This window comes from Streptomyces sp. NPDC059499 (assembly GCF_042749285.1).
Classification (GTDB): domain Bacteria; phylum Actinomycetota; class Actinomycetes; order Streptomycetales; family Streptomycetaceae; genus Streptomyces.
On the sequence record NZ_JBHYTT010000009.1, the window covers coordinates 100,034 to 154,994 of the forward strand.

Genomic DNA, 54,961 nt, shown 5'->3' on the forward strand with positions numbered 1-54,961 from the left:
CCGGGGGGGGGGGGCCCCCTCCCCATCTTTTACGTTGTGGGGGGGGTGGGCGGCTGGGGGGGGGGGGGGCCCGGGGGGGGGGCGGCCCCCACCCCCGGACGGTTACTTCACTCCGAGCAGCTGCTCGATCGGGTCGATGGCGAAGTACACCGCGAACAGCGCCGAGGTTCCCCACAGCAGCCAGTGCACCTCGCGCGCCTTGCCGAGGAACGCCTTGATGACGACGTACGCGACGAAGCCGGCGCCGATGCCGTTGGTGATGGAGTACGTGAACGGCATCACGGCGATGGTCAGGAAGGCCGGGATGGCCAGCTCGAAGCGGTCCCAGTCGATGTGCTTGACCTGGGTCATCATCAGGAAGCCGACCGCGATCAGCGCAGGCGCCGCGGCCTGCATCGGCACGATGGTCAGGACCGGGGTGAGGAACAGGGCGAGCGCGAACAGGCCGCCGGTGACCATGTTGGCGAACCCGGTGCGTGCGCCCTCTCCGACGCCCGCGGCCGACTCGATGTAGGTCGTGGCGGAGGAGGCGGACGCCGCGCCACCCGCGACGGCAGCCGCGCCGTCGATGAGCAGGACCCGGCCGAGGCCCGGGACCTGGCCACGCTCGTCGAGCAGTCCGGCCTCGGCCGTGACGCCGACGACGGTGCCCATGGTGTCGAAGAAGTCCGACAGGATCAGGGTGAAGACCAGGAGCACCACGGTCAGGACGCTCACCTGCCCGAACGAGCCGAACAGGTCGAAGTTGCCGAGGAGCCCGAAGTCCGGCGAGGCGACGATCTCGTCGGGCACCTGGGGCACGGTCAGACCCCAGGACTTGATGTCGGCGAACTCGTTGACCGCCACGGCGACCACGGTCATCAGGACGATGCTGATGAGGATCGCGCCCTTGACCTTGCGCGCGAGCAGCACGATCGTCAGAAGCAGACCGGCGCAGAAGACCAGCATGGGCCAGCCGCTCAGCGTGCCGGTGCCGAGCTGGACCGGCACGGTGGTTCCGGCGACATCCGGGATGCGGGTGACGAATCCGGCGTCGACGAAGCCGATGAAGGCGATGAACAGGCCGATACCGACGCTGATGGCTTGCTTGAGCGGCTGCGGAATGGCGTGCATCACCGCTTCTCGCAGACCCGTCAGGACGAGAACGCAGATCAGCAGGCCCTCGAGCACGATGAGGCCCATCGCGTCGTCCCAGCTCATGAGGGGCGCGATCTGGAAGGCGACGACGGCGTTGAGGCCGAGCCCGGCAGCCAGGGCCAACGGCAGATTGCCGCCCACACCCATGATCACTGTCATCACGGCGGCCACCAGAGCCGTGGCCGTGACGAGTTGGACCGGATCGAGCTGGTCGCCGAACTTGTCCTTGGCGCTGCCCAGGATGATCGGATTGAGCACGAGAATGTACGCCATCGTGAAGAACGTGGCGAACCCGCCTCGTATCTCCCTTCCGTACGTCGAACCGCGCTCCGTGATGCGGAAGAAGCGGTCCACCGCCGATCCGGATCCTGATCCTGGTCCTGCGGCAGGCGTTCTGGCGGAATCCGCCTTGCCGGTCGCGCTGGTCTGCATGGTTTCTCCTGTTGTCTACGGGTGGGCGCGAGGAGTGCACACCCCCGAGCGCACGGCACGGCACGGAGGGGTCAACGCCCTGGGGGGATACGCCGATAGCCGCACAGCGGACGAACGCATGCGCGACGACGGGACGTGTGTGCGGATCATACGCGCGCCGGAAGACTGCCTGATTCCCTTACGGAAACAGGGAGTTCAAGATTTTTTGGTGCGCGGGACGCGCCATTCCGGCACTGCTTCTTGTCGTTTTCCACAGAATCGAGCCAGCAGGTTTCCACCAAGTCCGACAACTGGCGATACAGGCCCATGGGCAGCATGACGATCGCCCCCTACCCTGTGCCCGTGCAGCATCTCTCCTCAGCCGACCCGGCGCCCCCCTTCAACGCGCGTGCCTCCCGGGCCATGCGTGAAAGTTTGGGCATGGCTCCCGGGCATGTGGCCTACGGCATGCGCGCCTCATACGGGATGACCCACGTCACCGCGGATCACATCACCGCCTGGGAGCGCGGCATCTCCTTACCATCGGCATCCGAACTCGCGGCACTCGCCGGGGCGTTGTGGTGTTCGCCGAGTCAACTCATCGGGGCACCACGCAACTTGCGGGAGCACCGACTCGCACGCGGGCTCGCCGTCGACGACATAGCCCGCGCCACCGGACTGGATGTCCACGCCTACCAGCTCATGGAGTCGACCGGGGAGTGGACCGGAACCGCCCGCCAGTCCGCGGCACTCGCGGCGGTACTCGCGCTCAACCCCCGGGACTTCATCACCGTGACCGGACTGGACGGGGAGCTGACGCAGCTGCTGCACGACGCGGTCGGCACTCGCTGGCAGGCCCACACCCGCCCGATCGCCCGCCTGTTGTCCGTGGACCGCCGCGAGCTGTCGGGCCCGTTGCGCGAGATGCACCAGGAGTACCAGGCGCTGATGACCGCGACCCTGAGCAGGGCCGGCGGTTCGTCCGCCTCGGGCGAGGCGGGTCAGCGCTACCTGGAGGAGATCCTGGACCACTTCTGGTCGAAACTCCCGCCCTCGGGTGCGGGTAGTTGACCTTGGTCCACAGGGTTCACGTTTTCGCTGTGGTACGTCTTACTTGGTTGTGCACCGTGTCGAAGCGCTTCCGCGGTGCGCTGGTACGCTCACGCGCCGCGCCCTGAGGGCCGGACCGGGAATGTACGCAGCCGCATGCCTGAGCGCACGGAATCGGATGCAGGGAGAACGTACCCGTGGGCACAGTCGTCGACGATGCTGCTGCCGCCGAGTTCCATGCGTTCTTCGAGGCGCACTATGCCGAACTCGCCCGGCTCGCACACCTGCTGACCGGTGAGGCCGACGCGGCGGACGATCTGGCGGCCGATGCGCTGATGGCGCTCTGGCACCGGTGGGACCGGGTCAGGGGCGCCGACCACCCCGTCGCGTACGCGCGCGGGGTCGTCGCCAACCTGGCCCGTACGCGCATCCGCAGCGCCGTGCGTGAGCGCCGCAGGATCGCGCTGTTCTGGCCGCCGCGCGGGACCGGGGACGGGTACGCCGTGGACGGCCCCGACGTGTCGGCGGTCGTGGACGTGCAGGGGGCTCTACGGAGGCTGCCGTTCCGTAAGCGGGCGTGCGTGGTGCTGCGGCACGCCTTCGATCTGTCCGAGCGGGACACCTCGCTGGTGCTGGGGATATCGGTCGGTACGGTGAAGAGCCAGACCTCGCGCGGTGTGGCGGAGCTGCAGAGGCTGCTGGGCCCCGAGGCTCCGGCCGCGCAGAAGCAGGTGGCCGTCGCTGGGCAGCGCACCGGAGGAAGGCACTGATGGACGACGACCTGCGTGAGCGGCTGCACCACGCCGCCGCCTCGCACCGCCCCGACCGGGAGCGGATGCTGGCCCGGATCGAGCGTGGCATGGCCGAGGAGCCGCCGGTCCGCCTCCCCCTGCGCGCCCCGAAACCGTGGCTCCGGGTCGTCGGCGCGACGGCGGCGGTGTGCGGGGTCCTGGCGGTCGGCGCGATCGCCGTGACCTCGGCCGGGCAGGGTGAGCAGGGCACGGGACGGCCGGGGCAGCAGGTGGCCGGTGAGCCCGTGTCACCCACGCCGGATTCGCGGCCCACCGCGCGCGGCGGTGCGCTGCCCGCCGAGAACGGGCCGCTGTGGTCGGACGGTTCGGTCGACGCCCACAGCAACAGGTACTGGGCGCAGAGCAATGTGACGCTCAGGACCACGCAGCCGCTGACCGCGCTCGCCGTCGAGCTCCGGGTCGCGCTGAACGGCGGGGTGAACACCACCGGATCCTGGCGGTCCCTGCCCGAGGAGGACTTCGTGGCCTCCGCGCAGGAGGAGGACGGTTTCCTCGTCTACCGGTGGACGCTGAAGCCGGGGCGGAACGTGCGGGCGGGCACGTACACCTTCGCGGGGCAGTACAACCACGCGGAGGGCGTCCGGAGCGCGGGACGGGACGACTACACGGCGCGGGCCCGTGCGGCCGGCGGACAGGCCTCGGTGGGCGGCGGCTTCACCGTCGGCCGCTGAGGCGCCCCGGCCCGACGGGTCCGGTGGTGCGGAGAACGAGCGCCGGGAAAATGATCCGTTCACGGCAACCCTTCCGTACGGCGGTGGCGACCAAGGAGCGCAACACTCCCCCACCACCGAGGAACGGAACACCGAACATGAGGGAACGAGCCGCACTCCGGCACACCCACCGGCGCCGTCCCGGCCGCCGCCGCATGGCAGCCGCGCTCACCGCGGCGCTGGGCCTCACCGGCGCCGCCCTGGCCACCAACGTGATGCTCCAGCCGGCCCGCGCGGCCGCCGCCGCGGTGCCCGCCTGGCCCACGGCCAAGGGCAGCCAGGCGGTCTCGTCGACCATCGAGGTCTCGGGCACGTACGACGGCGGCCTGAAGCGCTTCTACGGGAGCGGCGACCTCGGCGACGGGGGCCAGGACGAGGGCCAGGACCCGATCTTCAAGCTGAAGGACGGGGCGACGCTCAAGAACGTCATCCTGGGCTCACCCGCCGCCGACGGCATCCACTGCTCCGGCAGTTGCACGCTCCAGAACGTCTGGTGGGAGGACGTCGGCGAGGACGCCGCGTCCTTCAAGGGCACGTCGTCGGGCGCCGTGTACACGGTGACCGGCGGCGGTGCCAGGAAGGCCTCGGACAAGGTCTTCCAGTTCAACGGCGCGGGCAGTCTGACCATCACGAAGTTCCAGGTCTCCGACTTCGGCAAGCTGGTCCGGTCCTGCGGCAACTGCTCCAAGCAGTACAAGCGCAGCATCACCGTCAACGACGTGGACGTGACCGTGCCGGGCAAGTCCCTGGTCGGCATCAACACCAACTACGGCGACACCGCCACCCTGCGCTCGGTGCGGATCCACGGCGACAGCAGCAAGAAGATCAAGCCCTGCGTCCGCTACACGGGCAACAACACGGGTGCCGAGCCGAAGGAGACCGGCAGCGGCCCCGACGGCACGTACTGCCGCTACTCCTCGTCGGACATCAGTTACGACTAGGAGAGGAACGGCAGTCGAGGTGCCTCCGCCGGGCCGGGCCCCGAACCCGGCCCGGCGGGGGCGCCGAGCCATGCCCGGCCCTGCGGTCACACGTGGGGCCGCCAGTCGCCGAGGTAGTCGGCGGGGGTGTGCGAACGGGCCTCGGACGCTGAGAGCCGGGGGCGGTTCTCGGGGACGGTGACGCGGGCACCGGGGCCGGTGTTGCGGTATTCGGCGAAGCGCTGGTCCTGCCAGGGGAAGCCGGCGGACATGGTGGCGTACGGCGCGACGGCGTCGATGCCCGCGCCGAGGTGGGTGTCGCGGACGGTCAGCATCGGCCGTGCGGTCGGATCGGACGAGGGCACCCAGGGGCGGGCCAGTTTGTAGTACCCGTCGGGGGCGGTGCTGGTGACCCGGGAGCGCAGGACCAGGTAGCCGCGCGGATTCGCACCGGCGGTGCTGGGCGCGAAGACGAAGCCGTACGGGGCGGACGCGAGGTCGGTACGGGTCAGGGTGCGGAAGTGGCAGCGGTCGTACACGGCGGTGGCGCGGCCGAACACGAAGTCGACGTCACCCTCCACGTAGCAGTCGCGGTAGTACTGGCGGGCGAACGCGGTCAGGGACAGCGAGTCGGCGTACAGGGTGTCCTGGTGGCCGAGGAAGCGGCAGCCGTAGAAGGCCGAGCGGTCGCCCTGGACCTTGATGGCGACGGCCTGGGTGCCCGTGAACCCGGGATTGTCCGAGCGCAGCCAGTCGTTGGCGAAGGTCAGGTCGCGGGCGGTGAAGTCGGCGGCCTGGACCGTGACGGTGGCCGACCCGCTGGTGCCGTAGGTGCCCGAGCCGTCGGGCTTGGGGGTGCCGGCCGCGTTGTTGTGGACGATGACGGTGTCACGCGGGTCGCCGCTCGCCCCGACGACGGTGAGGCCGGCCCGGTCCGCCGGGACGGTGACCGTTCCGCGGTGGACGCCGGGGGCGAGCACCAGGGTGTACCCCGTACCGGTGGCCGCGGCCACGGCGGACCGGACGTCGGTGTGGTCGCCCCGGCCCTGCGGGTCGACGTAGAGGGTGCGGGAGTCCAGGCGGCGGGCGGGTGAGCCGTAGCGGCCGAACGGGCGGACCTGCGCGGGCCGGGCGTGCGCGGTGGGTGCGCCGACGGCGAGGGCGGCGCCCGCGCCGGCGAGCAGTGACAGCGCGCTGCGTCTGCTGGTCATGGCGGTACTCCTGACGTGCGAGGCGGGAAAAGTGAGTGGCCGGAGCGGCTCTCCCCGGGGTGGTGGGGAGAGTGCGGTGCCGCTCCGGCCGGTTCGGTTGTGCGTCGTCAGCGGCCCGAGACCCTGCCCGCTCCGGCCTTGAGTGCGACGAGCACGGGGACGACGAGCGGGTGGTCGACCTTCGTGCGCAGCTCGGGCGTCCAGCCGGCGCCCACGGTGAGCTGCTCGGCGGGCACGCCCGCGTTGTGCACGGCGATCAGGTCGGTCCTGCGCCCGTTGACGTAGTTGTCGTCCGCGGTGAGCGAGGACTCGGACCACTTCTTGAGGATGGTGGCCTTGTCGAAGCCGCTGCCGAGGCTGAACGCGTTGTGCTCGGCGACGAGCTTGGATTCGGCTCCGATGCCGTACGAGTAGCCGTAGGCGCTGCCCGTGGTGGCGACGAAGTGGTTGTTGTACGAGTCGACCTGGCCGAAGCGGACGCGGGGCGCGCGCTCCTTCACGTCCTTGAAGAGGTTGTGGTGCAGCGTGACGCGGAGCTTGCCGCGGTCGCTCGCCCCGGCGCCGTCGCTGTTGCCGATGAGCATGGTCTTGTCGTGGTCCTTGAGGACGTTCCACGACACGGTGACGAGGTCGGCGCCGCGGACGATGTCGAAGAGCCCGTCGTGCTGCTGGAACACCTGGCCGAAGTAGAGGGGCTGGTCGGCGTCGGGCCGGTCTCCGTCGCTGAAGGTGTTGTGGTCGACCCAGACGTGGGTGGAGCCGTAGACGACGAGGTTGTCGTACTCGGAGTTCCAGGCGCCCTTGTCCCCGTCGGTGGGGTCCCACTGGGGGAAGCAGTCGTAGGTGTCCTCGAAGGCGATGTTGCGGATGATGACGTTGGAGACGCCCTTCACCTGCAGGCTGGCGCCGATGATCGTCGCGTCGTCGCCGACGCCGACGAGGGTGGTGTTGGAGGGGACGTTCACGTTGACCGCGGCCGCCTGCAGCTTCGCGGAGGCCACACGGGCGTCCTCCAGCGGACCCGCCGGAACGTCGGCCGTGCCCCAGACCGCGGGGTCGTAGGCCGCGAGGTACTTCTCCAGGGTGTAGCCGTCCTGCTCGTAGTCCTCGCAGCCGATCGGGGTGCCGTTGACATCGGAGTTGCCGTGGACGGTGCCGGCGATTCTGATGATCTTGGGGGCGTCGCCCGCGTCCGCGAAGGCCGCGATGAGCTCGGCGCGGTTCGTGACGGTGTAGACGTGGTCGGGGGTGGCCTGCGAACCGCCGGTGGTCGAGCCGTCGGCCGCGGCCCAGCCGTCGCCTGCGGGAAGTACGGCGCGCTCGATCCCCTTGCCCTTGCCGTGGTGGTGCGAGGCCGCCTGGGCGGGGACGCTCACGGCGAGGGCCAGCGAGGCGCAGCCCAGCACCACGGCGGTGGCACGGGCATGGGACATGCGTGCGGGCATGGCGAATCCTTAACTGTCGTACGGGAGGAAGAAGAAGGTGGTGAAGCGGTTCAGGCCTGCGGCCAGGTGATCCACTCGGCGGGGACCGGGCCGTCGAGACGGCGCAGGTCCCGTGCGGCGAGCACGCGTTCCGCGCCGAGGGCACGGGCGGTCGCCCGGGCCACGTCGATCGCGCCCGCAGGCCGGAAGTGGGTGTTGTCCTGCTTGCCGTCCGGGTAGTTCGGGGACTCCCCCGGCTCCAGCCAGTTGAAGAGGTCCTCGGTCCCGTCCGGGCCGAGCTCCTGCCAGCGGGCGAGGGAGAACGCCTGGAGGTCGAGCAGCGGCACGCGCTCCTCGGCCGCCAGGGCACGCATGGCGGCGGGGTACTCGCCGTGGGTGGGCCGTGCGGTGCCGTCGGCGGCGAAACGGCGTCGCTCCACCGGGGTCAGCAGCACGGGCTCCGCCCGGCGGGCCCGCGCGCCCTTCACGTACTGGCGCAGGTACTCCTGGTACGTGGTGTACGGGTCGGTGCCGCGGGCCGGGTCCTCCGTCTTCTCGTCGTTGTGCCCGAACTGGATGAGGACGAGGTCGCCGGGGCGGACACCTTCGAGGAGCGCGGTGAGGCGGCCCTCGTCGATGAAGCTCTTGGAACTCCGTCCGTTCATCGCGTGGTTGGCGACGGTGAGCCCACGGCCGAGGAAGAAGGGGAGTGCCATGCCCCACCCGGTCTCGGGCGCGGCGTCGGCGTACTTCTGGGCGGCCGTGGAGTCGCCCGCGATGTGGAGGGTCCGGGACCGTGGCCGGCCCCCGCCGTGAGCGAGTGCGGGGGTGGCGGTGAGTGCGAGCGGCAGCGCGAGGAGCGCGGCTGCCGTCTGCCTTCGGGTGAGTGACACAGCGGGACTGCCTCTCTCGTACGACCGGCTCGTACGACGTACCGGACGTGCTCGACGTACCTGACGTACAAGGCCTGGCGTACAAGGGGAGAGGGACCGGCGGCGGGGCGCGACCCGAACCGCCGCCGGGTCCCGGTCATCGGGTACCGGCCGTGGCGAGACGGACGGATCAGTGGCCCAGGTCCTTCCACTCCTTCTGGGCGGTGTTCAGCTCTTCGGCCATCTTGTCCAGGAACTGCTTGGCCGTGACCTTGCCGAGCAGCAGCTTCTGGAACTCCGGCTCGTTGTCCGCCTTGCTGATGTTGTTCCAGTCGGGCAGGTAGTACGGCAGCTGCACGATCTTGGTGGAGCCGTCGGTGAGCGCCTTCGCGGCGAGCGCCGTCGGCTCGGTCTTGGAGATCCAGGGGTCCTTGGCGGCCTCGGTGTTGGCCGGGATGGCTCCCGCGGCCTCGTTCCACTTGCTGTTCGACTCGTGCGAGGCGGCGAACTCGATGAACTTCCAGGCCGCCGTCTTGTTCTCGCTCGCCCGGAACAGGCCGAGCCCGTCGACCGGGTTGGAGACCTGGACCCGGGTGCCGCCCGCGCCGATCGGTGCCGGGATGCCGGCGAACTTCTCGGCCCCCAGTGCCTTCAGGTGGTCCTGGTAGGAACCCAGGTTGTGGCTCAGCATGCCGATGGTGCCGGTGTCCCACTGGGCGACCATCTTGGTGAAGTCGTTGTTGACGTCGGCCGCGGGCGTCGTCTTCTTGAAGAGGGCGGCGTACTTCTCCAGCGCGGCGACGTTCTTGGGGTCGTTGAGCGTCGTCTTGTCGCCGGCCCAGAACTCCGTGATGCCGGACTGCCCGTAGGACGCGTCCAGGGCCTGCGCGATGGAGCCGGCGCCGCCGCGGATGGTGTAGCCGAACTTGTTGTTCTTCGCGTCGGTGAGCTTGTCGGCCGCCGTGTAGAAGTTGTCCCAGGTGGTGGGCGCCTCGAGGTTCGCCGCCTCGAACAGGTCGGTGCGGTACCAGAGCGCACCGTTGTTCGCGGAGGTCGGCACGCTGTACAGGTCGTCGCCCCGGCCGCCCGCGTCCTTGACGCTGTCGACCATGCTCTGGACCAGCTTGCCGTTCAGCGACGACTCCTTGATCCGGTCGGTGACCGGCACAAGGGCTTCCTGCGACACGATGTTGGCGAGGTACGCGGTTCCGACGCCGCCGACGTCGGGCAGGCCGCCGCCCGCGATCGCGGTGTCGTACTTGGACTGGACGTCGGCGATCGGGATCGGGACGTACTTGACCTTGATGTCGGGGTACTTCTTCTCGAAGTCCTTGATGATCTCGGTCCAGATGGCGGTGCGCGGACCGCCGTTGTTGTCCCAGAAGGTGATCTCGCCCTTGCCGCTGCCCTCGTTGCCGGTGCCGCTGCCGTCGTCACCGCACGCGGTGGCCGTCAGGGCGAGTGCCGCCGTGAGGGACATCGCGGCCATGGCGCGCCCCCGCTGCGTCTTAGAGATGGTCATCGTCGGCTCTTCTCTCTCGGTGCTGTCGGTGAAATCGCTGGTGTCGCAGGTGCTGTGCGGTACGTCAGTGGGGGGCTGGCGTGGGGGTGGTCTGTGGTGTGTGCGGTCAGCCGCTGGTACGGAAAGCGGTGAAGGCAGCCGTCCCGGCGGGGCCGGTCCCGGCCGGTGCGGTGGCGAAGAGGCCGAGCAGGGCGCCCACCCAGCGCCAGGGTGCGGCGGCGAAGACCTGGCCCGAGGGCCGCGATCCGTCGCCGGTGTCGGCGAAGAAGCGGCAGCGGGCCCCCGTGGTGACCTCGATGCGGATCCGGACCCGCCCCTCGGGCGCCGCGCGGGGGTGTTCGGCGTCCCGTTCGTGTTCGGCGACGGCCTCGGCGTAGCGGTGGACGAGCCGGGCCGTCCCGTCCTCCCCGGCCTCCAGCCCGATCCAACTGAAGGCGTCGCCCAGCACCGCGAGTCCGGCGTTGGCACCGGGCTCCCGGCTGTGCAGCGCGAGGTCGACCTCGACGCTGAACTCCTCGGCCGGAAGGCGTTGGACCAGGACGTTGGACAGGGCCCGCAGATCGTGCGCGTACGCGGTCCGTACGCAGCTGAGCCGCAGCCCGTCCCCGGCGTGTTCGACGGTCCAGCCGGGCCGGGGGGTCGCCGTCCACTGCCACTGCCTGCCGTACCGCCCGCCGGGGAAGTCGTCGCTGGAGGCCGGTGCCTCGACGGGCTGTTCGGGCGCCTCGGGCTTGGTGTGGACGGCGACGGGTTCTCCCCCGTGGCCGATGACGGGCCAGCCGTCGCCGTCGGCGGGCCAGCTCATGGGCTGGAGGTGGACCACCCGCCCGTAGGCCCCGCGGGACTGGAAGTGGAGGAACCAGTGGGAGGAGGGACCGCCCTCCGCGGTCTGCACCCAGGCGCCCTGGTGCGGCCCGTTGACGTCGGTCCCGCCCTGGGCCAGGACGACCTTCTCCTCGTACGGGCCGAAGAAGTCCCGCGACCGGAAGGCACCCTGCCAGCCGGTCTCCACCCCGCCGGCCGGGGCGAAGATCCAGAAGTACCCGTCGTGGCGGTGGAGCTTGGGCCCTTCCAGGGTGAACCAGCCGGGGATCGTGTCGGCGTCGACGAGGGTCTTGCCCTCGTCGAGCAGCTCGCGTCCGTCGGGGCTCATCCGGTGACCGGTGAGCCGGTTCTTGATACCCGAGCGGGACTTGGCCCAGGCGTGCACGAGATAGGCCTCGCCGGTCTCCTCGTCCCACAGGGGGCAGGCGTCGATCAGCCCTTTCCCTGCCTTCACGAGGTGCGGGGCGCTCCACGGGCCGCGGATGTCCTCGGCGTTGATCTGCTGGATCCCGTGGTCGGGGTCGCCCCAGAAGATCCAGAAGCGCCCGGCGTGGTGCCGCAGCGACGGGGCCCACACCCCGCAGTCGTGGCGGGGCACCGCGAAGTCGGCTGCCGGTTCGAGGCGTTCGAGCGCATGGCCGAGGAGTGACCAGTTGACGAGGTCGCGCGAGTGCAGCAGGGGCAGTCCGGGGACCCGGCCGAAGCTGGACGCGGTGAGGTAGTAGTCCTCGCCGACCCGCACGACGTCCGGGTCGGACCAGTCGGAGTTCAGGACGGGGTTGCGGTACGTGCCGTTGCCGAGGTCCGCGGTCCAGGGTCTGCTCATGCGGTCGCCACCTTGCGGACGTAGCCGGCGGCGGTCTCGCGGTCGAGCGTGCCGTCGGCGACGACGGTGACCACCCTGCGTACGACGGTGGCACCGGCCGCGACGGGGAGCCGCCGGTCCGCGGCGAGGGAGGATCCGACGCCCGGGTACTCGGTGGTCCGCACGAACCACGGGTCGCGCCGGGTCTCGTCGGTCGCCCCGGCGAAGACGAGGGTCCAGCCGTCGCCGGTCAGGGCCAGCCAGTCGGCGGCCCTTCCGTGCACCGCCTCCTCGCCGTCGAGGGTGCCGCTGAACACGCCGGGCGGGGTGGGTTCCTTGGGCGCGCGCCAGAAGAAGCCGCCGTAACCGGCACCGGGCCGGCCGTTGGTGGCGGGGCTGCCGATGGAGAGGTCCGTGCTGCCGCGGTTGGTCAGCGAGAAGGAGAAGTCCAGCGCCCAGGCGGTGTCGGTGAGTTCGCTGACCGCGACGGTGCGGTGCTCGCGCAGCAGCTCGGTGCCGTCGGCCTCCCAGCTGAGCTCCTCCACGAAGCCGTCCGGGTCGCGGAGCTTCCAGCCGAGGTGGCGCTGGACCCCGTGGTTGTCGAGCTCGGTGGGGCCCTGGTCGCGGACGAAGGTGCGCCCGCCCCAGAAGTTGTGCCCGGCCACGTCGGGGACGGCGACGGAGGCACCCAGGTGGTGGATGTGGTCGGCGGGGCGTTCCTCGGTGACGGGGGTGCCCGCCAGGGTGGTGACGGGGTGGAGGTAGGGGCGGCTGTCCGTCCCGGGCCGGTAGCTGTAGCGGCCTACGGGACGTCCGGCGCAGCTGAGGAGTGCGGTGGTCACGGTGTGCTCACCTCGCTGGGTTGCGCCCAGGGGGCGCCTAGTTCGGAGAAGAGGGTGAGGGTGTCGGCCCCCGCGGCGACCATGGCGTCGATGCCGCGCACGATGCGCCGCACCCCGTCACCGGTCTCGGCGGGCCGGGTGACCCAGGCGTCGGCGGGCAGCGCGGTGGGTTCTGGGGCGGTGCGCACGGCCTCGACGACCCGCATGAACGCGCCGGTGCGGTGGGGCGGTACGAGCAGCTCGGTGCCCCGCACCAGGTGGTCGACGAGGTTCTCCAGGAGGTCGGTCCGCCCGTGCACGGCTTCCTCGGGACCGTGTCCCGCGCGCTGGACGAGGACCCGGTCCTGCTTGTACCAGAAGGTGACGCGCCCCCGGTCTCCGTGGACGATCACATAGGGCTCCCCGGCCTGTTCGGCGCAGAGGGTGACCGCGGCGGTGACCGGCAGCCCGTCCGTGGTGGTGACGCGGACGCTGCTGGTGTCGTCCGCCTCGATGTCGTGGGCCCGGAACAGCTCGGTCTCGATGGACGCCACGTCCTCGGCGGTGCCCCGGTCCGCGAGTTCGAGAGCCGTGGCGAGGGCGTGTGCCAAGGGGTTGGTCAGCACCCCGTCGACCACGTCCGTGCCCCCCAGGGTGCGGCGGCCCGCCCAGGGCGCCCGCCGGAAGTAGGCGTCGTCGCGGACCCAGGCGCCGGCGGCGCCGATGCCGCGTACGTTCCCGATGGCTCCGGAACGTACGAGGTCCTTGATGGCGGGCACGGCGTGCGAGCCGAAGGACTGGAAGCCGACCTGGCAGGCGATGCCGGCTTCCCGCACGCCGTCGGCCATGCGGGCGTAGTCGGCCCAGGTCGCGGCGGGCGGCTTCTCCAGGAGGAGATGGACGCCGCGGGCCGCCGCCGTCAGGGCGAGCGCGGTGTGGGTCGGGATGGGGGTGCAGATGATGGCGGCAACGGCCCCGGTGGAGTCCAGGAGCGCCCCGAAGTCGGCGGACTGCTCGGGCATCTCATCGGCGAACGCGTCGAGTTCGCCGTCGGTCAGCGGGTTCAGTTCGCAGATACCGGCCAGCCTGACGAGGCCCTGGTGCTGGAGGCGGCGGATGTTGGCGAGGTGCCAGCGGCCGTGGCCGCGGGCGCCTGCCAGGACGACGGGCAGCGGTGTCGTGGTCATCCGGCCCTCCCCGCTCCGGCCCCGCGGGCGACGTCGGCGGCGGCGCGTTCGGCGCTGTCGACCGGGCCGTGCAGGGTGGGTGTCCAGCCGGTGTCGGCGGCGAGGTCGGTCTCGCTGCCGGAGTTGTAGGCGTTGTAGATGGAGACCAGGTCGACGGGGAAGCCGTTGAACACGGTGCCGCGCTGGGTGAGGGCGCTGCCGTTCCAGCTCTTCAGCAGGTCGGCGACCTCTACGTGGCCGGGGCTCTCGAAGGAGTTGTTCTCGGCGACGATCCGGGACTCGGTCGAGACGCCGAGGGAGTAGCGGTAGTCGCCCTCCCCGGGGATGACGTAGCGGTTGTTGTAGAGGTGGACCTGGCCGAAGCGCACGCGCGGTGCGCGCTGCACGACGGAGTGGAACTCGTTGTGGTGCAGGGTGACGCGCAGCTTGCCGCGGTCGGTGGTGACGCCGTCGCCGTTGCCGATGAGGATCGCCTTGTCGTGGTCGGCGAACCGGCTCCAGGAGACGGTGACCAGGTCGGCGCCGTTGGTGATGTCGAGCAGCCCGTCGTGGCGCAGGAAGTTGCGTCCGAAGTGGGTGGGTTCGCGGTCGTCCGGGTGGCCCTTGTCGCTCGCGGTGACGTGGTCGACCCAGACGTGGGTGGCGCCGCGCAGCCACAGGGTGTCGTACGCGGTCTTCCAGTCGCCGAGTCCGCCGGTGTTGGGCTGCCAGGCCGGGAAGCAGTCGTAGGCGTCGCGGAGTTCGAGGTTGCGGACGATGACGTTGTCGGCGTCCTTGACCTGGAGGCTCGCGCCCTTGAGTACGCCGCTGCGGCCCACGCCGACGAGCGTGGTGTTGGAGCCGACGAGCAGCTCGACGCGTTCGGCCTGGCGGGCGGCGGACGCCTTGCGGGCGTCCTCCTGGGGTCCCGCGGGCTTGGCGCCGCCCCAGGTACGGGGGTCGTAGGCGGCGAGGTACGCGTCGAGGGCGTAGCCGTCGGTGGCGTAGTCGTCGCAGTCCAGCCGCCGTCCCCGGTCGTCGGTGTTGGCGTCGATGGTCCCGGCGACACGGATGATCTTGGGTACGGAACTGCCGCCGTCGAGCGCGGCGACGAGCTGGGCCCTGGTGCGCACGGTGAGGACATGGGCGTCGTCGGCGGCCGAGCCACCGGTGGTCCCGGTGCCTTCGGCGGCCCAGCCGTCGTCGGCGGCGAGGACCTCCCGGCCGAGGTCGCGGTCCGCGGCGGGCGGCTGCGCCGCCGGTGCCGGGGTGGCGGCCTCGGCGCCCGGCTGGAGGGCCAGGCTGCCGAGGAGCAGGGCGAGCGCGGCGGCGGCGCGGCGCGCGGCGCGGGGGCGTGGGGTCATGTCCGTCAGCCCTTCACTGCGCCGGCGCTGAAGCCGGTGATCAGCCACTTCTGGATGAAGGCGAAGACGATCACCACGGGCACGGCGGCGATGACACCGCCCGCGGCCAGCGCCCCCAGGTCGACGCTGTCGGCGCCGATCAGGGTGTTCAGGCCGACCGGGATCGTCTGCTTGTCCTGCTCGCTGAGGAACATCAGGGCGAACAGGAAGTGGTTCCAGCTGTGGACGAAGGCGAAGGAGCCGACGGCGATCAGTCCGGGGCGCAGCAGCGGCAGGACGACCGCGCAGAAGGCCCTGAAGCGTGAGCAGCCGTCCACCCAGGCGGCCTCCTCCAGGGAGACCGGCACGTTCTTGATGAAGCCGCTGATCAGGATGATCGACAGGGGGAGCTGGAAGACGGTCTCCGCGATGACGACGCTCCCGAGGGAGTTGATCATCTGGAGGTTCTTGAAGATCTCGAAGAGCGGTACGAGCATCAGCGCGCCCGGGATGAACTGCGAGCAGAGCAGCGCCAGCATGAACGCGCTCTTGATCTTGAAGTTGAACCGGGCCAGGGCGTAACCGCCGGCCAGCGCGACCAGGGTCGTGGCGACCAGCGTGCAGACACCGACGATCATGCTGTTCTGGAAGAAGAGCGCGAAGCTCCGCTCGTTCCAGACCTTGGAGAAGTGCTCCCCCGTCATCGGCCAGGGCACCAGCGAGGTGGAACCCGCGGGCCGGACGGCGAACAGGAACATCCAGTAGAAGGGGATGAGTGTGAAGAGCAGGTAGATGCCGAGCGGCACGTAGATCTGCCAGCGCGGTACGTCGTCGAAGGCACGCTCGCGCTTGGGCCGGCGGGTCGAGGAGGGCGGCGGGGCGCTGTGTCGCACAGACCGTCCCGGGGCGCTGTTCTTCTCTGCGAGTGCGGCAGTCACTTGTGGTCGCCTCCGAACTTGCTCAGGCGCAGATAGACGATCGAGCAGAAGAGGAGGATCACGAAGGCGACGGTGGTGAGTGCCGAGGCGTAGCCGAAGTCGTGGCCCTCGATGCCGGTATTGGCGACATAGAGCGGCAGGGTGGTGGTTTCTCCGGCCGGTCCGCCGCCGGTGAGGGTGTAGAGGAGGTCGACGTTGTTGAACTCCCAGACACCGCGCAGCAGCGTGGCGAGGATGATCGCGTCCCGCAGGTGCGGGAGGGTGATGTGGAAGAACTGCCGAAGCCGGCCCGCGCCGTCGACCGATGCCGCCTCGTACAGCTCCTTCGAGACGGACTGCAGGTCGGCGAGGATGAGGATGGCGAAGAAGGGGACACCGCGCCAGAGTTCGGAGATGGTCGCCGCCCAGAAGACGGTCCCGGTGTCGGAGAGCACCGAGGTGCCGTACTCACCGATTCCGGCGTCCGCGAGATAGCGGCTGAAGCCGGTCGAGGAGTTGTAGAGCAGGATCCAGATGGTGCTGGTCAGCACACCGGAGACGGCCCAGGGCGAGAAGACCATGGCGCGTGAGATGCCGCGGCCGATGAAGCTCTGGTTGACGATCAGGGCGAGTGCGAGACCGAGCGCGAGCTGCAGCGTGACCTGGGTGAAGACCCATTGGGCGCTGAAGCCGAGCGTCGGCCAGAACTGCTCGTCCTCGGTGAAGATGCGGGTGAAGTTGTCGAAACCGGCGAAGCCGTTCCGCCACGGCTTGGTGACGTTGTAGTTCTGCAGGCTGTAGTAGAAGACGCTGATCACCGGATAGGCGATGAAGCCCAGCATCAGCAGGCCCGCGGGCGCTATCAGCAGATACGGCAGGCGGCGGGGGGTCGCCGAGCGGCGCCGGGACGCCTTGGGCGGCGGTGTGGCCACGGCTGCGGATTGGGCCATGACACGTCTCCGATCTCTGGGAAGTGCTGGATGTGCCGTGCGGTGGTGCGTGTGCCGTGTGCGGTGGTGCGTGTGCTGTGCAAGCGCTTACCGCATGCTGTTCGGTGTACCGAACGGATCGGTGCGCGGAATTCTCTTCGCCCGGTTTCAGCCCGCGTACGGGTCGGGCACTTCTCCCTGCCTCGCCAGGAACGCGAAGTCGCATCCGGTGTCGGCCTGGGTGATCTGTTCCTGGTAGAGCGCCCCGTAGCCGCGGCCGTACCGGGCGGGCGGCGGTGTCCACCGGGCCCTGCGCAGCTCCAGCTCCTCGTCGGGAACATCGAGATGGAGCCGGCGCGCCTCGACGTCCAGGGTGATCAGGTCACCGGTGCGCACCAGGGCGAGCGGCCCGCCGACGAACGACTCGGGCGCGATGTGCAGCACGCACGCCCCGTAACTGGTGCCGCTCATCCGGGCGTCGGAGATCCGCACCATGTCCCGTACGCCCTGCTTCAGCAGGTAGTCCGGGATCGGCAGCATGCCGTACTCGGGCATGCCGGGGCCGCCCTTGGGCCCGGCATTGCGGAGCACCAGGACATGGTCCGCGGTGAGGGCCAGGGCCGGGTCGTTGATGGTGCGCTGCATCTCCTTGTAGTCGTCGAAGACGACCGCGGGGCCGGTGTGGCGCAGCAGGTGGGGCTCGGCGGCGATGTGCTTGATGACCGCGCCGTCGGGGCAGAGGTTGCCGCGCAGCACCGCCACGCCGCCCTCCTCGGCCAGGGGGTTGTCCCGCTCACGGATGACGTCGGCGTTGTGCACCAGCGCCCCGTCGAGCTGTTCGCGCAGCGTGGTGTGCGAGACGGTGGGACGGTCCAGATGCAGTACGTCGGTGAGCCGGGCCAGGAATCCCGGCAGTCCGCCGGCGAAGTGGAAGTCCTCCATCAGGTACTTGCCGCCGGGGCGGAGGTTGGCGAGGACCGGGACGGTCCGGGCGATGCGGTCGAAGTCGTCCAGGGTGAGCTTCACCCCGGACCGCCCCGCCATCGCGGTGAGGTGGATGACGGCGTTGGTGGAGCCGCCGAGCGCGAGAACGGTGGCTACGGCGTCCTCGTACGCGTCGGCGGTGAGGATCTTCGACAACGTGAGCTGCTGCCACACCAGTTCGACGATCCGGAGCCCGGACTGCGCCGCCATCCGGTCGTGACCGGAGTCGACGGCCGGGATGGACGAGGCGCCCGGCACCGTGACGCCCAGCGCCTCGGCGGCGGCCGTCAGGGTCGACGCGGTGCCCATCGTCATGCAGTGGCCGGGCGAACGCGCGAGCCCGTTCTCCAGCTCGGCCATCTCGCAGTCACCGATGAGCCCGGCCCGCTTGTCGTCCCAGTACTTCCACATGTCCGTACCGGAGCCGAGCACTTCGTTGCGCCAGTGGCCCGGCAGCATCGGCCCGGCAGGCACGAACACGGTCGGCAGGTCGACGGAGGCCGCACCCATGAGGAGCGCGGGCGTCGACTTGTCGCAGCCGCCCAGCAGCACGGCGCCGTCGACGGGGTAGGAGCGCAGCAGCTCCTCCGTCTCCATGGCCAGCATGTTGCGGTAGAGCATCGGGGTCGGCTTCTGGAAGGTCTCCGAGAGTGTGGAGACCGGGAATTCGAGCGGGAAGCCGCCCGCCTGCCAGACGCCCCGCTTGACCGCCTGTGCGCGGTCGCGCAGGTGGACGTGACAGGGGTTGATGTCGGACCAGGTGTTGAGGATCGCGATGACCGGCTTGCCCAGGTGCTCCTCGGGGAGGTAGCCGAGCTGGCGGGTGCGGGCGCGGTGGCTGAACGAGCGGAGCCCGTCCGTTCCGTACCACTGGTGGCTGCGCAGCTCCTCGGGAGTGATGCGCGCGCCTTCGGTACCCGTCATATGGACCACCCTGCGACCAGGTCGGCGACCTCGGCGCGCTGCGCCTCGGGCAGGACCCTGCTCGGTGCGCGGACGTCGCGGCGGCAGAGCCCGAGTGCGGCCAGGGCCTCCTTGACGACGGTCACGTTGTTGGCGGACTGCCGGTCGGCACGCAGGTCCTCGAAGCGGCGGATCTGCTCCCAGACCTTCATCGCCGCCGCGTAGTCGCCGGCGCGCAGCGCCCCCAGCATGGCCAGTGAGACACCGGGGGCGACATTGACCAGGCCGGAGGTGAATCCGGTGGCGCCGGTGGCGAAGTAGGAGGGTGCGTACAGCTCGGCGAGTCCCGCGACCCAGACGAAGCGCTCCAGGCCGGCGTCCCGGGCGAAGGCGCCGAAGCGGGCGGCGTCCGGGACGGCGTACTTCACGCCGATGACGTTGGGGCAGGTGTCCGCGAGTTCGGCGAGGCGCTCGCCGGCGAGGAGCGGGTTGCGGATGTACGGGACGACACCGAGCTCGGGAACCGCCTGGGCGATGGCCCGGTGGTAGTCGATCCAGCCTTCCTGCGAGATGTAGGGGTGCACGGGCTGGTGCACCATCACCATCTCGGCGCCGGCCTCCCTGGCGTGCTCGGCGGCGGCCACGGCGGTCGGTACGTCGTGCCCGACGCCCACGAGGACGGTGGCACGGCCGCCCGCCTCGTCGATGGTGAGCTCGGTGACGGTGCGCCGCTCGTCGGGGTTCAGCGCGTAGAACTCCCCGGTGTTGCCGTTCGGGGTGACGATGCGGACGCCGCCGTCGAGGAGCCGCCGCAGCAGGGCGCGGTGCGCCGTCGTGTCGATGCTCCCGTCCTCGGCGAACGGGGTCACCGGGATCGCCACAACGTCTGCGAGGGCCGCCTTCAGCGGGGTGAGGTCCATGCGGACTGGCCTTTCGTCGAGGTGCTGGTGGTTGAGCTCCAGCTGGTTGTTCACGCCGCGTCACCCCCGTCTTCGTCGTCGGGGAAGGCGCGGCGCACGAACGACGCGATGTGGTCGTGCAGAGCCCCGGCCGCCGCCGCCGCGTCGTCCGCGAGCGCGAGCCGCAGGATCTCCCGGTGCTCGGCCGCCTCCCGCTCCCACGAGGGGATGGCCGACCAGGCCACGGTCGACACGAGGGCGGCCTGGTCACGGATCTCGTCCAGCATCCGGGCGAGCAGCGGGTTGCCGCAGGGCAGGTAGAGGGCGCGGTGGAAGTCCCGGTTCGCGAGCGACCTGTCGGCCTTGTCGACCGCCGAGTCGGAGCGCTCCAGGGCTTCCTGCGCCGCGTCGAGCGAGGCCTTGCGGGTGATGGAGCGGCGCAGCGCCTCGGGCTCCAGGAGCAGGCGCACGTCGTACACCTCCCGCGCCATGGTCGCGTCGACGAGTCGCACGGTGGCGCCCTTGTACTGGCTCATGACGACGAGTCCCGTACCGGCGAGCGTCTTCAGCGCCTCACGTACAGGAGTCTTCGACACCCCGAACTGCGCGGCGAGCTCCGTCTCGACGAGCGCCTGCCCCGGTCTCAGCTGCGCGGTCAGGATGGCGTGCTTGATCGCCTCCAGCACGTACTGGGTCCGGGAGGGGATCGGGGTGGGCGCAAAGGTCATGGGTGAAGGGCTCTCGCATCTCGCGTATCGCGTCTCATATATGACGTACGAAGTACGACGCGATGAAGTTAGAGCGGTCGCGAATGTTTCGTCAACGCTTCTGACAGAAGATGTTTCGACGCGTCTCTAAGGCTTCCGCCCGATGTCCGGAGGCGTCCTTAGCCGCCACCATGGCCCCGTTGGCGTGGCTCGAAGGCGAGTGCGCAGGTCACAGTGGTGCGAGGGCGGGCGGCGCCGTGGGCAGAGTGGTATGCGATCGGACGGCCCTGCTCGTTCTGACGGGGGTGCTCGTCTCCGGATTCGGTACGTCCGCGATGTGGCTCACCGCCGGGATCTGGGTCAAGTCGCTCACCGGTTCGGACAGTCTGGCGGCCCTGACCGTGTTCGCGATGTGGGCCCCGGTGCTCGCCGGCCCCGCCCTCGGCGCGCTCGCCGATCTGCTGCCCCGCAGACAGCTGTTGATCTGGGTGAATCTGGCCATGGCGGGGCTGATGACCTCGCTGCTCGTGGTCGATTCGGCCGGCCGGGTCTGGGTCCTCTTCGCCGTTCTGTTCGTCTACGGGGTGAGTGGCGTCCTGCTGGACGCGGCCGAGGCGGCACTGGTCGCCCGGACGGTCGACGCGCGGCTGCTGGGTGACTTCAACGGGCTGCGGACCATGGCGAACGAGGGCATGAAACTGCTCGCGCCACTGGCGGGCGCGGGGCTGTTCGCGCGGTACGGCGGCGGGCCGGTGGCACTCCTGGACGCGGTGACGTTCGCCCTGGCCGCGCTGGTGTTCGCGCGGCTGCGGGTGCGGGAGCCCGACAGGGCGGGGCGGGTGTCACGGCGGGGTGGCACGGCGGCGGGCGTACGGCTGCTGCGCGGCTCGCGGGTGCTGCGGCCGCTGGTGTGCGCCGGGGCGCTGACGATGCTCCTGGCCGGGCTCAACGGCGCTGCGGTGTACGCCGTCGTCGACGACGTGCTCGGCCGGTCCCCCGCCTACGCGGGGGTGCTGTACGCGGCCCAGGGGGCCGGTTCGGTGGCGGCCGGGCTGCTGGCCGGGCCACTGCTCCGGCGCGTGCCCGAGCGGGTCTTCGCTGCGGCGGGGACCGCTGTGTTCGCGGTGGCCGTCGGGGCGCGGGCACTGCCCTGCGAGCCCGTGGCCCTGGCCGCGAGCGCGGCCATCGGTCTGGGTCTGCCGTGCGTGCTGATCGCCGCGACGACGGCCGTGCAGCGGGAGACCCCGGACGCGGTGCTCGGCCGCACGGCCGCGGCGGCCAACTCACTGATGACGATGCCGAACGCGGTCGCCCTGGCGCTCGGGGCGGGGCTGGTCGCGGTGGTGGACGTCACCGTGCTGCTGCCGCTGACCGCGGTGGCCGGACTGGCCACCGCGGCATGGCTGGGCACGGGCCGGTGGGGGCCGCTGACGGGCGCCCCCACCGGCCCGCTTCCTTCATCGAGCGACGCGTGAGAGTGCGTCGGCGACGGTCTCGAGGTCCGGCCCGGAGGCCAGTCCGGCGTGGTACAGGCGCAGTTCGGTGGCGCCGAGCGAGAGCGCGTGCGCCGCGTCCCGCTCCAGCGTTCCGGGGCTGCCGCCCATGCCGGTGACCACACCGAAGTTCGCGGCCCGCACTCCGGGCAGCCCGGCGAACGGGCCGAGCACCGCCTCGCGCGCCGCGTCGCCGCCGGTGCAGGGCAGCACCACTCCGTCCGCGGTGGACAGGATGTGGGCGGCGTCGACTCCGACGTTGGCGCCCGTGCGGTACGGGGCGGGGTCGGCGTGCAGCAGGACCTTGAAGTCCCGGCCCTCCGCCGCCTGACGCACCGCGGCGACGGCCGACTCCTGGAGGGTCCTGGCCACCTGGCCGCGCCACCGCAGGGTGGCATCGGCGAGGCCGGCCCCCAGCAGTTTCCCGACACCGGACCAGCCGGACTCCCCGGAGCCGGATCCGGCCCAGACCGGCTCCAGGGCACGGCGTACCGCCGCACCCAGCTCGTCGGCGTCCAGCCCGTGCCCGCCGTACCCTTCCCGGCACGCGGCGCAGAAGCAGAGCGACATCAGGTACTGAGCCGCGTCCCCGAGGCCCACACCCGCGGTCTTGTCGTGGGCGTGCAGATGGGCGAAGCCGTACCAGCCGCAGGACTCCAGCTCGGTGCCGTGCGCCCCGGGGCGTACGGCCGCCTCCGCCGCCAGGTCCACCAGGTAGGCATGGACGGCGGGCTGCGCGATGCACGGTGCCCAGGGGTAGCGGTCGCCGTAGGCGTTGACCACGGAGGTGTCCGGATGCTCGGCGCCCAGGCGGGAGTTGTGCGCGAGGACGACCCAGGAGTGCACCTGGAGACCGGCTTCGGTGAGGGCCTCGGCCGCCTCGGCGTACGGGTCCTCGCCCGCCACCCAGGTCTGCCCGTACGGCCTCAGCCCGCGTCCCGCCCAGCGTGCCGGGTCCGGCGGGTAGAGGACCGCGGCGTGCTCGGCCGTGACGATCCGGCGGTCCGGGTGGCGCGGGGTCAGGGCCCGGGTCGAGTGGTACGCGGAGGCGAGCGTCACCTGCTGGACGCCCAGATCCGCGACGCGCGTGGCCGCGTCCGGGTCCCCGACGACGTCCCAGGGGTAGAGGAAGGCGGAGGTCTTCACCCGCGCTCCTCCTGCCCGGCCCCGTGCTTCTCCAGCAGGGCCCGGCCGTTCGCGATGATCACGGTCAGTTCCTCGACGTGCTCGGCGGGCGGTTCGGTGAGCGGGGTGCGCACCTCGCCGACCTCCAGGCCCTCGAGCCGGACGCCCGCCTTCACCAGCGACACCGCGTAGCCGCGGCCCTTGGCGCGCAGTTCGACGAGCGGCCGGTAGAAGTGGTCGAGCAGCGCGTTCACGAGGTCGTCGTCGCCGGACTCCATCGCCCGGTAGAAGGCGAGGGCGATGTCGGGTGCGAAGGCGAACACCGCGGAGGAGTAGAGGGTGACGCCGATGCCGCGGTAGGCGAGCCCGGTGAGCTCGGCGGTGGGCAGGCCGTTGAAGTACAGGAAGTCCTGGCCGGGCAGGCCGGTGCGTACGGCGCTGACGATGCGCTGCATCAGGTCGAGGTCGCCCAAGCCGTCCTTGAGGCCGATGATCCCGGGGGTCCGCGCGAGGGCGAGGACGGTCTCCGGGGTGAAGACGGCGTTGTCGCGCTGGTAGACGATCGTCTCCAGGCCGGTGGCCGCGGCGAGCGCGGTGTAGTGGCCGAGCAGGCCTTCCTGTCCGGCGACGACGAGGTACGGGGGCATGGCGAGGAGCCCGTCCGCTCCCGCGTCCTCGGCGAGTTTCGCGTACTGGATCGCGAGCGCCGTGCCGTAGCCGGCGCCCGCGACGACGGGTACCTGTCCGGCGGTCTCCTCGACGGCCGCGGCCACGAGGATCCGGAACTCCTCCGGCGTCAGCGCGTGGAACTCGCCGGTGCCGCAGCAGGCGAAGACCGCTGCGGCGCCGGCGTCGATGCCGGCGCGCACATGCGCACGGAAGGCGTCGAGGTCCACGGTGCCGTCCGGCCCGTAGGCGGTGACGGGGAAGAAGAGCGGCCCGGCGACATCGGTGAGTCGGGCGGCAAGGGGGGCTGAGGTCACGGGCGCTCCCTGAGCAGATTCAGGCGTGCACAATTCTGATCGGTGTCCATATTTCTGAACGCCGCCACGCTAAGGCAGCCGCGCGGCGCAGGTCAAGACGAGAACGCCCAACCTGGAGGCGAAGCAGCTCACCCCGGGTCACACTTGACGTGATCCGCCAGGACTTCTTAGCTTGTCCATGCATGTGAATGTCGTCCATGGATTTGACGCATCGCGCTGATGTGTCATGCCTGCGTGCCGCGCGTACCTTGCTCTCCGTACGTACAACCGCAACGCACGGCACGTCCGCGTACGCCGCGCCCCCGTCCTGTGCCCGCACCGAGGAGATTTCCGTATGCCCGCTCCCCGCACCGTCCTGCTCACCGGCGCCGCCGGCGGCCTCGGCACCCTGATGCGGGGACTGCTGCCCGCGTACGGCTATGAGCTGCGCCTCTTCGACGTCATCCCCATCGAGGGAGAACCGGACGCGATCACCGCCGACCTCGGTGACAAGGAGGCCCTGAGGGAAGCCGTACGGGGCGTCGACGCGATCATCCATCTCGCGGGCATCTCCCTGGAGGCGTCGTTCGACAAGATCCTGCGCTCCAACATCGAGGGCACCTACAACCTCTACGAGGCCGCACGCGAGGAGGGCGTCGGGCGCATCGTGTTCGCCTCCTCCAACCACGCCGTCGGCTACACCCCGCGCCCCCTGCCCGGCGATCCGCTGATCCCGATCGACACCGCGCGCCGCCCCGACACCTTCTACGGTCTGTCGAAGTCCTTCGGCGAGGACCTCGCGCAGCTCTACTGGGACAAGTACGGCGTCGAGACCGTCTCGGTGCGCATCGGCTCCTGCTTCATGGAGCCGACATCGGTCCGGATGCTGTCGGTCTGGATGAGCCCCGGCGACGGCGCGCGCCTCTTCCACGCCGCGCTCACCGCGGAGGACGTGCGCCACACGGTGATCTACGGCTCCTCCGACAACACCCGCCTGTGGTGGGACCTGACGACGGCCAGGTCCCTCGGGTACGAGCCGCAGGACGACTCCGAGCAGTACGCGGACAAGCTCGTCGCCGAACACGGGGAACTGGACCCGGAGAACCCGGACCACGCCCACATCGGCGGCCATTTCGTCACGGACCCGCCGATGTGGCCGTACTAGTCCCGGCCCGGCTCCGTCGGCGGGGCCCGGAAAATCGCGCGACGGCGCACTCGGGGCGCGGGCACCATGGGGCGCATGCCGAAACCTTCCGGATTCCTGTACGAGCAGCATGCCGACGCGAGCGTCACGATCACCCATCACGGCCGTCCTGCGGGAACCCTGCGCGGCGGCCGTGCGGAGAAGTTCCTCGCCGAGGTGACGTCCGGCGACGCCCAGCTGGTCATGGCGCGCTGGACGGGCGCGTACAAGCACGGCAACGAACGCATGGCGCGCAATCACCCCCGGAACCGGCCCGTGGGCGGGCGCTGAGCCGTACGGAGCAAGTCCCCGAAGGTAAGGGAACGGCAAAGCGGGGTCATTCGTTAGCCCGTGCATGACCGCAATGACCCCCGGCTCGAACATCCCTCTCTCCGCCGTCCGCGTGGCGGTGGACGTCGCCGCCCCGGTGCGGCTCGACGTCTCGGGCCTGCTGCTCACCGCCGACGGCAAGGTGCGCTCCGACGACGACTTCATCTTCTACAACCAGCCCTCCGGCCCCGGCGTGACGTACCGCTCGGGCGGCGGCTCCGCGCCCGACGCGATCGTGGTGGACACCTCCGCGGTACCGCCGGGCATCGAGAAGATCGTCGTCACCGCGAGCCCCGACGCCGCGGGCCAGACCTTCCAGGGGGTCGAGCCGACGGCGACGGTGCGCAACGCGGACGACGGCAGCGCACTCGCCACCTTCACCCCGCCCCAGCTGGGCGCGGAGACGGCGCTGGTGGTCATCGAGATCTATCTGCGCAACGGCGCCTGGAAGGCACGCGCCGTCGGCCAGGGCTACGCGAACGGCCTGGCGGGCATCGCCACGGACTTCGGCGTGTCGGTCGAGGAGCCGGCGCCGGCCGCCGCCCCGGTCACGCCCCCGCCACCGGTCACCACACCGGTGAAACCGCGGAACGTCCAGCCCGCTCCGCCCACTCCCCCGGTGCACGCCCCCGTGGACCCGCGGATCGCTCCGCCGGCTCCCGCCGCCTCCGGCAAGATCAACCTCGACAAGGGCCGGATCAGCCTCCAGAAGAACCAGACGGTGTCCCTGGTCAAGGGCGGCAAGCCGCTGCTGTCCCAGGTCAAGATGGGCCTCGGCTGGGAGCCCGCGTTCCGTGGCAAGGACATCGACCTCGACGCCTCGGTGATCGCTTTCGGTCCCAACCGCAATCACCTGGAGAGCTGCTACTTCGGCAAGCTCTCCATCCTCAACGGCGCGATCCAGCACTCCGGCGACAACCTCACGGGTGAGGGCGCGGGTGACGACGAGGTGATCGTCGTGGACCTCGGGCGGATCCCCGCCGACGCGACCGGTCTGGTCTTCACGGTCAACTCGTTCACGGGCCAGAAGTTCACCGAGGTCGCCAAGGCCTACTGCCGGCTGATCGACGCGGCGACCGGCGAGGAGCTGGTCCGCTTCGACCTGACGGGTGCGGAGCCGCAGACCGGCGTGATGATGGCCAAGCTGATCAAGCAGTTCACCGGCGAGTGGGAGATGACCGGCATGGGTGAGTTCGTGAAGTCGCGGACCGTTCGCGGCATGGTGAAGCCCGCCGCGAAGGCGCTGTAGGCCGCAGCCGCCCGCGTACCCCTGGAACGGCTTCCGGGGCACCCGACGGATTTCTCCTCAGGTGCCCCGGGTCCGGAGAGTCTCCGGTCGGACGCTGTAGGTGCTCGTCCTCCCTCTCAGAGCTTGGTCAGCTTGGAGTACGGGCTCAGGATCCTCCCCTGTCGCCCCGAGAAGTCGATGAGCACTGCGTCGTTGTCGCCCTCGACAGCAAGGACTCGGCCGAGTCCGAACTGGTCGTGCGACACCCTGTCGCCCACATCGAAGCATTCGACCGGTGGGGCCGCCTGGGCCGGGCGGTTGAAGGGACTGGAAGGCAGGTGACGCCGGGATCCGGCTGACTGTTTCATTACGTTGAGTATGCGCCTTGGGAGCGCCCGACGCCATGCCCGACCGCTCCCGGGGCCGCAGTAGTGCCGGATTCGTAATCAGCCGTTCCACGGCCAGTCGGCGCTCCTGCCCGCTTCCAGCAGGGGCACCATGCGGAATGCCGCGTCGGAAAGACCCCCGAAGGTGTGGCGGTTATCGCTTCCCGAAGGGCCGTGCCCGATCCGGTACCCGGCGAGGCTCCAGGTGTAGACCGGAACGGTCGGCGGGATCCCCTCGGCGACGTCCCCGTAGTGCGTGAACGAGGCCTGCTCGTCGGTGACGATCAGCACCCGGTCGTGCTTCCTGTAGTGCCTGCGCACGGCCTCCGCGGTGTTGGTTCCGCCCAGGCTGTGGAAGCGCTCCAGGATCTTCAGGACCGACTCACCCCTGCGGTGGGGCACCGGCGCGCTGCTCGTGCCGAACTCCACCAGATCGGCGTCTGCGGCCCGCAGCGCGAGCGCCGTGCCGAAGACGGCCGCGGCGTCGGCCCGGTTCAGCTGCGAGCGGTCCGAGAGCGGTGCCCACATGGAACCGGAACGGTCCACGAGGATCAGGGTGCGGCCGGGCAGTGCCGGAATGTTCGCCAGCGAGTGCCCGAGCGCCTGCTCCAGCGGGTAGGCCCAGCGCAGCGAGGGCGCGTGCTGGTGGGCCGCGAGGTAGCGGAACGGGAACTGCCGGGAGGCCTCGACCGCCACCGGGTCGGAGATCCTCGCCGCCACCTCGGCCGCGACGGCGTCGCAGACCCCGGCCTCGTCGAAGTTCCGCAGGTTGCGTACGAGGGCCATCGCCCCCATGGAGGGAATGACCGCTTCCCAGACCGCGGCGTCCATCGGACCCTGCAGCCAGCCCGCGAGCGCCTCCCAGGTCATGCCGGCGGCGGCCAGCCGGTCCGCTCCACCGGGTCCTGTGACGACGGCGCGACGCTCGGCGACCGGCAGGTCCATCAGCGCCCGGTGGGCGGTCAGGGTGCGGTTCGAGACGGGCGGCACGGCGTCCTCGGGGTGGTGCCTGCGGTCCAGCGCGTACCGGAACAGCTCGCCCTGCCAGGCCTTGGCCGGGTCGGGCGCGGCGTGCACCAGGTTGAGGATGTCGCCGAAGCGGTACCCCTTGGACGCGGTGTCGTACTTCAGCAGCGTCCTGCCGCTGTAGAGCCGGCGCACGGCGTCGGCGATGCCGCGCTTGACGGGCTTGGGCACGGCACGGCCGTACTGCGAGGTCCAGTAGCCGAGCAGCTCACCGGGCTCGTCCGCACGCAGCAGCACCGAGTCCACGACCTGCCGGTTGGACGGGCCGTCCACGGCACCCGCGTCGAGCCGGGCCTTCACGTACTCGGCGGCGCCGACGATCGACGCCGTACGCATCCCGCCCTCGCGGCGCAGCCAGTGCAGCAGCCCCGCGGTCCACTGCGGGTCCTCGACGGCGAGCTTCCGCACCAGGGCCGCGAACCGGCTGTCGCGCTCGTCGCCTCCCTCGTGGAAGGTCTGCTGCGAGACGAAGTTCGCGACCGCGAGGAGGAAGAGCTCCGAACGGCTGTCGCGGACATGTCCGACGGCGCCCTGGTGGTTGCGCGCGGAGCGCCCGGTGGACTTCACGGGCGAGGTGACGCGGGGCCTGGTGAGACGGGTATTGAAGCGTGCCATGTGAATTCCCCCCGAATTCGTGGGAGAAGGCACAGCGAAAAACAGGTGCCCGAGATCAGGGGTCGGCGACGGAATCAGTCTGATGCTCTATCCGATTGAGCTACCGGCCGTGGCCGGACGGGATTCGAACCCGCAACCTTCAGATCCAGGAAGTATCCGTTGCCTGCGCACCGGGCACCCCGACGCTTGTGCCTCCCGAGGTCAGGACGGCTGCGGCGTGATTTCTGGAAAGGAAGTAGCCGCTGCCTTCGCACCGGGAGGTGCATGGCCCTGACTCTAGGAGAACAACTGCGCGGCACGCGAGGGAATTTCCCCGACGTGCCGCGCACCGGGCTGATGTCAGTGCCGGTTCGGCTGGCGCTTCCACGGGCCCGTGATGGCGAGCATGATTCCGGGCGTCTGGATATTCGCGAACAGCGTCCTGCCGTCCGGCGAGAAGGTGACACCGGTGAATTCGCTGTACGAGGGGTCGTCCTCGGTGCCCGCGTTCAGGTCGTTGCGTGCGATCGGGTACGTGCGGCCGCTGTCCGTGGCACCGAAGAGGTGCTGGATGCCTTCGCCGTCCTCGGAGATGACCAGGCCGCCGTACGGGGACACGGTGATGTTGTCCGGGCCGTCGAGGGCGCCGTCCTTGGACGGGTCGGGGTTGACGCCGAGGAGCACCTTCAGGGTGAGCGTGCGGCGCTTGGGGTCGTAGAACCAGACCTGGCCGTCGTGCTGGGCGGGGCTCTCGCTCCGGGCGAACGAGGAGACGAGGTAGGCGCCGCCGTCTCCCCACCACATGCCCTCGAGCTTGCGGGCGCGGGTGACCTGGGTGTTGTCGAACTGCTTGCGCACGGGGACGGTCTTCGCGTCACGGTCGGGCACGTCGACCCAGTCCACGCCGTAGACCGTGCCGATCTTCGTGGCCCGGGCCAGGTCGTCGACGAACGCGCCGTTCTTGTCGAAGCACTTGGTGGCCTGCAGGACACCCGCGTCGTCGGCGAGAGTACGCAGCTTGCCTCGGCCGTGCTTGAAGCCGTGCGGCGGGACCCAGCGGTAGAGCAGGCCGTTGGGGCCCGACGCGTCCTCCGTCAGATAGGCGTGGCCGCGCTTGGGGTCGATGACGACGGCCTCGTGGGCGTACCGGCCGAACGCCTTGATCGGGCGCGGGTCGCGGTTGGCGCGCCTGTCGTACGGGTCGACCTCGAAGACGTAGCCGTGGTCCTTGAGCAGACCGTTCTTGCCGGCCTTGTCCTCGGTCTCCTCGCAGGTGAGCCAGGTGCCCCAGGAGGTGCTGCCGCCCGCGCAGTTGGTCGACGTGCCGGCGATGCCGACCCACTCGGCGGTGCGTCCGTCGCGGCGGGTCTCCACGACGGTGCAGCCACCGGCCGCGACCGGGTCGTAGACGTAGCCCTCGATGAGCGGGACGGGGTGCTCCCAGCCTGCCCTGGTACCGCTCAGCTCATGGTTGTTGACGAGGAGGGTGACACCGCGGGGGCCCTCGAAGGCGGCGGTGCCGTCGTGGTTGGAGGGGGTGGACTCGCCGGTCTCCAGCTTGGTGACACCGCTGTGCGTGACGATGCGGTACGAGAACCCTGCGGGCAGCGCGAGGATGCCCTTCGGGTCGGGGAGCAGCGGGCCGTAGCCCAGCTCCTTGCTGTGTCCGTGCCCGTGGTCGTCGTGGTCGTCGTGGCCGTTCCCGTGTCCGTGCCGTGCGTCCTCGGCGGCCAGCGCGCCCGGTGCGGTGGCCAGTGCGCCGACGGTGCCGGTGAGAGCGATACCGGCACCGGTGAGGGCGGACTGTCTGGTGAATTCCCTGCGAGTGAACGACATCACGGACTCCTGGTGCGACGTGGCCGGGTGGTTGGCGCGATCACACTCCCTCCCCCGCACCAACACCAGTTGAACGCCGCACGACTTCGAGCGGGCCCTGACGCCAAACCCGTCCGGCGTTTGAGGACATACCCGGCAGCCTGCCGTATCCCGGCCGCTCTCCGTCGGCCGAAAAAGGCTCCCTCTCAGCTCCTGCCGCGCGACCGCGCCTTGAAGGCGGCCTTGCGCGCGGCCTTCGCCGTCTTCCTGTCGCGGTGCAGTCGCCCGATCGCCTCGAGCACATCGGCCGTCGCCGGGTGTTCCACCCGCCACGCCTCGTCGAAGAAGCCGCTGTGCTGACCGGAGAGCCCCTCGACCAGTTCCTGGAGTTCGTCCATGTCGCCGTCGGCGTCCAGTTGCGCGGCGATCGTGTCGACGGCGAGCCAGAAGATCATCGACTCCGGCGGGGCGGGCACGTCGGCCGCGCCCCGTTCGGCGAGCCAGACCCGGGCCAGCCCGCCGAGCTCCGGGTCGCCGAGCACCGCGCGCACCGCGGGTTCGGCCTCCGGGCCGACCAGGGCGAGGGCCTGCTGGCAGTGGAGCCTGCGCAGCGGGCCTCCCTGGTCCGCGCCGCGCGCCGCGACCAGCAGCTCGGCCGCGGCGGCCACCGCTCCGTCCGCTCCGTGCCGGCCGAGCCACAGCCCGACCTCGGCCAGGGAGGCCTCCTCGGGGTAGTACGCGATGCCGTCGAGGAGCGCGTCGGCGCCCTTGTCCGCGAGGTCACCGACCGCGGGTGCGTCCACTCCGGCCTCCAGCATCCGCTCCCGGATGCCGTAGAAGCCGAGCGGCGTCAACTTCACCAGCCCGTACCGGGTGATGTCCTCGTCGTCGGCGGGCGGCTCCGCCTCCTCGCCCTCCTCGGCGAGCAACGCCTCGTCCACCGGCCGGTATTCGACGATCCCGATGGGCTCGAGCAGCCGGAACTGGTCGTCCAGCCGCATCATCACCTCCGACACCTGTTCCAGGACGTCGTCGGTGGGCTCACCCATGTCGTCGGGCACGACCATCGAAGCGGCGAGGGCGGGCAAGGGCACGGCGCCCTCGCCCGGTCCACCGTCGGAGAGACTCAGCAGGTACAGGTTGCCGAGCACCCCGTCGAGGAATTCGGCCTCGACCTCCGGGTCCCAGTCCAGGGCCTCGAAGTCGACACTGCCGTCCTCACGGATGAGGTCGGCGAAGTCGTCGAACGCCGGCGCGGTGGCGTCCGCGTGCACGGCCTCCAGACCGTCGAGCCAGATCGCGAGGACGTCCTGCGGGGATCCGGCGGTCAGCAGCGCCAGGTTCTCCCCGGCGGTGACGGTGCCCTCCGCCCCGTCGTCCGGCTCGCCGTCCTCGTCCTGCGGGTCCTCGACGTCCAGCAGCCCTGCGTCGACGGCGAGGCGCCACGCCTCGCTGGCGGACGCGGCCCCGTCCTCGTCGTCGGTCAGACCGAGGTGCTCCGCCGCCGCCGGCAGCTGCGCTTCGACGAGCTCGCCACCGGCGCCGACCCGGGTCGCGGGTCCGGCCCAGCGGGCGAGCCGGACGGCGCGGGCGAGCAGCGGAGCGGCCAGCGCGTCCCGTGCCAGCTCGGCCTCGGTGTGCAGCCGCACCGGCGGCAGGGAGGGGCGCTCTGCGGACATCTGGGGGTTCTCCTCGGGCGTGCTCGGGGCAGGTGCGGGGCGGAGCCGTTGCGCGGGCCCGGACCCGTTGCGCCGGGCCCCCGTGCGTACGGGCGGATCCCGTTGCGCACGGCGCGGGCCCTTGCGTACGGGCCTGGCGCCACAGCCCCAGCGTAGACGCATTTCGTCCCGAGCCGCCCGGTTCTGCTACAGGCCCGCCCGGAGGCTGAGCACCGGGGTGTAGCGGTGTACACCGCCGCCGCTCATACCCGGGTAGTTCTGGACCCGCTGCCACTGAGGTGTCGGGGATACGACCCCCTCACCGGACGCGGCGAGCGCGTCCACGTGGGCCTGTACCGTCTCCCACTCGGCGTAGTTGAGCACGCGGTCGCCCTCCGTGCCGAGGTGGAAGTACGCCGCGATGCCGCCGGGTGCCGGGGCCGGATCGGTGCCCAGCGCCTCGAACACCGCGTCCACCCAGCCCCGTTGGCGGTCCGGGTCCGGTCCGTCGAACTCGACGTCGACGATCACCACGCAGCCCGGCTCCCGGGTGTCGCCCTCCGTGACCCTCGAGCGGTACAGCTCGAACGTGTGCGGCCCGAGCCGTTCGATGCCGGGGACGGCCGCGTCGATCTCCGCGTTGCGCGCGTCACGGCCGTCGCGCACGAAGTCCCGGTACGCCTCCTCGCCGGTCCACTGCGAGTAGTGGAGCAGCGTTCTGCCGTCCTCCCCGGTGTGCACGGTGTACGAGAGCAGTCCGGGATGCGGCCAGTCACGGCCGGCCCATGCCGAGCGCACGGCTTCGACCGTCTGCCGCTGCCGCTCGGGGGAACCGGTGTCCCAGGTGCTGACCTTGACGAGGCCCGAGTCGGAACGGGTGATCTCGGGGCGGGAGTCGAACTGTGTGGACGGCATGGCGGTGGTCCTCTCCGCGCGCACTCCCTCGGTGCGCCGCTTCTCCAGCCTCGTACGTCAAGCGCGCTCGAGGTCAAGGGCGGCGGATCCCCCGCCGGATGCTCGTGCCAGACTGCGCACCTGTGAACCTCCGACCGGCGACGCGCCACGATCTCCCTGCCGTTCTCGCGCTTCTCGCGGACGAGGACCGGGTGGTGGACCCGGCGTCGGTCGTCGTCGACGCGGCCTACGAGACGGCCTTCGCGGCCATCGACAGCGATCCCAGGAACGAGATGCTGGTCCTGGCGGACGGCGAAGGCGTCCTGGGGTGCCTGCAGATGACGTACATCCCCGGTCTCGGGAAGCACGGAGCCGAGCGGGCGCTCGTCGAGGCGGTGCGGATCAGGGCCGACCTGCGGGGCGGCGGTCTGGGGCGTGACCTCATGCGGCAGGCCGTGGAGCGAGCCCGGCAGCGGGGCTGCGCGCTCGTGCAGTTGACGAGCGGCAGACAGCGGACGGCCGCCCACAGGTTCTACGAGTCGCTGGGCTTCGCCCGCAGCCACGAGGGCTTCAAGCTCCCTCTCTGATCTCCGGCCGTCCCCCGGCTCATTCCGGCAGTTCGGTGCGCCACGCCGTCGTGTTCAGCTCGTCCATCAGGCGCAGGTCATGGCCCTCCAGCGGGAAGATCCGGGCTCCCGTGTCGGGGGCGGGAGCGATCTCCAGGGCGTTCCCCTCGATGAGGTCGCCGCCCTCCTCGGTGGAGACCCAGGCCAGGATCGACCTGACCGTCCCACCGGGCTTCAGCGTGACGCCTTTCGCTCCCTGGTCGTTGCCGAACATCGAGCCGTCCGCGTTCACCGGGACGGGAATCCGCTTGCCGTCCTCACCCAGCGCCCGGACGGACGGATAGCCGTTCACGCGGTAGGGCTTCGTACCGCAGTTCACGAGCGTGAGGGTGACGGCCCGGTTGAACATCGCGGTCAGCACGGGGCCCACGTCGACCCGGACCCCGGAAGCGGGGCAGTCCGCCGTCGATTCGGAGGGGCTCGGAGCACCCTGGGCGGGTACGTCCGCCGTGACGGAGGGCGTGGGAAGCGGCTCGGCGCGCACCCCGCCCGCGCCGGCCTGCGCGCTTCCGGTGGCCGCCGGGCTCGGCGTCGGGCCGGGTTCCCCCTCACCCGCGGGGACGAGAAAGCCGGAACAGCCGGAAAGCACCAGCGCACCGGCCATGATCATGACCGCCGACACAGTTTTCCGTACCCGCATACCCGTGTACCCCACCCCTGGAACGGTCTGCCGCCTATCCGGTCGATCATGCCAGACGGTGAGTTCAGCGTCTCTTCACGATCACCCCAAGCAGAACTAAGTGGACCTGTACGGACAGCCGCCCGGACACTTCCGGCATGACATCAACCCAGGCCGGGCCCTTCGGCCGCGCCCTCTGCGCAATGATCACCCCGTTCACGGCCGCCGGTGACCTGGACCTGGTCACCGCCCGCGCGCACGCCCTGCGCCTGATCGCGGAAGGCTGCGACGGACTGGTACTGAGCGGCACCACGGGCGAGTCCCCGACGACCACCGACGAGGAGAAGACCGCCCTGCTGCGGGCGGTCCGCGAGGCGGTCGGCGACGGCGTCCCGCTCCTCGCGGGGGTCGGGAGTTCCGACACCCGGCACACCGTCCGGCTGGCCCAGGAGGCGGAGGCGGCCGGCGCGGACGGGCTGCTGGTGGTCACCCCGTACTACAGCCGCCCCCCGCAGGCCGCCGTGGAAGCGCACTTCCTCCGGGTCGCGGAGGCCACGGGCATTCCCCTGATGCTGTACGACATCCCGGGCCGCACGGGGACGAGGATCGAACCGCGGACCCTGCTGCGTCTGGCGGAGCACCCGCGCATCGTGGCGGTCAAGGACTGCGCGTACGACCTGCTCGGGGCGACGAAGGTGATGGCACGCACCCGGCTGGCCTACTACTCGGGCTGCGAGGAGATGAACCTTCCGCTGTACGCGGTCGGCGGTGCCGGCTACGTCAGCACGGTGGCGAATGTGGCTCCGGGCCGGATGCGGGCGGTCCTGGACGCGTTCGACGCCGGCGACACCGCGGAGGCGGCCCGCCTGAACGCGCTCACCATCGGCCTGGTCGAGGCCATGATGGCCTCCGGTCTGCCCGGCACGGTCACGGCGAAGGCACTGCTCGACGCGGGCCCGGTCCGGGAACCGCTGCAGCCCGCCGGCCGCGAGGCGACCGACGGGCTGCGCAGGGTGTACGAGGAACTTCTCGACGCTGCAGGTTAGTTGTGGCTGTGCAGTACGTCGTTGAGGCCGCCCCAGACCGCGTTGTTCGGGCGGGCCTCGACGGCGCCGGAGACCGAGTTGCGGCGGAAGAGGATGTTCGAGGCACCGGAGAGCTCCCGGGCCTTGACGACCTGCCCGTCCGGCAGCGTGACCCGGGTGCCGGCCGTGACGTACAGCCCGGCCTCCACGACGCACTCGTCGCCGAGCGCGATCCCGATGCCGGCCTCGGCGCCGATGAGGCAGCGCTGTCCGATGACGATGCGCTCCTTGCCGCCGCCGGACAGGGTGCCCATGGTGGACGCGCCGCCGCCGATGTCGGAGCCGTCACCGACGACGACACCCGCGGAGATGCGGCCCTCGACCATGGAGGTGCCGAGCGTGCCCGCGTTGAAGTTGACGAAGCCCTCGTGCATCACGGTCGTACCGGCGGCCAGGTGCGCCCCGAGGCGGACCCGGTCGGCGTCGGCGATCCGTACACCCTTGGGGGCGACGTAGTCCGTCATCCGGGGGAACTTGTCCACCGACGTGACCTGGAGGTGCAGGCCCTCCGCGCGGGCGTTGAGCCGCACCTTCTCCAGGTCGTCGACGGCCACGGGGCCGAGCGAGGTCCAGGCGACGTTGGCGAGGAAGCCGAAGATGCCGTCGAGGTTCTGCCCGTGGGGCTGGACGAGGCGGTGCGAGAGCAGGTGCAGCCGCAGGTAGGTGTCGTGCGCGTCGAGCGGCTTGTCGTCGAGCGAGGAGATGACCGTGGCGACGGCGACGACCTCCACCCCCCGACGGGCGTCCACACCGATGGCCCTGGCCGCGCCCTCGCCGAGCCGGTTCACCGCCTCGTCGGCGCCGAGGCGCTGGGTGCCGGCCGGCCCGGGGTCGGCGACGAGCTCGGGGGCGGGGAACCAGGTGTCGAGGACGGTGCCGTCACCGGCGATGGTGGCGAGGCCGGCGGCGACGGCGCCGGTGGTGCGGGCGGAGCCCTGGGAAGTCGTGTCGGTCATGAACAGAACCTAACCGCCCGGGCGGTGCGCGGGCGAACCGGTCTCAGGGCGGGGATGTCTCCCGGCCGGTCCCGGCACGCACGCGCCCGACGGGGTCGCCGCCCCCGGCGGGCCGGTGCGCGGCGCCGTGGGGACGCGGCTTTCGGGTGCCGCCCGCCGTGCCACCAGCACGGCCACTCCCGCGGCGCACGCCACGGCTGCGCAGACCGGCCAGAGCAGGGCGGGCGAGGCCACGTAGAGCGCGCCGCCGAGGGGCGGCGCCAGGACCTGGCCGCTGATGGACGCACCCGCGTACAGGCTCTGGAAGCGGCCCTGCGCGTGGGCGGGTGCCTGGTCGGCGACGTAGGCCGTGGCCGTCGTCTTGTAGAGGATCTCGCCCGCGGTCAGTGACAGCATCATCGTCACGGCGAACAGCACCCCGGCCCCGGGTATCAGCACCGCGTAGCCGAGCCCGACCAGCAGCAGACCGGTACCCACGATGCCCAGCGGCGCACGGCTGCGCAGAACATGAGCGGCGGGCAGTTCCAGACAGAGGATGACGCCGCCGTTGACGGCTATCAGCCAGCCGTAGAACTGGGCGTCGAAGCCGTGGTCGGCGAGGAAGACCGGCAGCGTGGAGTACTGCTGCCGGTAGACGAGGTCGACGCAGACGATCGCGGCGAGCAGGACCATCACCGCCGGTCTGGCGCGCAGTTCCTGCCACAGGCCCGGCACCGGACCGGAACCGGGCGCGGGCCCGGTGTGCGCGGTGCCGCGCGCCGGCAGGATGACGGCCGCGTAGGCGGCGAAGAGGAGTGTGCCCAGACCGTCGGCGAGGAACAGCCAGTCGTACGAGTACCGGTCGGCGACCAGAGCACCGAGCGGCGGGCCCACGATGAAGCCGCCGTTCGACGCGAAGCGGGTGAGGGCGAAGCTCCGGCGTCGCCCGCCCTCGGGCACGGAGACCGCGACGAGTGCCGCGTCGGCCGCACGCACGACGCCCGACGCGTACTGGGCGAACGGCAGCACCGCGTACAGCGCGGCGACGGGCAGCAGGGGCAGGGTGACGAGCGCGACGCCACTCGCGCAGGCGCCGGCCAGGAGCATCCGGCGATGGCCGTACCGGTCCCCGAACCAGCCGCCGGTGAAGTTCCCGGCGACCAGACCGATACCGCCGATGCCGCTGATCACCCCGGCCTGCGCGACGGACAGGCCGCGCGGGCCGGTGAGGTAGAGGAAGAGATACACGAAGGTGAAGCTGACGACGGCGTTGAGGAAGGCGCCGAACGCCAGGAGCCGTACCGTCCTCGGTACGCCGCGCAGCATGCCCATCCCGCCCCCCTCCTGGGTGAGTTCCTTTTGGGAACGGACTGTGGCAGCATGATGTGCGCGGGTCAATCGAGTAGGAAGGCGGGCAGTCATGCCCCAGCGCACCAGCCTGGCCGACGCCGACTGCGCGATCGCCCAGGCGCTCGACGTCGTGGGCGACTGGTGGACCCTGCTCATCGTTCGCGACACGGCACGCGGGGTGCACCGCTTCGACGCGCTCCAGCAGGAACTGGGCGTGTCCCGCAAGGTGCTCACGGAGCGGCTGCACCTGCTCACGGACGCCGGGGTGCTGACCCGGGAGCCGTACCAGGACCGGCCGGTCCGCCACGAGTACCGGCTCACCCCGCGCGGGCGGGCACTGCTGCCCGTACTGATCGCGCTCCAGGACTGGGGCGACGCGTGGGTACTGGGGGAAGGGGAGACGATGGCCACGGCCGAGGAGAGCTCGAAGGAGGCGGCCCGGGTGCGGTCACTGGTGGGCACGCGGCTGCCCGAGCTGGAACTGCTCGACTGCGACGGGGAGTTGCGCGACCCCGTCGCCGGCACCCCGTACACCGTCCTGTACTGCTTCCCCAGCGCGTACGCCCGGAAGGACGCCTATCCGCCGGGCTGGGCCGGGATTCCGGGCGCGAGCGGCTGCACCCTCGAATCGTGCACCTACCGGGACCAGCTGGCCGAGTTCACCGCAGCCGGCGCGACCGTGCACGGGGTGTCCACCCAACGCCCGGACGAGCAGCGGGCATTCGCCGACAAGGAGGGGCTGCGCTTCCCGCTGCTCTCCGATGCCGCACTGACCCTGACGGCCGCCCTGCGGCTGCCGACCTTCCGCGCGTCGGGCGTCAGCAGGCTGAAGCGGCTGACGCTGGTGGTGGACAGGGAGCGGACGGTCGTCGAGGCGCTCTATCCGATCACCGACATCGAGGCGAGTGTGCAGGCGGCGCTGGAGGCCGTCCGGCGGCGCTGATCAGCGCGCGGCACCGTCCACGATCCTGGCCAGCATCTCCCGGGCGTACTCCGCGTCGAAGTCGCTCCCGGTGAGCAGCACCTGCAGGCTGATCCCGTCCAGCAGGGCGACCAGGGCCCGCACGGTGGCCGGGTCGGTGCGGTCGGCCAGCAGGCGGCTCACGCCGTCGGTCCACTCCGCGGCGACGGGCCGCAGGGCGGGCCTTCGCAGGGCGGCCAGATACAGCTCGTACTCCAGCTCCAGCGGGCCGCGCCCTCCCTCGAAGCACTCCGTCAGCAACCGTGTCAGCTCGTCGGCGAGATCGGCTTCCGGGTCCGCGAGGTACGCGCTCTCCCGCGCGACGCGGGCGAAGTTGTCGTTGCACCGGCGCAGCGCCGCGATCAGCAGTTCGTCGAGCGAGGCGAAGTGGTACGTCGTCGAGCCGAGCGGCACGTCGGCCTCGGCGGCCACGGAGCGGTGACTGAGGCCCGCGATGCCCCGGTCCGCGACGACACGGATCGCCGCGTCGATGATGCGGTCGCGCCGCTCGGGGTCGTAGCGGCGCACCATCAGTGGGCACCGCCGAGGTTGAGCACCACGACCCCCGCGATGATGAGCGCGATACCGGCCAGCTTGGCCAGGCCCGCGGACTCCCCCATCCACAGGATCCCGATGGCGGCGACGGCCGCCGTGCCCGCGCCCGCCCAGATGGCGTAGGCCGTGCCGACGGAGAGCGTCTTGAGGGTCTGGGCGAGCAGCGCGAACGCCAGCACGTAGCCCACGACTGTGATGAGCGAGGGCCACAACCGGGTGAATCCCTCGCTGTACTTCATGGCCGTCGTCCCGGCCACCTCGGCCGCGATCGCGACGGCCAGCAGTCCGTATCCCATGCGTACGAGTGTACACATCGTTGCGTACGGCCGTACACAACAGCTGGGGTGTCCTGCCCGGACGCACTGTCGTCACGGGGCGCTACGGTGTCCCGACCGGTCGTACCGGATGATGAATGCACGACAACAACACAACGGAGTAGCAGTGGCGCAGGACGCAGGGTGGGGCGGCGGCGCGCACGGGGGCGCGCCGTACGGCGGATTTCCGTACGGGGGACCTCCGGGGCCACCGGGATGGGGCGGCTGGGTTCCGCCGCCGAAGCCAGGGGTGATACCCCTCGCACCTCTCAGGCTCGGGGATGTGCTCAACGGCGCGTTCTCGACGATGGGCAAGTACTGGAAGCAGCTGTTCGGCCTGGGCGTCGCCCTGTACGGCGGCGCGGCACTGCTGATGGCGGCGGCGGTGGCCGTCGCCTACTCCGCGGTCGCCGATCCGCTGGAACGGGTGGTCTCGCTCGACTACGAGGAGGAGGCGGCCTCGTCGGACGTCGTCTCGCTCGTGACCGCGGTGGGCGCCCTCGCGGTACTGGGGATGATCACGATGATGATCGTCTCGGGCCTGATGTACGCGGCGGTCCCCACGGTGCTTCAGGAGGCGGTGCTGGGCAGGCCCGTCGACTTCTCCACGGTGTGGCGCCGGGCGTGGTCCCATCTCGCCCCGGTGATCGGCACGCTGCTCCTCACGGCGCTGGTCGTGATCGTGCCCGTGGCGCTGATCATGACGGCCTTCGTCGGGGTGATCATCGCGGCGGTCACCCTGGAAAGCGGCTCCGGCGCGGCCACGGCCATGACGGTCGGCATCCTCGGCGCGCTGGCGACCGGGCCGCTGGCCGCCTGGCTCTGGGTCAAGTTCTGCCTGGCACCGGCGATCGTGGTCTTCGAGGGCCAGCGCCCGGTGGCCGCCCTGCGCCGCTCCGCGCAGCTGGTGCGCGGCGACTGGTGGCGGATCTTCGGCATCACGCTGCTCGTCTACCTCATGGCCGCGTCGGCCGGGTACTTCATCCAGATGCCGTTCTCGATCCTCGGCATGTTCCCCGGCATCATCAGCACGTCCTCGCTGGACGACGACCCGAGCCCCGCAGCGATCGTGGTCGCGATGAGCGGCTACTTCGTCGCGATGATGCTGGGCCAGATGCTCAGCCAGATCATCTCGACGACGTTCCCGCAGCTGGTGACCGGCCTGCTGTACGTGGACCGGCGGATACGGACGGAGGACCTGGGCCCGGTACTGGCCGAGGCGGCCGGCGTACCGCAGCAGGGCTTCCCCCACCAGGGGGCCGTCCCGCCGCCGTACGGAGGCGGGGCACCGCAGGGGTGAACCGGCCCCCGGTCGCCGTGTGATGCCGGGCGGGCCGGAGCCCTCGAGGCGCCGGCCCGCGTCTTCGGTGACGGGATCGCGGGCCGCCCCGTCCCGGCCTCGTCCGCGGGCCGGGACGCAGCTCTCAGGCCTCAGGTCTCCAGCAACCGGTCGGTACGGGCGTCGAGTTCTTCCCTGCGCAGCCGTTCCCGCTCGGTCCGGTCCATTCGGTACTCGTGTTCCAGCTGCTCACGGGTGCTCGCCTCGCGCAACCGTGCCTCCTCCCGCCGTGCGCCGTTCTGCGCGTCCAGCTCCGCCAGACGGACGTCGAGGTCGTCGCGGTGCCTGCGCAGATCCGCTTCCTCCCGTTCCCTCAGGAGCCGGTCGTAGGCGGAGGGGCCACTCATGAGCTTGGCGAGGATGGGCATCGCGTCGACGGCGATGAGGATCAGGTGCAGCACGATCACCATGAAGAGCGCGAAGCCGCTGTTGCCCGCGACCTCGTGCAGGGCGTCCGCGCGGAGCAGCAGCCCGTCCTTCTCCTGACTGCGGGTGAAGTCCGCCACCTCGGCGCCGATCGCCGCATCACGGCGTCCACGGTAGTCGGCGGAAGCGGTGTCCCTCCGGCCGGCGAGCTTCTCCCCCTTGGCGACCAGGGCGGCGTGCTGCTTGCGGAACTCGTCGAGCCGGCTGGTCGACTTGAAGTCGGAGGTGTCGGCGCGGGCACGCTCGCAGGTCTCGCTGACGTCCCAGCCCCCGCCGACATTGATCCACTTGTCCCGGCCGCACTCGCGACGCTCGGCGGCCAGCTTGGACTGGAGCTTCCCGTCCTCGGTGTCGATGTTCTTGGCGAGGGAGGTGGCCACGCGCTCGTTCTCGGCGATGTCGTCGGCCAGGGCCGCGGGAGAGCCGGCGAGCGCGATCCGGTGACTGGCGCAGTCCGCCGCGGGCCCCTCCGAACCGTCCGCCGGATTGCACCGTTCCCAGAGCCCGGTCTCGGTCGCGATCCGTTCGACGCGGGTCACCGACATCTCCTGCCGCAGTTCGCGGCCGAAGATGTGGAAGAGCAGGGGCTCGGCGATGAACACGCTCAGGATCACCGACAGGACGAGCCGGGGCAGCAGCCGCAGCACCGCCCCGCCGCCGGCGTAGCCGTGCGAACCCGCGACCATCCAGGAGTCGAGGACGTACAGGATCCAGCCCCACACGACGGCGACGACCAGCAGGACCGGCCAGCTCACATCGGCCAGCACGATGTCCAGGGCGATCATCATCGAGATACCGCCCAGGAAGGCGGTGTTGGCGACGATGAGTCCGTAGCGCGCGTAGCGGGCACGCTCGGCCGGCGCGTAGCGCAGCAGTTCCTCGTCGACGCCGATCAGCCGGCGGCTGAAGGCTGCCAGGCGGGCGAGCGGTCGCGTCCGGACGGCAGTCCGGGCCTCTCTCCTACGGTCAGCGGGCACGCTCTTCCTCCCCTACGTCGCCGAGGTCGTCGGCTGCGATCAGGTCACCGAGGCCGTCCGCCGAGGTCTCGCCGGCCGGTCCGGGACCACGCCCGTTCTCCTCGTCGCCGGGCTTCCCGGCCGGGTGGGCGGCCTGCCCCTTGTCCCCGGGTTCCAGCTCGGCCGCGTCGTCGGCCGGCGACAGCGCGCTGTCCGGGGCGGCCGGCTCGCGGGTGAGCAGGGCTTCGGCGGGGATGTACTGGTCGTCGAAGTGGCCGCGGGCGATCAGTGCCTTCCGCGTCTCGTGGTCGCGCTGCCTCTGCAGTTCCCTGTCACGGCGCTTCTCCTCGGCGGCAGCCTTGGCGTCCTCGCGTGTTTCCCGGCGCTTCTGGGCTTCGAGCTCCCTCGTGTTCTGGTGCTTCTCCTGCTCCAGCCGCTGCTGGTGACGCTTCTCCTCACGTGTTTCCTCCCGCGTCAGCTGAGCCTCGATCCGATCCTGCTCGAACTCCTTGTCCTCCACCACGTACTGGCGTTCCCGCTGCGCGGACACGTCGTTGCGGAGCCGGCCCGCCACCTCGTCGCTGCTGATCTCACCGCGGGCTCGCGCCATCTGGTCGGCGGCCAGAGGGTTCCCGTCGATCGCTCGTGCCTCCTCGGTCGCCTGCTCGCGGTCGAAGTGGGCCTGCTCGGCGGCCAGGGTCTGCGCGTGCACCTGGTCCTCCTCGGCCTCCGCGTATCCGAACCGGCGCTGCTGGGTCCGGGTGAGGTGTTCCTGGGCCTGCTCCTGACGTCGTAGCTTCTGCTCCATCTCCTTCAGTTCCGCCTGCAGCACGTCGTGCGCGAGCTTGACGTCCCGCAGTTCCCGGGCGGCCTCCATCGTCCGGCGCTCCTCGTCCTGCTTGCGCTGGAGCTCGGCCACGGCCTCCGGGGAGAGCACCGTAACGGCGACGCTGCCGAGAGTGACCCCGTACAGTCCGGCGTCCTCCATCTCGGTGTACGCGGTGAGGCGGGCGGTGAGGGCGCGGGCGAGATCGTGCGACTGCGTGAGCCGGTACCTGCCGGAGGTCTCCGTGAGGCCGGGCAGCGCCCGCACCCGTGTGAGGAGCACACCGGGCAGGTCCCGAAGGCCGGCCCGCACGACGGCCACGGGATCGGTGACGGTGCAGGCGAAGGTGACGTTCAGGGTGAACGGCTCCGCTTCGGCGGAGGGTACGTCCACCTCCACCGTGACGGGCACGCCCGCGCTGGTGTCGACCACCGTGACCGAAGTGGCGTCGCACAGCAGCGGGTCGTCGCCGCTCCGGCGGCCGGAGTCGGCCACGTAGCTCCCGCCGAGCCTGAAGACGAGAATCTCGTGGGCGCGGGGTACGGGTATCTCGGCGAGGTCCCGTCGGTGACGCCGGATCAGGCGCCCGGACGCCTGCGTCGGCAGCAGGACCTTCTCGTCGACCAGGGGGTAGTTCGTCGTCATGACCTCGGTCCGGTATGCGGGGCCGTCATGGCCGTGGGTTCGGTGAGTGGCCGGAGCAAGTCGTCCAGCGGGTAGGGGTCGCGGTCGGGGCCGATTCCGGCGTCCACCCGGTACAGGCTCTGGGCGAGGCGGGCGTGTTCGGCGGCGGGCAGCTCGGCCGCCAGTGCGCGGCCCCACTGGTCGAGGACGGTACGGCTCCTGGTCCCCGCCGCCTCCGGGACGGTGTGCGCGGCGACTGCGAGCGCCCGCAGGGCCCGTCGGCGTACGGGGCGGTGAACGAGCAGCCGGGCCCACAGCCGGGCCGCGAGCGGCAGGTGGTCCTCGCGCCGGATGAGATAGTCGGCGACGGCGACATGGCCGCTGAACGCGTTGCGGACCGTGAAGACGGAGAGGGCGGCTTCACGGACCCGGTCGAGCGTCGCCGGGGTGATGTGCGCGGCACGCCGCTGGGTGAACTGGTCGTCCAGGACGTCCAGGACGATGCCCGCCTCCTTGTCCGCGATGGTGAGCGCGCTGAACAGGTTCCCCCACGCCCCCACGGCCGGCGCGTCGCCGAGCACCCGGGTGAGCTGCCACAGCCGGCGGACCGCGGGGTGCGGGAACCGGACACCGAGCGGACCGCTGAAGACGTCCCGGGCCGCGGCGCGCAGGACGGGGACTCCGCTCTCGGCCCAGGTGTTCGCGACCAGCAGCGCCGCGGACGCCTGCGTCTCCTCCAGGCACATGTGTCCCAGGGCCCACACGGCGGTGATCCGGCCTGCCATACCCGCGGTGCCCAGGACCCAGGGGTGCAGGTACTGATCGACGACTTCGTCGAAGGCCGCGTTGCCGAGCAGAGCCAGACCGTGGGCGACGGTGTGCAGCGTCAGGTCGTCGGTCTCGCCGATCACCAGGTCGGTGAGCCAGTCGTGGACCGCGGTCCAGTACTCCGCGGGCTGGTCCTGCCAGAGCTCGCGCAGGACCCAGCTCCGCAGCGCGGGGTCGACGAAGCAGACGATCTCCCGCCGGCCGCCGGCGTACCGCACCGGCGTGACATCGGCCAGCTCGTTGCGGGCCAAGGCCCGGCGGCGGTCCCCCGTGGGCCTGCGGACGGGCCCGGCCGGGCCGGTGGAGGTCTCTGCCGTCTCCGACAGCGTCTGCGCCTGCGTGTACAGGGGGTCGAGCCGGATCTCCAGGCCGGCCTGGAGCGTCTCGAACTCCCTGCGGCCCACCCCGGTGGCGAAGGCGAGAACGGACATCTCGACGATCTCGTGCAGTCCCCGTTCCCGTGCGAACCAGGCAGCGGCCCGGGCTTCGGCGCCGTTGTCCAGCCTGTCGCACTCGGCCTCGATGTCGCCGCCCTCGGCGATCCGCCGTGCGCAGGCGGCGAGTTCGGCGGGTACGGCGCCCGGAGGAACGGCCTTCCGAGCGCGTGCGATGTCGCTGCCGGACACCTGCGCGGCCCCGAGGTGGGCGGCGAGTACCTCGTCCGCCGCAGGAGGCTGCCAGGCGAACTGGTGCACCGCACGCTGCGCACCAGGACGGGGCGGCCGGGTCGTGGTGACGACCAGGTGGGCACCGCAGGCACGGACGCGGTCGCCGAGGGTACGCCAGGCGAAGTCGTCCGCGTCCGTGTCGTCGGGAAGGTCGAGCAGCAGGTAGCCGGTGTCGCGTCGGTACTCCCGGTCGGCGAGCCGCCCGGGGCGGGCGTCGGGCGAGAGGACCACCAGGCCGTCGCGCTCGGCGGCGGAGACGGTGTCGGCCAGCAGCCGCGCGGCGGCGGCGGCTTTGCCCGTCCCGTCCGCGCCGTACAGGATGACCACGCGGTCGCGCCGCAGTGCCTGGACGGCCTCACGGTGGAGCGGGCCGAGGACATGGCAGCTGAGCAGCCGGGACAACTCGTGCGGCGGCATCCGGCCGGTGGTACGTAAGGCGTCGCCGGAGGCGTTGTGGATGCCGAAGTGCGTCTGGCCGAAGTAGTGGTTGCCGTAGAAGGTGTTGTACACACGCTCCCCGCCGGCATCCCCCGGCACCGGCGGGTCGGGCGGCGCGGGTAACCCTGCCGCGTCCTGGGGCACCGGCGGGTCGGTGCCGTGCCCGTGCCGCCTGTCCTCCGGTTCCCCGGCGGGCGGAGCCGGGTCGGTCATTTGGAGATTCCGAAGTTGACGGGGCCGTGGATGACCACGCCGCCGTTCATCTGCGTGTTGATCACAGGGCTCGCGGCGTGCCCCTCCTGAGCCGGCGCCGCGGCGGAACCGCTTCCCTGAACGGCGGCCCGGACGCCACCCGGCGCGGGCGCGTCTCCCGGCGCGTCGCCCGGCGCAGGGGGGTCGCCCAGGTCGAGGGAGTGGATGTCCCCGACGAGCGGGGTGCACAGCCAGGCGGGCTCCCGCGTCTCCTTGACGTGGACGGCGACCTGGCGGAAGTCCTCGGCGGTCCACTGGGTGCAGCCGGCGGCGACGATGACGTCGCGGTAGAGCGGTTCGCTGACGGCCACCGCGAGGGAGCCCGACGTGGCGGCGAGGGCGCGGCGCAGCGGTGGGCTGTCCAGCAGGCGCCCGACGCGGACGGGCCCGTCCCCCGAGTAGCCGTTGGCTGCGGGAGTGGCGGGGCCGACGTGCAGGGCAGCCCTCATCCTCAGTGCGCTTTCGGCATTGCGCTCCCGGTTGTGCTCGCGCAGGCGCCGGGCGAACGAGCGCACCAGCGGGTCGAGCACCTTCTCCTCCGGTGTGTCCGGCGGAAGGACGGCCAGCAGCCCGTCGCCCCCCTTCTGGATCTCCCAGCGCCCGGTGGACAGCCCGGCGTCCTCGGCGGCGCCCTCCAGATGCTCAAGGATGGCCTTCTGGATACTGCGCTGCAGCCAGTCCTCCTTGGACCCGTACCCCTGGGCGTCGAGCGCCAGCAGCAGGCTCCTGCGGAAGGTGTTCGTCATGTGTCGGTCACCGCTCTCGTCCCCCGCGGGCTTCGTCACTCCACGCGGGAATGCCCCAACTGCCGCACGGGCGCGTCATATTACATCCCGTCAGCTCCTCTTCCGGACGTCCACTCCCCTCGCGGTGGACGTCCGGATGTCCAGTTCTACCGGTCAGGGCCCGGGCACATCCCGTACATCGACGGGGTGAGGTCGGCAACCGCGGTGTTGCCTTTACCGCACCGGCAGTACGGGCCGCCGGACACGGGACGAAGAGGTGAGGGGCATCGTGGGGGAACCTGGAACAGCCGCCCGGCTGAGTGTGTTGCAGACCGCGCACCAACACGCCGACGCCAAGGCGGGCGTCCTCGCGGCAGCGCAGGCCGCACTGGTCGGCACGTCCGGCGGCTGGGCCGCGGACCTGGTCACGGCCTGGCGGGAGGGCGGCGCGGCGGGCTGGGCCGGCGGCGCGCTGCTGATCGGTTTCGTCGTGGCGCTGGGGGGCGGCGCGCTCTGTGTGGCGCTCGCCCTGCTGCCCCGGCTGTGGCGCCCCGACGCGCCGTCGCCGTACAGCATCGCGCGCCCGGGGCCGACAACGGCGGCGGAGGGGGGCGCGGACGGCGCCGAGGAGGTGGTCGGCTTCCTGTCCCGTCTCGCCGTACTGAAGTTCCGGCTGGTCGCGGGCGCGGTCATGAGCACCGTCACGATGGCGGTCTGCGCCGGCCTCGCCATGGTGCTGCGGCCGTTACTCGTCGGCTGAGACGGGACCTTCACGGCTCCGCCCTCGCCCGTGACGTGTCAGGCCTCTTCCGCCAGGGCACGCAGCCGTTCGGGGCGGCGCAGGACGGTGGCGCCGTATCCCGTCTCCACCAGCCCTTCCGCGCGCAGTTCCCGCAGCGCCTTGTGCACGGTGGTCTCGGCTGCCCCCGTGAGGGCGGCGAGTTCGGGCTGGGTGAGCCGGAAGGGCAGCCGCGTCCCCTCCGGTCCCCGGCGGCCGTGCTCCAGAGCCAGCTCGGTGAGCAGCCGGGCCAGGCGTACCTTGACGGGGTAGCCACCGAACTCGAGCCGCCGCCTGTTGGCCCAGCGCAGCCGGTCCGCGATGGTACGGCCGAACTCCAGGGACAGCCGCGGATGCCGGTCCAACTGCGTGTCGAGTACCGCCTGCGTGACCACCACCAGGTCCATCGGCCCGCAAGCGGTGACGGTGGCGCTGCGCGGCGCGCCGTCGAGGGCGCCCATCTCACCCACGCAGTCCCCACCGACCCTGACCGCGAGCAGCGCCTGATGGCCGCTCTCCGTCGTGGCCACGACCTTCGCCGCCCCACTCAGCAGCAGGATCAGCGTCCGCTCCTGGCCGCCCTGGCTCACCAGTACCTCACCGGCGAGCGCGGTACGCCGCCGTCCCACGGCGACCAGTTCCGCAGCGATCGTGCTGTCCAGTCGCCCGAGCAACGTCGAGACGGGCCAGGGACCTCGGGCGGCGGGGACGGAGTACGGTTCCATGACCGCTTTCTACGGCACGCAGCCATCCGCGGGAAGGCCTGACCGGGTGTGTCCCGTCAGGCGCCCACGCTGTACCTGGTGGCGCGCGGCTTCATCCGCCGGGCCGGGCAGGGCGAACGTCGGGGTTGCGCAACTCGCGCCATGCGTAGGGCTGTTGACGAGGAGTGGCTGCGCCGCCGGAACCACGGCCGTGCATACCGCGTGCACCGCGGAGAGGAACACAGCGGGCACATCCACCGGACGCACGAGAACTGCCCCCGGCAGTTGCCGGGGGCAGTTCTCGACACGGCGGCTCTCGGCTCAGACGTTGAAGCCCAGGGCGCGAAGCTGCTCGCGACCGTCGTCGGTGATCTTGTCCGGGCCCCACGGCGGCATCCAGACCCAGTTGATCCGCAGCTCGTTGACGATGCCGTCCGTCGCGGACTTCGCCTGGTCCTCGATGACATCGGTCAGCGGGCACGCCGCGGACGTCAGGGTCATGTCGAGGGTGGCGATGTTGGCGTCGTCGATGTGGATGCCGTAGATCAGGCCGAGGTTGACGACATCGATGCCCAGCTCGGGGTCGACCACGTCGTACAGCGCCTCGCGGACCTCCTCCTCGGAGGCCGGCTTGGTCGTAAGAGTCTCGTTCTCGCTCATGCCGTCTTCCCTTCGGACAGCGCCTGCGCCGTCGCGTCCTTCCACGCCATCCAGCTCAGCAGCGCGCACTTGACCCGGGCCGGGTACTTGGAGACGCCGGCGAACGCGACCGCGTCCTCCAGCACCTCCTCCATGACGTCGTCCGGCTCCAGCTGGCCCTTGGACTGCATCAGTTCCAGGAAGGTCTCCTGGATCTTCTGCGCCTCACCGAGCTGCTTACCGACCAGCAGCTCGTTGAGCACGGAAGCGCTGGCCTGGCTGATGGAGCAGCCCTGGCCCTCGTAACTGACGTCGGTGATGGTCTCGCCGTCGTACTTCACGCGGAGCGTGATCTCGTCGCCGCACGTCGGGTTGACGTGATGCACCTCGGCGTCGCCCTCCCGCAGGCCACGCCCGTGGGGGTGCTTGTAGTGGTCCAGGATCACTTCCTGGTACATGGAGTCAAGCTTCACCAGTCAACCCTCGCCATTAACCGAAAAAGTTCCGCACGTGCTCCAGGCCGTCCACCAGGGCGTCGACCTCGGCGGGCGTGGAGTACAGATAGAACGACGCTCGCGTCGTCGCAGGAATTCCGTACCTCAGGCACACCGGCCGTGCGCAGTGGTGTCCGACCCGGACCGCGATGCCCAGCTCGTCGAGTACCTGGCCCACGTCGTGCGGGTGGATGTCGCCGAGCGTGAAGGAGATCGTCGCGCCGCGGTCCTCGGCCGTCGCAGGACCGATGATCCTGAGGTCGGGGACCTCCAGGAGCCGCTTCACCGCGTACTCCGTGATCGCCTGCTCATGGCGGTGGATGTTCTCCATGCCGATGGCCGAGAGGTAGTCCACGGCCGCACCGAGGCCGACGGCCTGCGCGATCGGGGGCGTACCGGCCTCGAACTTGTGCGGCGCCGGAGCGTACGTCGACGAGTGCATCGACACGGTCTCGATCATCTCGCCGCCACCGAGGAACGGCGGCAGGTCCTCCAGGAGCTCCTGCCGTCCCCAGAGCACGCCGATGCCGGTCGGGCCGACCATCTTGTGACCGGTGAAGGCCACGAAGTCGGCCTGCAGCGCCTGCACGTCGAGCACCATGTGCGGGGCGGCCTGCGAGGCGTCGATGCAGACCAGCGCGCCGACCTGCTGCGCGCGACGGATGATCTTCTCGACCGGGTTGATCGTGCCCATGATGTTGGAGACCAGCGTGAAGGAGACGATCTTCGTCTTCTCCGTGATGATCTCGTCGATGTTGGACAGGTCCAGCCGGCCGTCGTCCGTGATGCCGAACCACTTCAGCTTCGCGCCCGTGCGCTGCGAGAGCAGCTGCCACGGCACGATGTTGGAGTGGTGCTCCATCTCCGTGGTGACGATCTCCGTGTCGCTGTCGACCCGGTAGGGCTCGTCCGCCCAGCCGAGCATGTTCGCGACGAGGTTCAGCGACTCCGAGGCGTTCTTGGTGAAGATCACCTCGTTGCGGCTGGGTGCGTTGATGAAGGCCGCGACCTTGTCGCGAGCGCCTTCGTACAGCGCGGTGGCCTCCTCGGCGATCGTGTACACACCGCGGTGGACGTTGGCGTTGTGCCGCTCGTAGTACTCGTTGAGCGCGTCGAGGACCTGGCGCGGCTTCTGCGAGGTTGCCGCGCTGTCCAGGTAAACGATCTTCTTGCCGTCGTGGACCGTGCGGTCCAGGATCGGGAAGTCCTTGCGGATCGCCTCGGTGTCGAGGAGGCCGGAGAGCCCCTGTCGGGCGTCAGTCACGCGGAAGCGCCACCCTTCGTGTAGGCCTCGTAGCCCTCGTTCTCCAGCGTGTCCGCGAGCTCGGCGCCACCGGAGGCGGCGATCCGGCCGTTGGCGAAGACATGCACGTAGTCGGGCTTGATGTACTTGAGGATGCGTGTGTAGTGCGTGATCAGCAGGGTGCCGACCTCGCCGGTCTCGCGGACCCGGTTGACGCCCTCGGAGACGGTCTTCAGCGCGTCGACGTCCAGGCCGGAGTCGGTCTCGTCGAGGATCGCGATCTTCGGCTTGAGGAGCTCCAGCTGGAGGATCTCGTGGCGCTTCTTCTCACCGCCGGAGAAGCCCTCGTTGACGTTGCGCTCGGCGAAGGCGGGGTCCATCTGGAGCCCGGCCATCGTCTCCTTGACCTCCTTCACCCACGTACGCAGCTTGGGCGCCTCGCCGCGGACGGCGGTGGCGGAGGTGCGCAGGAAGTTGGAGACCGAGACACCGGGGATCTCGACCGGGTACTGCATGGCGAGGAACAGGCCCGCGCGGGCGCGCTCGTCCACGGACATCTCCAGGACGTCCTCGCCGTCCAGGGTCACCGTGCCGCTCGTGATCGTGTACTTGGGGTGACCCGCGAGCGAGTAGGCGAGGGTCGACTTGCCGGACCCGTTGGGGCCCATGATGGCGTGGGTCTCGCCCTGCTTCACGGTCAGGTCGACGCCCTTGAGGATCTCCTTCGTGGCGTTGTCGGCCTCGACGGAGACGTGCAGGTCGCGGATTTCAAGCGTTGCCATGGGTGACTCAGGACTCCTGGGTGACGGAGACGAGCACATCGTCCCCTTGGATCTTTACGGGGTATACGGGGACGGGGCGCGTCGCGGGAAGACCGGACGGCTTGCCGGTGCGGAGGTCGAAACTCGATCCGTGCAGCCAGCACTCGATCGAGCAGTCCTCGACCTCGCCCTCCGACAGCGAGACGTTCGCGTGCGAGCAGATGTCGTTGATCGCGAACACCTCGCCCTCGGTGCGGACGACGGACACCGGCGTGCCGTCGAGCTCCACCCGCTTCGGGGTGTCGTCCTCCAGCTCGCTCAGCGCACAGGCTTTGACGAAGGCCATCAGACCGACGCCTTCAGCTCGGTCTCGATCTTGTCGAGGAGACGGGCTTCGACGTCGGGCAGGCCGATCTGCTGGACGAGCTCGGCGAAGAAGCCGCGCACGACGAGCCGGCGGGCCTCCTCGGCCGGGATACCCCGGGACTGCAGGTAGAACAGCTGCTCGTCGTCGAAGCGGCCGGTCGCCGAGGCGTGTCCGGCGCCGACGATCTCGCCGGTCTCGATCTCGAGGTTGGGTACGGAGTCGACCCGGGCGCCGTCGGTGAGAACCAGGTTGCGGTTCATCTCGTACGTGTCGGTGCCCTCGGCGGCGGCCTGGATGAGGACGTCACCGATCCACACGGCGTGCGCGCCGTCGCCCTGGAGCGCGCCCTTGTAGGCCACGTTGGACTTGCAGTGCGGGGCGTTGTGGTCGACCAGGAGGCGGTGCTCCTGGTGCTGGCCCTTGTCGGTGAAGTACAGACCGAAGAGCTCCGCCTCGCCGCCGGTGGACGCGTAGGCGACCCGGGGGTGGATGCGGACGACGTCACCGCCGAAGGTGACGACGATGGACTTGAACGAGGCGTCCCGGCCGATCAGCGCGTTGTGCTGACCGAGGTGGACCGCGTTCTCGTCCCAGTCCTGGACGGAGACGACGGTGAGCTTGGCTCCGTCACCCAGGACGTAGTCGACGTTGGCGGCGAGCACCGCGTCGCCGGTGTGGTCGATGACGACGACTGCCTCGGCGAAGGCACCCAGCTCGATGACCTGGTGGCCGTAGGCGACACCGCCCTGGCCGTGCACGGCGATCCGGATCGGCTCGGTGAGCACGGCCTCCTTGGCGACCGTGACGACCGAGGCCTGCTGGAAGGACGAGTACGCCTGGGCGGCGACCCGGTCCACGGGCGTGCCGGCCCTGCCGAGCCGCGCGTCGTCGCGGCCGACGGTCTCGACCGTGACGCCGGAGGGCGCCTCGATCACGACCTTGACCCCGTCACCGGTGGCGACGGCGGTGCCGTCGTGCAGTCCGCGCAGCCGCTCCAGCGGCGTGAACCGCCACTCCTCCTCGCGACCGTGCGGGACCGGGAAGTCCGCGACATCGAAGGAAGGGGGGGCGCTCATGCGCGTGGCGACGGTGGACTCGGCCGCCACCGCGATGGACCCGGCGGTGGTGGAGCCCGCCGGAATGTTCTGAGCCTCAGCCATGGCTGTCGTAGTGCTCGCTTTCTCAGTCAAATGTCAGGGGGATCCGGTCGGCGGGCCTGCTAGCCGACCGATCCCTCCATCTGCAGCTCGATCAGCCGGTTGAGCTCCAGGGCGTACTCCATGGGCAGCTCCTTGGCGATCGGCTCGACGAATCCGCGCACGATCATCGCCATGGCCTCGAACTCGGTCATGCCGCGGCTCATCAGGTAGAAGAGCTGGTCCTCGGAGACCTTCGAGACGGTCGCCTCGTGACCCATCGACACGTCGTCCTCGCGGACGTCGACGTACGGGTAGGTGTCGGAGCGCGAGATGGTGTCGACGAGCAGTGCGTCGCACAGCACGTTCGACTTGGCGCCGGGGGCGCCCTCACCGATCTCGATCAGACCGCGGTAGGAGGTACGGCCGCCGCCTCGTGCCACCGACTTGGAGACGATGTTGGAGGAGGTGTTCGGGGCCATGTGCACCATCTTGGCGCCGGCGTCCTGGTGCTGGCCCTCACCCGCGAAGGCGATGGACAGGGTCTCGCCCTTCGCGTGCTCGCCCATCAGGTAGATGGCCGGGTACTTCATGGTGACCTTGGAGCCGATGTTGCCGTCGACCCACTCCATGGTCGCGCCCTCGTACGCCACGGCGCGCTTGGTGACGAGGTTGTACACGTTGTTCGACCAGTTCTGGATGGTCGTGTAGCGGCAGCGGCCGCCCTTCTTCACGATGATCTCGACGACCGCGGAGTGCAGGGAGTCCGAGGAGTAGATCGGCGCGGTGCAGCCCTCGACGTAGTGGACGTAGGCGTCCTCGTCGACGATGATCAGCGTCCGCTCGAACTGGCCCATGTTCTCCGTGTTGATACGGAAGTAGGCCTGGAGCGGGATCTCCACGTGCACGCCCTTCGGCACGTAGATGAAGGAGCCGCCGGACCACACGGCCGAGTTCAGCGAGGCGAACTTGTTGTCACCGACGGGGATGACGGTGCCGAAGTACTCCTGGAAGAGCTCCGGGTGCTCCTTCAGCGCGGTGTCGGTGTCCATGAAGATGACACCCTGCGCCTCGAGCTCCTCGTTGATCTGGTGGTAGACCACCTCGGACTCGTACTGCGCGGCGACACCGGCGACCAGGCGCTGCTTCTCCGCCTCGGGGATACCGAGCTTGTCGTACGTGTTCTTGATGTCCTCGGGCAGGTCCTCCCAGGACTCCGCCTGCTTCTCCGTGGACCGCACGAAGTACTTGATGTTGTCGAAGTCGATGCCCGACAGGTCCGAGCCCCAGTTCGGCATGGGCTTCTTGCCGAACAGCTTCAGGCCCTTGAGACGGAGCTTCAGCATCCACTCCGGCTCGTTCTTCTTCTCCGAGATGTCGCGGACGACAGCTTCGGACAGGCCGCGCTTCGCCGCCGCGCCTGCCGCGTCGGAGTCGGCCCAGCCGAATTCGTACGTGCCCAGGCCATCGAGCTCAGGGTGGGCAGTCTCCGTAGGGAGCGTCATGCGGGGTTCCTCCCGGCCGTACTTGCAGATACTGATGAGGTGGTCTGTGGTGCTGCGGGGCTGCTGCGCGGAACGAACGTCGTGCACACCCCGTCGCCGTGGGCGAGGGTGGCCAGACGCTGTACATGCGTCCCGAGCAGGCTGGAGAAGAATTCCGTCTCCGCCTCGCACAGCTGCGGGAACTGCTCGGCGACGTGCGCCACCGGGCAGTGGTGCTGGCACAGCTGCTCGCCCTGCTGGGGACCCGGCGCGCTGCGCGCCGTAGCAGCGTACCCGTCGGCCGACAAGGCCTTGGCCAGCGCCTCGGTGCGTGCCTCGGGAGCCACGGCGTCGACCGCGGCGCGGTACGTCTCCCACTGGGCGGCCATCCGCGAGCGGGCGAAGGCGACGAGCGCCTCGTCCCCGCCCGTTTCGGCGATCCAGCGCAGGGCGTCGGCGGCGAGCTCGTCGTAGGACTGGTCGAAGGCGTCCCGGCCGCAGTCGGTCAGGGCGAACACCTTGGCCGGACGGCCACGGGTGCGCGCTCCGTACACCCGCTGTTCGCGGGCCTCGACGACGTCGTCGGAGACGAGGGCGTCGAGATGACGGCGTACGGCGGCCTGGGTCAGGCCGACGCGCTTCGCCAGATCGGCGGCGGTGGACGGGCCGTGATCCAGGATGGAGCGCGCGACCCGGTTGCGCGTCGAGCGCTCACCGGTCGCGAGTTCCTCCTGAGGAGCCTCGCCAACGTATTTCACAACGCCAT

The 54,961-nt window shown here is 70.8% G+C and carries 52 protein-coding genes; 13 read left to right on the forward strand and 39 right to left on the reverse strand.

The window, feature by feature from the left end; genetic code table 11:
* Positions 1-102: 102 nt before the first annotated feature.
* A complete protein-coding gene (locus ACFW9O_RS21655) occupies positions 103-1,569 on the reverse strand; it encodes an NCS2 family permease (protein ID WP_384611430.1) in 1,467 nt (488 codons plus the stop codon).
* Positions 1,570-1,989: 420 nt separating this feature from the next.
* Here ACFW9O_RS21655 and ACFW9O_RS21660 point away from each other — a divergent pair, with 420 nt between their 5' ends.
* The 4 genes from ACFW9O_RS21660 to ACFW9O_RS21675 all read left to right on the forward strand — a co-directional run bounded on the left by ACFW9O_RS21660 (position 1,990) and on the right by ACFW9O_RS21675 (position 5,061).
* Positions 1,990-2,619, forward strand: a complete 630-nt coding sequence (locus ACFW9O_RS21660; protein ID WP_384611431.1) for an XRE family transcriptional regulator — start codon at positions 1,990-1,992, stop codon at positions 2,617-2,619.
* 176 nt (positions 2,620-2,795) lie between these two features.
* The gene (locus ACFW9O_RS21665) at positions 2,796-3,368 is read left to right on the forward strand and encodes a SigE family RNA polymerase sigma factor (protein WP_351181943.1); all 573 of its coding nucleotides are present in this window, start codon (positions 2,796-2,798) and stop codon (positions 3,366-3,368) included.
* The gene (locus ACFW9O_RS21670; protein WP_384611432.1) at positions 3,368-4,081 is read left to right on the forward strand and encodes a hypothetical protein; all 714 of its coding nucleotides are present in this window, start codon (positions 3,368-3,370) and stop codon (positions 4,079-4,081) included. The genes ACFW9O_RS21665 and ACFW9O_RS21670 overlap by 1 nt, the downstream gene beginning before the upstream one ends.
* 137 nt (positions 4,082-4,218) lie before the next feature.
* Positions 4,219-5,061 (forward strand): pectate lyase, encoded by an 843-nt coding sequence (locus tag ACFW9O_RS21675; RefSeq protein WP_384611434.1) that lies wholly within the window; start codon positions 4,219-4,221, stop codon positions 5,059-5,061.
* An 86-nt stretch (positions 5,062-5,147) separates the two neighbouring features.
* Here ACFW9O_RS21675 and ACFW9O_RS21680 read toward each other — a convergent pair whose 3' ends face one another.
* The 13 genes from ACFW9O_RS21680 to ACFW9O_RS21740 form a co-directional block, all read right to left on the reverse strand.
* Positions 5,148-6,251 carry a pectinesterase family protein gene (locus ACFW9O_RS21680; protein WP_384611435.1) on the reverse strand — a complete coding sequence of 368 codons (1,104 nt, stop codon included), beginning with the start codon at positions 6,249-6,251 and terminating at the stop codon, positions 5,148-5,150.
* A gap of 107 nt (positions 6,252-6,358) precedes the next feature.
* On the reverse strand, positions 6,359-7,696 hold the full coding sequence (locus tag ACFW9O_RS21685) for a polysaccharide lyase family 1 protein (protein ID WP_384611437.1): 1,338 nt from the start codon (positions 7,694-7,696) through the stop codon (positions 6,359-6,361).
* A gap of 50 nt (positions 7,697-7,746) precedes the next feature.
* Complete coding sequence (locus ACFW9O_RS21690; RefSeq protein WP_384611439.1) at positions 7,747-8,568, reverse strand: rhamnogalacturonan acetylesterase; 822 nt, start codon at positions 8,566-8,568, stop codon at positions 7,747-7,749.
* A gap of 169 nt (positions 8,569-8,737) precedes the next feature.
* On the reverse strand, positions 8,738-10,069 hold the full coding sequence (locus ACFW9O_RS21695; protein ID WP_351174172.1) for a sugar ABC transporter substrate-binding protein: 1,332 nt from the start codon (positions 10,067-10,069) through the stop codon (positions 8,738-8,740).
* A 106-nt stretch (positions 10,070-10,175) separates the two neighbouring features.
* Positions 10,176-11,720, reverse strand: a complete 1,545-nt coding sequence (locus ACFW9O_RS21700; RefSeq protein WP_384611441.1) for a family 43 glycosylhydrolase — start codon at positions 11,718-11,720, stop codon at positions 10,176-10,178.
* Positions 11,717-12,541: a PmoA family protein gene (locus ACFW9O_RS21705; RefSeq protein ID WP_384611443.1), complete on the reverse strand. Its 825-nt coding sequence runs from the start codon at positions 12,539-12,541 to the stop codon at positions 11,717-11,719. Before ACFW9O_RS21705 ends, ACFW9O_RS21700 begins: the two co-directional genes overlap by 4 nt.
* Positions 12,538-13,707, reverse strand: a complete 1,170-nt coding sequence (locus ACFW9O_RS21710) for a Gfo/Idh/MocA family protein (protein WP_384611445.1) — start codon at positions 13,705-13,707, stop codon at positions 12,538-12,540. Before ACFW9O_RS21710 ends, ACFW9O_RS21705 begins: the two co-directional genes overlap by 4 nt.
* A complete protein-coding gene (locus ACFW9O_RS21715; RefSeq protein ID WP_384611447.1) occupies positions 13,704-15,050 on the reverse strand; it encodes a polysaccharide lyase family 1 protein in 1,347 nt (448 codons plus the stop codon). Before ACFW9O_RS21715 ends, ACFW9O_RS21710 begins: the two co-directional genes overlap by 4 nt.
* Before the next feature lie 5 nt (positions 15,051-15,055).
* Positions 15,056-15,967, reverse strand: coding sequence for a carbohydrate ABC transporter permease (locus tag ACFW9O_RS21720; RefSeq protein ID WP_384611448.1), 912 nt, complete (start codon positions 15,965-15,967; stop codon positions 15,056-15,058).
* The gene (locus ACFW9O_RS21725; RefSeq protein WP_351174190.1) at positions 15,964-16,896 is read right to left on the reverse strand and encodes a sugar ABC transporter permease; all 933 of its coding nucleotides are present in this window, start codon (positions 16,894-16,896) and stop codon (positions 15,964-15,966) included. The genes ACFW9O_RS21720 and ACFW9O_RS21725 overlap by 4 nt, the downstream gene beginning before the upstream one ends.
* A gap of 147 nt (positions 16,897-17,043) precedes the next feature.
* Positions 17,044-18,783 (reverse strand): L-arabinonate dehydratase, encoded by a 1,740-nt coding sequence (gene araD, locus ACFW9O_RS21730; protein ID WP_351174193.1) that lies wholly within the window; start codon positions 18,781-18,783, stop codon positions 17,044-17,046.
* Positions 18,780-19,682, reverse strand: coding sequence for a dihydrodipicolinate synthase family protein (locus tag ACFW9O_RS21735; protein WP_384611649.1), 903 nt, complete (start codon positions 19,680-19,682; stop codon positions 18,780-18,782). Before ACFW9O_RS21735 ends, araD begins: the two co-directional genes overlap by 4 nt.
* A gap of 50 nt (positions 19,683-19,732) precedes the next feature.
* Positions 19,733-20,389, reverse strand: coding sequence for a GntR family transcriptional regulator (locus tag ACFW9O_RS21740; protein WP_351174196.1), 657 nt, complete (start codon positions 20,387-20,389; stop codon positions 19,733-19,735).
* A 170-nt stretch (positions 20,390-20,559) separates the two neighbouring features.
* On the opposite strand from ACFW9O_RS21740, the gene ACFW9O_RS21745 reads away from it, so the two are divergent.
* The gene (locus ACFW9O_RS21745; RefSeq protein WP_384611451.1) at positions 20,560-21,843 is read left to right on the forward strand and encodes an MFS transporter; all 1,284 of its coding nucleotides are present in this window, start codon (positions 20,560-20,562) and stop codon (positions 21,841-21,843) included.
* Here the strand turns inward: ACFW9O_RS21745 and ACFW9O_RS21750 are convergent.
* Together ACFW9O_RS21750 and ACFW9O_RS21755 are read right to left on the reverse strand one after the other, a co-directional pair.
* Entirely contained in the window at positions 21,826-23,007 is a 1,182-nt protein-coding gene (locus tag ACFW9O_RS21750) for a hypothetical protein (RefSeq protein WP_384611452.1), read from the reverse strand. The two genes, ACFW9O_RS21745 and ACFW9O_RS21750, sit on opposite strands and share 18 nt — an antisense overlap.
* Positions 23,004-23,969, reverse strand: coding sequence for a 5-dehydro-4-deoxyglucarate dehydratase (locus tag ACFW9O_RS21755; RefSeq protein WP_351174205.1), 966 nt, complete (start codon positions 23,967-23,969; stop codon positions 23,004-23,006). Before ACFW9O_RS21755 ends, ACFW9O_RS21750 begins: the two co-directional genes overlap by 4 nt.
* A 334-nt stretch (positions 23,970-24,303) precedes the next feature.
* On the opposite strand from ACFW9O_RS21755, the gene ACFW9O_RS21760 reads away from it, so the two are divergent.
* The 3 genes from ACFW9O_RS21760 (at position 24,304) to ACFW9O_RS21770 (ending at position 26,710) form a co-directional block, all read left to right on the forward strand.
* Positions 24,304-25,113, forward strand: a complete 810-nt coding sequence (locus ACFW9O_RS21760) for an NAD-dependent epimerase/dehydratase family protein (RefSeq protein WP_384611454.1) — start codon at positions 24,304-24,306, stop codon at positions 25,111-25,113.
* Positions 25,114-25,188: 75 nt separating this feature from the next.
* A complete protein-coding gene (locus ACFW9O_RS21765; RefSeq protein WP_351174211.1) occupies positions 25,189-25,422 on the forward strand; it encodes a hypothetical protein in 234 nt (77 codons plus the stop codon).
* 64 nt (positions 25,423-25,486) lie between these two features.
* Positions 25,487-26,710 carry a TerD family protein gene (locus ACFW9O_RS21770; protein ID WP_384611456.1) on the forward strand — a complete coding sequence of 408 codons (1,224 nt, stop codon included), beginning with the start codon at positions 25,487-25,489 and terminating at the stop codon, positions 26,708-26,710.
* 116 nt (positions 26,711-26,826) lie between these two features.
* Here the strand turns inward: ACFW9O_RS21770 and ACFW9O_RS21775 are convergent, their stop codons facing one another.
* From ACFW9O_RS21775 to ACFW9O_RS21795, 5 genes are all read right to left on the reverse strand, one after another.
* Complete coding sequence (locus ACFW9O_RS21775) at positions 26,827-27,057, reverse strand: hypothetical protein (protein WP_014156926.1); 231 nt, start codon at positions 27,055-27,057, stop codon at positions 26,827-26,829.
* A gap of 78 nt (positions 27,058-27,135) precedes the next feature.
* The gene (locus ACFW9O_RS21780; RefSeq protein ID WP_384611459.1) at positions 27,136-28,716 is read right to left on the reverse strand and encodes a TROVE domain-containing protein; all 1,581 of its coding nucleotides are present in this window, start codon (positions 28,714-28,716) and stop codon (positions 27,136-27,138) included.
* Positions 28,717-29,055: 339 nt separating this feature from the next.
* Positions 29,056-30,531, reverse strand: coding sequence for an alkaline phosphatase PhoX (locus ACFW9O_RS21785; RefSeq protein WP_351174220.1), 1,476 nt, complete (start codon positions 30,529-30,531; stop codon positions 29,056-29,058).
* A 185-nt stretch (positions 30,532-30,716) separates the two neighbouring features.
* Positions 30,717-32,189, reverse strand: coding sequence for a hypothetical protein (locus ACFW9O_RS21790; RefSeq protein ID WP_384611462.1), 1,473 nt, complete (start codon positions 32,187-32,189; stop codon positions 30,717-30,719).
* Positions 32,190-32,375: 186 nt separating this feature from the next.
* Entirely contained in the window at positions 32,376-33,083 is a 708-nt protein-coding gene (locus ACFW9O_RS21795) for an antibiotic biosynthesis monooxygenase (protein ID WP_384611463.1), read from the reverse strand.
* Between the two features lie 122 nt (positions 33,084-33,205).
* Between ACFW9O_RS21795 and ACFW9O_RS21800 the strand changes: the two genes are divergently transcribed.
* Positions 33,206-33,649, forward strand: a complete 444-nt coding sequence (locus ACFW9O_RS21800; protein ID WP_384611465.1) for a GNAT family N-acetyltransferase — start codon at positions 33,206-33,208, stop codon at positions 33,647-33,649.
* Positions 33,650-33,668: 19 nt separating this feature from the next.
* On the opposite strand, the gene ACFW9O_RS21805 is transcribed toward ACFW9O_RS21800, so the two are convergent.
* On the reverse strand, positions 33,669-34,328 hold the full coding sequence (locus ACFW9O_RS21805) for a DUF4232 domain-containing protein (RefSeq protein ID WP_384611467.1): 660 nt from the start codon (positions 34,326-34,328) through the stop codon (positions 33,669-33,671).
* 137 nt (positions 34,329-34,465) lie between these two features.
* On the opposite strand from ACFW9O_RS21805, the gene dapA reads away from it, so the two are divergent.
* Positions 34,466-35,353, forward strand: a complete 888-nt coding sequence (gene dapA, locus ACFW9O_RS21810; protein ID WP_384611468.1) for a 4-hydroxy-tetrahydrodipicolinate synthase — start codon at positions 34,466-34,468, stop codon at positions 35,351-35,353.
* Here dapA and dapD read toward each other — a convergent pair.
* Both dapD and ACFW9O_RS21820 read right to left on the reverse strand, forming a co-directional pair.
* Positions 35,350-36,348: a 2,3,4,5-tetrahydropyridine-2,6-dicarboxylate N-succinyltransferase gene (gene dapD, locus ACFW9O_RS21815; RefSeq protein WP_351174238.1), complete on the reverse strand. Its 999-nt coding sequence runs from the start codon at positions 36,346-36,348 to the stop codon at positions 35,350-35,352. The two genes, dapA and dapD, sit on opposite strands and share 4 nt — an antisense overlap.
* A 9-nt stretch (positions 36,349-36,357) precedes the next feature.
* Complete coding sequence (locus tag ACFW9O_RS21820; RefSeq protein ID WP_384611470.1) at positions 36,358-37,659, reverse strand: MFS transporter; 1,302 nt, start codon at positions 37,657-37,659, stop codon at positions 36,358-36,360.
* An 88-nt stretch (positions 37,660-37,747) separates the two neighbouring features.
* Here ACFW9O_RS21820 and ACFW9O_RS21825 point away from each other — a divergent pair, with 88 nt between their 5' ends.
* Complete coding sequence (locus tag ACFW9O_RS21825) at positions 37,748-38,620, forward strand: winged helix-turn-helix transcriptional regulator (protein ID WP_384611472.1); 873 nt, start codon at positions 37,748-37,750, stop codon at positions 38,618-38,620.
* On the opposite strand, the gene ACFW9O_RS21830 is transcribed toward ACFW9O_RS21825, so the two are convergent.
* Together ACFW9O_RS21830 and ACFW9O_RS21835 are read right to left on the reverse strand one after the other, a co-directional pair.
* Positions 38,621-39,169 carry a TetR/AcrR family transcriptional regulator gene (locus tag ACFW9O_RS21830; protein WP_384611474.1) on the reverse strand — a complete coding sequence of 183 codons (549 nt, stop codon included), beginning with the start codon at positions 39,167-39,169 and terminating at the stop codon, positions 38,621-38,623.
* Entirely contained in the window at positions 39,169-39,489 is a 321-nt protein-coding gene (locus tag ACFW9O_RS21835; RefSeq protein ID WP_351174250.1) for a multidrug efflux SMR transporter, read from the reverse strand. Before ACFW9O_RS21835 ends, ACFW9O_RS21830 begins: the two co-directional genes overlap by 1 nt.
* Positions 39,490-39,634: 145 nt before the next feature.
* Between ACFW9O_RS21835 and ACFW9O_RS21840 the strand changes: the two genes are divergently transcribed.
* Positions 39,635-40,807 (forward strand): hypothetical protein, encoded by a 1,173-nt coding sequence (locus ACFW9O_RS21840; RefSeq protein ID WP_384611476.1) that lies wholly within the window; start codon positions 39,635-39,637, stop codon positions 40,805-40,807.
* 131 nt (positions 40,808-40,938) lie between these two features.
* Here ACFW9O_RS21840 and ACFW9O_RS21845 read toward each other — a convergent pair whose 3' ends face one another.
* The 4 genes from ACFW9O_RS21845 to ACFW9O_RS21860 are packed head-to-tail and all read right to left on the reverse strand — an operon-like array spanning position 40,939 to position 46,610.
* The gene (locus tag ACFW9O_RS21845) at positions 40,939-42,249 is read right to left on the reverse strand and encodes a DUF4407 domain-containing protein (RefSeq protein WP_384611478.1); all 1,311 of its coding nucleotides are present in this window, start codon (positions 42,247-42,249) and stop codon (positions 40,939-40,941) included.
* Positions 42,239-43,699: a hypothetical protein gene (locus ACFW9O_RS21850; RefSeq protein ID WP_384611479.1), complete on the reverse strand. Its 1,461-nt coding sequence runs from the start codon at positions 43,697-43,699 to the stop codon at positions 42,239-42,241. The genes ACFW9O_RS21845 and ACFW9O_RS21850 overlap by 11 nt, the downstream gene beginning before the upstream one ends.
* Positions 43,696-45,825, reverse strand: a complete 2,130-nt coding sequence (locus tag ACFW9O_RS21855; RefSeq protein ID WP_384611481.1) for a hypothetical protein — start codon at positions 45,823-45,825, stop codon at positions 43,696-43,698. Before ACFW9O_RS21855 ends, ACFW9O_RS21850 begins: the two co-directional genes overlap by 4 nt.
* A complete protein-coding gene (locus tag ACFW9O_RS21860; protein ID WP_384611483.1) occupies positions 45,822-46,610 on the reverse strand; it encodes a hypothetical protein in 789 nt (262 codons plus the stop codon). The genes ACFW9O_RS21855 and ACFW9O_RS21860 overlap by 4 nt, the downstream gene beginning before the upstream one ends.
* A 268-nt stretch (positions 46,611-46,878) precedes the next feature.
* On the opposite strand from ACFW9O_RS21860, the gene ACFW9O_RS21865 reads away from it, so the two are divergent.
* Complete coding sequence (locus ACFW9O_RS21865) at positions 46,879-47,349, forward strand: hypothetical protein (RefSeq protein ID WP_384611484.1); 471 nt, start codon at positions 46,879-46,881, stop codon at positions 47,347-47,349.
* Between the two features lie 38 nt (positions 47,350-47,387).
* Here ACFW9O_RS21865 and ACFW9O_RS21870 read toward each other — a convergent pair whose 3' ends face one another.
* The 9 genes from ACFW9O_RS21870 to ACFW9O_RS21910 all read right to left on the reverse strand — a co-directional run bounded on the left by ACFW9O_RS21870 (position 47,388) and on the right by ACFW9O_RS21910 (position 54,953).
* Positions 47,388-48,092, reverse strand: a complete 705-nt coding sequence (locus tag ACFW9O_RS21870) for a Crp/Fnr family transcriptional regulator (RefSeq protein WP_384611485.1) — start codon at positions 48,090-48,092, stop codon at positions 47,388-47,390.
* 300 nt (positions 48,093-48,392) lie between these two features.
* Complete coding sequence (locus ACFW9O_RS21875; RefSeq protein ID WP_014156915.1) at positions 48,393-48,731, reverse strand: metal-sulfur cluster assembly factor; 339 nt, start codon at positions 48,729-48,731, stop codon at positions 48,393-48,395.
* The gene (sufU, locus tag ACFW9O_RS21880; protein WP_351177601.1) at positions 48,728-49,183 is read right to left on the reverse strand and encodes a Fe-S cluster assembly sulfur transfer protein SufU; all 456 of its coding nucleotides are present in this window, start codon (positions 49,181-49,183) and stop codon (positions 48,728-48,730) included. Before sufU ends, ACFW9O_RS21875 begins: the two co-directional genes overlap by 4 nt.
* Before the next feature lie 16 nt (positions 49,184-49,199).
* A complete protein-coding gene (locus tag ACFW9O_RS21885) occupies positions 49,200-50,468 on the reverse strand; it encodes a cysteine desulfurase (protein WP_384611488.1) in 1,269 nt (422 codons plus the stop codon).
* Complete coding sequence (sufC, locus tag ACFW9O_RS21890; RefSeq protein ID WP_205019479.1) at positions 50,465-51,229, reverse strand: Fe-S cluster assembly ATPase SufC; 765 nt, start codon at positions 51,227-51,229, stop codon at positions 50,465-50,467. The genes ACFW9O_RS21885 and sufC overlap by 4 nt, the downstream gene beginning before the upstream one ends.
* 7 nt (positions 51,230-51,236) lie before the next feature.
* Positions 51,237-51,554: a bifunctional 3-phenylpropionate/cinnamic acid dioxygenase ferredoxin subunit gene (locus tag ACFW9O_RS21895; RefSeq protein ID WP_329212268.1), complete on the reverse strand. Its 318-nt coding sequence runs from the start codon at positions 51,552-51,554 to the stop codon at positions 51,237-51,239.
* Positions 51,554-52,735, reverse strand: coding sequence for a Fe-S cluster assembly protein SufD (sufD, locus tag ACFW9O_RS21900; RefSeq protein ID WP_351177596.1), 1,182 nt, complete (start codon positions 52,733-52,735; stop codon positions 51,554-51,556). Before sufD ends, ACFW9O_RS21895 begins: the two co-directional genes overlap by 1 nt.
* 59 nt (positions 52,736-52,794) lie before the next feature.
* A complete protein-coding gene (gene sufB, locus ACFW9O_RS21905) occupies positions 52,795-54,216 on the reverse strand; it encodes a Fe-S cluster assembly protein SufB (RefSeq protein ID WP_329212265.1) in 1,422 nt (473 codons plus the stop codon).
* Positions 54,213-54,953: a helix-turn-helix transcriptional regulator gene (locus tag ACFW9O_RS21910; protein ID WP_384611491.1), complete on the reverse strand. Its 741-nt coding sequence runs from the start codon at positions 54,951-54,953 to the stop codon at positions 54,213-54,215. Before ACFW9O_RS21910 ends, sufB begins: the two co-directional genes overlap by 4 nt.
* Positions 54,954-54,961 lie beyond the last annotated feature (8 nt).

Excerpts from the sequence above, each read along its gene's own strand:
- ACFW9O_RS21830 (WP_384611474.1), bottom strand. The coding sequence starts at position 39,169 with ATGGTGCGCCGCTACGACCCCGAGCGGCGCGACCGCATCATCGACGCG.
- ACFW9O_RS21820 (WP_384611470.1), bottom strand. The coding sequence starts at position 37,659 with ATGGGCATGCTGCGCGGCGTACCGAGGACGGTACGGCTCCTGGCGTTC.
- ACFW9O_RS21780 (WP_384611459.1), bottom strand. The coding sequence starts at position 28,716 with ATGGCACGCTTCAATACCCGTCTCACCAGGCCCCGCGTCACCTCGCCC.
- araD (WP_351174193.1), bottom strand. The coding sequence starts at position 18,783 with ATGACGGGTACCGAAGGCGCGCGCATCACTCCCGAGGAGCTGCGCAGC.
- ACFW9O_RS21770 (WP_384611456.1), top strand. The coding sequence starts at position 25,487 with ATGACCGCAATGACCCCCGGCTCGAACATCCCTCTCTCCGCCGTCCGC.
- ACFW9O_RS21765 (WP_351174211.1), top strand. The coding sequence starts at position 25,189 with ATGCCGAAACCTTCCGGATTCCTGTACGAGCAGCATGCCGACGCGAGC.
- ACFW9O_RS21660 (WP_384611431.1), top strand. The coding sequence starts at position 1,990 with ATGGCTCCCGGGCATGTGGCCTACGGCATGCGCGCCTCATACGGGATG.
- ACFW9O_RS21745 (WP_384611451.1), top strand. The coding sequence starts at position 20,560 with ATGGCCCCGTTGGCGTGGCTCGAAGGCGAGTGCGCAGGTCACAGTGGT.
- ACFW9O_RS21775 (WP_014156926.1), bottom strand. The coding sequence starts at position 27,057 with ATGAAACAGTCAGCCGGATCCCGGCGTCACCTGCCTTCCAGTCCCTTC.
- ACFW9O_RS21685 (WP_384611437.1), bottom strand. The coding sequence starts at position 7,696 with ATGCCCGCACGCATGTCCCATGCCCGTGCCACCGCCGTGGTGCTGGGC.
- ACFW9O_RS21825 (WP_384611472.1), top strand. The coding sequence starts at position 37,748 with ATGCCCCAGCGCACCAGCCTGGCCGACGCCGACTGCGCGATCGCCCAG.
- ACFW9O_RS21680 (WP_384611435.1), bottom strand. The coding sequence starts at position 6,251 with ATGACCAGCAGACGCAGCGCGCTGTCACTGCTCGCCGGCGCGGGCGCC.
- ACFW9O_RS21725 (WP_351174190.1), bottom strand. The coding sequence starts at position 16,896 with ATGGCCCAATCCGCAGCCGTGGCCACACCGCCGCCCAAGGCGTCCCGG.
- ACFW9O_RS21695 (WP_351174172.1), bottom strand. The coding sequence starts at position 10,069 with ATGACCATCTCTAAGACGCAGCGGGGGCGCGCCATGGCCGCGATGTCC.
- ACFW9O_RS21875 (WP_014156915.1), bottom strand. The coding sequence starts at position 48,731 with ATGAGCGAGAACGAGACTCTTACGACCAAGCCGGCCTCCGAGGAGGAG.
- ACFW9O_RS21785 (WP_351174220.1), bottom strand. The coding sequence starts at position 30,531 with ATGTCGTTCACTCGCAGGGAATTCACCAGACAGTCCGCCCTCACCGGT.
- ACFW9O_RS21835 (WP_351174250.1), bottom strand. The coding sequence starts at position 39,489 with ATGGGATACGGACTGCTGGCCGTCGCGATCGCGGCCGAGGTGGCCGGG.
- ACFW9O_RS21860 (WP_384611483.1), bottom strand. The coding sequence starts at position 46,610 with ATGACGAACACCTTCCGCAGGAGCCTGCTGCTGGCGCTCGACGCCCAG.
- ACFW9O_RS21655 (WP_384611430.1), bottom strand. The coding sequence starts at position 1,569 with ATGCAGACCAGCGCGACCGGCAAGGCGGATTCCGCCAGAACGCCTGCC.
- ACFW9O_RS21790 (WP_384611462.1), bottom strand. The coding sequence starts at position 32,189 with ATGTCCGCAGAGCGCCCCTCCCTGCCGCCGGTGCGGCTGCACACCGAG.
- ACFW9O_RS21700 (WP_384611441.1), bottom strand. The coding sequence starts at position 11,720 with ATGAGCAGACCCTGGACCGCGGACCTCGGCAACGGCACGTACCGCAAC.
- sufD (WP_351177596.1), bottom strand. The coding sequence starts at position 52,735 with ATGGCTGAGGCTCAGAACATTCCGGCGGGCTCCACCACCGCCGGGTCC.
- ACFW9O_RS21710 (WP_384611445.1), bottom strand. The coding sequence starts at position 13,707 with ATGACCACGACACCGCTGCCCGTCGTCCTGGCAGGCGCCCGCGGCCAC.
- ACFW9O_RS21895 (WP_329212268.1), bottom strand. The coding sequence starts at position 51,554 with ATGGCCTTCGTCAAAGCCTGTGCGCTGAGCGAGCTGGAGGACGACACC.
- ACFW9O_RS21870 (WP_384611485.1), bottom strand. The coding sequence starts at position 48,092 with ATGGAACCGTACTCCGTCCCCGCCGCCCGAGGTCCCTGGCCCGTCTCG.
- dapA (WP_384611468.1), top strand. The coding sequence starts at position 34,466 with ATGACATCAACCCAGGCCGGGCCCTTCGGCCGCGCCCTCTGCGCAATG.
- ACFW9O_RS21805 (WP_384611467.1), bottom strand. The coding sequence starts at position 34,328 with ATGCGGGTACGGAAAACTGTGTCGGCGGTCATGATCATGGCCGGTGCG.
- ACFW9O_RS21760 (WP_384611454.1), top strand. The coding sequence starts at position 24,304 with ATGCCCGCTCCCCGCACCGTCCTGCTCACCGGCGCCGCCGGCGGCCTC.
- ACFW9O_RS21675 (WP_384611434.1), top strand. The coding sequence starts at position 4,219 with ATGAGGGAACGAGCCGCACTCCGGCACACCCACCGGCGCCGTCCCGGC.
- ACFW9O_RS21735 (WP_384611649.1), bottom strand. The coding sequence starts at position 19,682 with ATGGACCTCACCCCGCTGAAGGCGGCCCTCGCAGACGTTGTGGCGATC.
- sufC (WP_205019479.1), bottom strand. The coding sequence starts at position 51,229 with ATGGCAACGCTTGAAATCCGCGACCTGCACGTCTCCGTCGAGGCCGAC.
- sufB (WP_329212265.1), bottom strand. The coding sequence starts at position 54,216 with ATGACGCTCCCTACGGAGACTGCCCACCCTGAGCTCGATGGCCTGGGC.
- ACFW9O_RS21715 (WP_384611447.1), bottom strand. The coding sequence starts at position 15,050 with ATGACCCCACGCCCCCGCGCCGCGCGCCGCGCCGCCGCCGCGCTCGCC.
- ACFW9O_RS21850 (WP_384611479.1), bottom strand. The coding sequence starts at position 43,699 with ATGACGACGAACTACCCCCTGGTCGACGAGAAGGTCCTGCTGCCGACG.
- ACFW9O_RS21670 (WP_384611432.1), top strand. The coding sequence starts at position 3,368 with ATGGACGACGACCTGCGTGAGCGGCTGCACCACGCCGCCGCCTCGCAC.
- ACFW9O_RS21855 (WP_384611481.1), bottom strand. The coding sequence starts at position 45,825 with ATGACCGACCCGGCTCCGCCCGCCGGGGAACCGGAGGACAGGCGGCAC.
- ACFW9O_RS21795 (WP_384611463.1), bottom strand. The coding sequence starts at position 33,083 with ATGCCGTCCACACAGTTCGACTCCCGCCCCGAGATCACCCGTTCCGAC.
- dapD (WP_351174238.1), bottom strand. The coding sequence starts at position 36,348 with ATGACCGACACGACTTCCCAGGGCTCCGCCCGCACCACCGGCGCCGTC.
- ACFW9O_RS21740 (WP_351174196.1), bottom strand. The coding sequence starts at position 20,389 with ATGACCTTTGCGCCCACCCCGATCCCCTCCCGGACCCAGTACGTGCTG.